The 57,526-nt window shown below is 62.1% G+C and carries 51 protein-coding genes, 1 pseudogene and 1 riboswitch (1 of these 53 cut by a window edge); of the genes and pseudogenes, 30 read left to right on the plus strand and 22 right to left on the minus strand.

The genetic code is table 11. The features are described 5' to 3' along the window. Nucleotides 1–539: 539 nt before the first annotated feature. The 4 genes from IFS44_RS18340 (at nucleotide 540) to IFS44_RS18355 (ending at nucleotide 4,475) form a co-directional block, all read left to right on the plus strand. Complete coding sequence (locus IFS44_RS18340) at nucleotides 540–1,232, plus strand: hypothetical protein (RefSeq protein ID WP_192099558.1); 693 nt, start codon at nucleotides 540–542, stop codon at nucleotides 1,230–1,232. A 66-nt stretch (nucleotides 1,233–1,298) separates the two neighbouring features. Then, nucleotides 1,299–1,691, plus strand: coding sequence for a VOC family protein (locus IFS44_RS18345; RefSeq protein WP_192099559.1), 393 nt, complete (start codon nucleotides 1,299–1,301; stop codon nucleotides 1,689–1,691). Between the two features lie 284 nt (nucleotides 1,692–1,975). Then, the gene (locus IFS44_RS18350) at nucleotides 1,976–2,509 is read left to right on the plus strand and encodes a glyoxalase superfamily protein (protein WP_192099560.1); all 534 of its coding nucleotides are present in this window, start codon (nucleotides 1,976–1,978) and stop codon (nucleotides 2,507–2,509) included. A gap of 679 nt (nucleotides 2,510–3,188) precedes the next feature. Further along, nucleotides 3,189–4,475, plus strand: coding sequence for a DUF4062 domain-containing protein (locus tag IFS44_RS18355; protein ID WP_192099561.1), 1,287 nt, complete (start codon nucleotides 3,189–3,191; stop codon nucleotides 4,473–4,475). Between the two features lie 55 nt (nucleotides 4,476–4,530). On the opposite strand, the gene IFS44_RS18360 is transcribed toward IFS44_RS18355, so the two are convergent. Both IFS44_RS18360 and IFS44_RS18365 read right to left on the minus strand, forming a co-directional pair. After that, nucleotides 4,531–6,327 carry a hypothetical protein gene (locus tag IFS44_RS18360; RefSeq protein ID WP_192099562.1) on the minus strand — a complete coding sequence of 599 codons (1,797 nt, stop codon included), beginning with the start codon at nucleotides 6,325–6,327 and terminating at the stop codon, nucleotides 4,531–4,533. A gap of 340 nt (nucleotides 6,328–6,667) precedes the next feature. Continuing rightward, nucleotides 6,668–7,305 (minus strand): annotated as a pseudogene (locus IFS44_RS18365) (tyrosine-type recombinase/integrase). Nucleotides 7,306–7,793: 488 nt separating this feature from the next. Between IFS44_RS18365 and IFS44_RS18370 the strand changes: the two are divergent. The 4 genes from IFS44_RS18370 to IFS44_RS18385 all read left to right on the plus strand — a co-directional run bounded on the left by IFS44_RS18370 (nucleotide 7,794) and on the right by IFS44_RS18385 (nucleotide 15,534). Continuing rightward, entirely contained in the window at nucleotides 7,794–12,992 is a 5,199-nt protein-coding gene (locus IFS44_RS18370) for a hypothetical protein (RefSeq protein WP_192099563.1), read from the plus strand. Between the two features lie 201 nt (nucleotides 12,993–13,193). Then, entirely contained in the window at nucleotides 13,194–13,997 is an 804-nt protein-coding gene (locus tag IFS44_RS18375) for a hypothetical protein (RefSeq protein WP_192099564.1), read from the plus strand. Nucleotides 13,998–14,033: 36 nt separating this feature from the next. Then, nucleotides 14,034–14,423: a hypothetical protein gene (locus IFS44_RS18380; RefSeq protein ID WP_192099565.1), complete on the plus strand. Its 390-nt coding sequence runs from the start codon at nucleotides 14,034–14,036 to the stop codon at nucleotides 14,421–14,423. Nucleotides 14,424–14,922: 499 nt separating this feature from the next. Further along, the gene (locus tag IFS44_RS18385) at nucleotides 14,923–15,534 is read left to right on the plus strand and encodes a class I SAM-dependent methyltransferase (RefSeq protein ID WP_197977951.1); all 612 of its coding nucleotides are present in this window, start codon (nucleotides 14,923–14,925) and stop codon (nucleotides 15,532–15,534) included. Here IFS44_RS18385 and IFS44_RS18390 read toward each other — a convergent pair whose 3' ends face one another. The 3 genes from IFS44_RS18390 to IFS44_RS18400 all read right to left on the minus strand — a co-directional run bounded on the left by IFS44_RS18390 (nucleotide 15,535) and on the right by IFS44_RS18400 (nucleotide 17,562). Beyond that, on the minus strand, nucleotides 15,535–16,545 hold the full coding sequence (locus IFS44_RS18390) for an HNH endonuclease (protein WP_192099566.1): 1,011 nt from the start codon (nucleotides 16,543–16,545) through the stop codon (nucleotides 15,535–15,537). Nucleotides 16,546–16,911: 366 nt separating this feature from the next. Next, a complete protein-coding gene (locus IFS44_RS18395) occupies nucleotides 16,912–17,322 on the minus strand; it encodes a thermonuclease family protein (RefSeq protein ID WP_192099567.1) in 411 nt (136 codons plus the stop codon). A gap of 3 nt (nucleotides 17,323–17,325) precedes the next feature. Continuing rightward, nucleotides 17,326–17,562: a hypothetical protein gene (locus tag IFS44_RS18400; RefSeq protein WP_192099568.1), complete on the minus strand. Its 237-nt coding sequence runs from the start codon at nucleotides 17,560–17,562 to the stop codon at nucleotides 17,326–17,328. Between the two features lie 135 nt (nucleotides 17,563–17,697). Here IFS44_RS18400 and IFS44_RS18405 point away from each other — a divergent pair, with 135 nt between their 5' ends. The 9 genes from IFS44_RS18405 to IFS44_RS18440 all read left to right on the plus strand — a co-directional run bounded on the left by IFS44_RS18405 (nucleotide 17,698) and on the right by IFS44_RS18440 (nucleotide 25,152). After that, on the plus strand, nucleotides 17,698–17,901 hold the full coding sequence (locus IFS44_RS18405) for a hypothetical protein (RefSeq protein ID WP_192099569.1): 204 nt from the start codon (nucleotides 17,698–17,700) through the stop codon (nucleotides 17,899–17,901). Then, nucleotides 17,902–18,378 carry a LexA family protein gene (locus tag IFS44_RS18410; RefSeq protein WP_342366488.1) on the plus strand — a complete coding sequence of 159 codons (477 nt, stop codon included), beginning with the start codon at nucleotides 17,902–17,904 and terminating at the stop codon, nucleotides 18,376–18,378. Further along, complete coding sequence (locus tag IFS44_RS18415) at nucleotides 18,375–19,646, plus strand: Y-family DNA polymerase (RefSeq protein WP_192099570.1); 1,272 nt, start codon at nucleotides 18,375–18,377, stop codon at nucleotides 19,644–19,646. The genes IFS44_RS18410 and IFS44_RS18415 overlap by 4 nt, the downstream gene beginning before the upstream one ends. A 252-nt stretch (nucleotides 19,647–19,898) precedes the next feature. After that, complete coding sequence (locus IFS44_RS22990; RefSeq protein WP_353435748.1) at nucleotides 19,899–20,159, plus strand: helix-turn-helix domain-containing protein; 261 nt, start codon at nucleotides 19,899–19,901, stop codon at nucleotides 20,157–20,159. A 2-nt stretch (nucleotides 20,160–20,161) separates the two neighbouring features. Beyond that, nucleotides 20,162–20,668: a helix-turn-helix domain-containing protein gene (locus tag IFS44_RS18420; protein WP_192099571.1), complete on the plus strand. Its 507-nt coding sequence runs from the start codon at nucleotides 20,162–20,164 to the stop codon at nucleotides 20,666–20,668. Between the two features lie 96 nt (nucleotides 20,669–20,764). After that, on the plus strand, nucleotides 20,765–22,249 hold the full coding sequence (locus tag IFS44_RS18425) for a site-specific DNA-methyltransferase (protein WP_192099572.1): 1,485 nt from the start codon (nucleotides 20,765–20,767) through the stop codon (nucleotides 22,247–22,249). A 109-nt stretch (nucleotides 22,250–22,358) separates the two neighbouring features. Beyond that, the gene (locus tag IFS44_RS18430; protein WP_192099573.1) at nucleotides 22,359–22,691 is read left to right on the plus strand and encodes a phage terminase small subunit P27 family; all 333 of its coding nucleotides are present in this window, start codon (nucleotides 22,359–22,361) and stop codon (nucleotides 22,689–22,691) included. 195 nt (nucleotides 22,692–22,886) lie between these two features. Further along, on the plus strand, nucleotides 22,887–23,603 hold the full coding sequence (locus IFS44_RS18435; RefSeq protein WP_192099574.1) for a hypothetical protein: 717 nt from the start codon (nucleotides 22,887–22,889) through the stop codon (nucleotides 23,601–23,603). A 703-nt stretch (nucleotides 23,604–24,306) separates the two neighbouring features. Further along, the gene (locus tag IFS44_RS18440; protein WP_192099575.1) at nucleotides 24,307–25,152 is read left to right on the plus strand and encodes a hypothetical protein; all 846 of its coding nucleotides are present in this window, start codon (nucleotides 24,307–24,309) and stop codon (nucleotides 25,150–25,152) included. Here the strand turns inward: IFS44_RS18440 and IFS44_RS18445 are convergent. After that, on the minus strand, nucleotides 25,149–25,589 hold the full coding sequence (locus IFS44_RS18445) for a hypothetical protein (protein ID WP_192099576.1): 441 nt from the start codon (nucleotides 25,587–25,589) through the stop codon (nucleotides 25,149–25,151). The two genes, IFS44_RS18440 and IFS44_RS18445, sit on opposite strands and share 4 nt — an antisense overlap. A gap of 396 nt (nucleotides 25,590–25,985) precedes the next feature. On the opposite strand from IFS44_RS18445, the gene IFS44_RS18450 reads away from it, so the two are divergent. The 3 genes from IFS44_RS18450 to IFS44_RS18460 all read left to right on the plus strand — a co-directional run bounded on the left by IFS44_RS18450 (nucleotide 25,986) and on the right by IFS44_RS18460 (nucleotide 29,216). Then, nucleotides 25,986–27,071, plus strand: coding sequence for a sulfite oxidase (locus IFS44_RS18450; protein ID WP_055843150.1), 1,086 nt, complete (start codon nucleotides 25,986–25,988; stop codon nucleotides 27,069–27,071). Continuing rightward, nucleotides 27,071–27,511, plus strand: coding sequence for a YidH family protein (locus IFS44_RS18455; RefSeq protein WP_051916165.1), 441 nt, complete (start codon nucleotides 27,071–27,073; stop codon nucleotides 27,509–27,511). The genes IFS44_RS18450 and IFS44_RS18455 overlap by 1 nt, the downstream gene beginning before the upstream one ends. Nucleotides 27,512–27,751: 240 nt before the next feature. After that, nucleotides 27,752–27,828, plus strand: a riboswitch (Fluoride riboswitch). Nucleotides 27,829–27,851: 23 nt separating this feature from the next. Beyond that, complete coding sequence (locus IFS44_RS18460) at nucleotides 27,852–29,216, plus strand: voltage-gated chloride channel family protein (RefSeq protein WP_056476202.1); 1,365 nt, start codon at nucleotides 27,852–27,854, stop codon at nucleotides 29,214–29,216. Between the two features lie 10 nt (nucleotides 29,217–29,226). On the opposite strand, the gene IFS44_RS18465 is transcribed toward IFS44_RS18460, so the two are convergent. The 6 genes from IFS44_RS18465 to IFS44_RS18490 form a co-directional block, all read right to left on the minus strand. After that, nucleotides 29,227–29,703, minus strand: coding sequence for a hypothetical protein (locus tag IFS44_RS18465; RefSeq protein ID WP_056019371.1), 477 nt, complete (start codon nucleotides 29,701–29,703; stop codon nucleotides 29,227–29,229). Nucleotides 29,704–29,716: 13 nt separating this feature from the next. Beyond that, entirely contained in the window at nucleotides 29,717–30,961 is a 1,245-nt protein-coding gene (locus IFS44_RS18470; protein WP_197977952.1) for a molybdopterin-dependent oxidoreductase, read from the minus strand. A gap of 107 nt (nucleotides 30,962–31,068) precedes the next feature. Next, nucleotides 31,069–32,220, minus strand: coding sequence for a TDT family transporter (locus IFS44_RS18475; RefSeq protein ID WP_055843147.1), 1,152 nt, complete (start codon nucleotides 32,218–32,220; stop codon nucleotides 31,069–31,071). Further along, nucleotides 32,217–33,089 (minus strand): LysR family transcriptional regulator, encoded by an 873-nt coding sequence (locus IFS44_RS18480; RefSeq protein WP_055843145.1) that lies wholly within the window; start codon nucleotides 33,087–33,089, stop codon nucleotides 32,217–32,219. The genes IFS44_RS18475 and IFS44_RS18480 overlap by 4 nt, the downstream gene beginning before the upstream one ends. 88 nt (nucleotides 33,090–33,177) lie before the next feature. Then, nucleotides 33,178–34,161, minus strand: coding sequence for a malate dehydrogenase (locus IFS44_RS18485; RefSeq protein WP_192099577.1), 984 nt, complete (start codon nucleotides 34,159–34,161; stop codon nucleotides 33,178–33,180). A 46-nt stretch (nucleotides 34,162–34,207) separates the two neighbouring features. Continuing rightward, nucleotides 34,208–35,377: a hypothetical protein gene (locus IFS44_RS18490; protein WP_192099578.1), complete on the minus strand. Its 1,170-nt coding sequence runs from the start codon at nucleotides 35,375–35,377 to the stop codon at nucleotides 34,208–34,210. Nucleotides 35,378–35,521: 144 nt separating this feature from the next. Here IFS44_RS18490 and copM point away from each other — a divergent pair, with 144 nt between their 5' ends. Both copM and IFS44_RS18500 read left to right on the plus strand, forming a co-directional pair. Further along, nucleotides 35,522–36,019, plus strand: coding sequence for a CopM family metallochaperone (gene copM / locus IFS44_RS18495; protein WP_235527837.1), 498 nt, complete (start codon nucleotides 35,522–35,524; stop codon nucleotides 36,017–36,019). Next, nucleotides 36,016–37,434 carry a YncE family protein gene (locus IFS44_RS18500; RefSeq protein ID WP_056476194.1) on the plus strand — a complete coding sequence of 473 codons (1,419 nt, stop codon included), beginning with the start codon at nucleotides 36,016–36,018 and terminating at the stop codon, nucleotides 37,432–37,434. Before copM ends, IFS44_RS18500 begins: the two co-directional genes overlap by 4 nt. 388 nt (nucleotides 37,435–37,822) lie before the next feature. On the opposite strand, the gene IFS44_RS18505 is transcribed toward IFS44_RS18500, so the two are convergent. From IFS44_RS18505 to IFS44_RS22995, 3 genes are all read right to left on the minus strand, one after another. Then, a complete protein-coding gene (locus IFS44_RS18505) occupies nucleotides 37,823–39,007 on the minus strand; it encodes a tyrosine-type recombinase/integrase (protein ID WP_192099579.1) in 1,185 nt (394 codons plus the stop codon). Nucleotides 39,008–39,312: 305 nt separating this feature from the next. Beyond that, on the minus strand, nucleotides 39,313–40,632 hold the full coding sequence (locus IFS44_RS18510; protein ID WP_192099580.1) for a recombinase family protein: 1,320 nt from the start codon (nucleotides 40,630–40,632) through the stop codon (nucleotides 39,313–39,315). Continuing rightward, nucleotides 40,632–40,892: a recombinase family protein gene (locus IFS44_RS22995; RefSeq protein ID WP_192099581.1), complete on the minus strand. Its 261-nt coding sequence runs from the start codon at nucleotides 40,890–40,892 to the stop codon at nucleotides 40,632–40,634. Before IFS44_RS22995 ends, IFS44_RS18510 begins: the two co-directional genes overlap by 1 nt. A gap of 503 nt (nucleotides 40,893–41,395) precedes the next feature. Between IFS44_RS22995 and IFS44_RS18520 the strand changes: the two genes are divergently transcribed. The 8 genes from IFS44_RS18520 (at nucleotide 41,396) to IFS44_RS18555 (ending at nucleotide 47,201) form a co-directional block, all read left to right on the plus strand. After that, the gene (locus tag IFS44_RS18520) at nucleotides 41,396–41,551 is read left to right on the plus strand and encodes a hypothetical protein (RefSeq protein WP_192099582.1); all 156 of its coding nucleotides are present in this window, start codon (nucleotides 41,396–41,398) and stop codon (nucleotides 41,549–41,551) included. Between the two features lie 85 nt (nucleotides 41,552–41,636). Continuing rightward, entirely contained in the window at nucleotides 41,637–42,245 is a 609-nt protein-coding gene (locus IFS44_RS18525; protein ID WP_056674186.1) for a carboxymuconolactone decarboxylase family protein, read from the plus strand. After that, a complete protein-coding gene (locus IFS44_RS18530; RefSeq protein ID WP_056674188.1) occupies nucleotides 42,242–42,703 on the plus strand; it encodes a hypothetical protein in 462 nt (153 codons plus the stop codon). The genes IFS44_RS18525 and IFS44_RS18530 overlap by 4 nt, the downstream gene beginning before the upstream one ends. Before the next feature lie 69 nt (nucleotides 42,704–42,772). Then, entirely contained in the window at nucleotides 42,773–43,864 is a 1,092-nt protein-coding gene (locus IFS44_RS18535) for a catalase family protein (protein WP_197977953.1), read from the plus strand. Between the two features lie 76 nt (nucleotides 43,865–43,940). Beyond that, the gene (locus IFS44_RS18540) at nucleotides 43,941–45,026 is read left to right on the plus strand and encodes a catalase family protein (RefSeq protein WP_192099583.1); all 1,086 of its coding nucleotides are present in this window, start codon (nucleotides 43,941–43,943) and stop codon (nucleotides 45,024–45,026) included. Between the two features lie 37 nt (nucleotides 45,027–45,063). Then, nucleotides 45,064–45,633: a type 1 glutamine amidotransferase domain-containing protein gene (locus tag IFS44_RS18545; RefSeq protein ID WP_192099584.1), complete on the plus strand. Its 570-nt coding sequence runs from the start codon at nucleotides 45,064–45,066 to the stop codon at nucleotides 45,631–45,633. After that, entirely contained in the window at nucleotides 45,633–46,394 is a 762-nt protein-coding gene (locus tag IFS44_RS18550) for an SDR family NAD(P)-dependent oxidoreductase (protein WP_192099606.1), read from the plus strand. Before IFS44_RS18545 ends, IFS44_RS18550 begins: the two co-directional genes overlap by 1 nt. Nucleotides 46,395–46,490: 96 nt before the next feature. Next, nucleotides 46,491–47,201 carry an SDR family NAD(P)-dependent oxidoreductase gene (locus IFS44_RS18555; RefSeq protein ID WP_192099585.1) on the plus strand — a complete coding sequence of 237 codons (711 nt, stop codon included), beginning with the start codon at nucleotides 46,491–46,493 and terminating at the stop codon, nucleotides 47,199–47,201. 64 nt (nucleotides 47,202–47,265) lie between these two features. Here IFS44_RS18555 and IFS44_RS22825 read toward each other — a convergent pair whose 3' ends face one another. From IFS44_RS22825 to IFS44_RS18585, 7 genes are all read right to left on the minus strand, one after another. Continuing rightward, complete coding sequence (locus IFS44_RS22825; protein WP_342366492.1) at nucleotides 47,266–49,113, minus strand: alpha/beta fold hydrolase; 1,848 nt, start codon at nucleotides 49,111–49,113, stop codon at nucleotides 47,266–47,268. Then, on the minus strand, nucleotides 49,029–49,355 hold the full coding sequence (locus tag IFS44_RS22410; RefSeq protein WP_244650426.1) for an epoxide hydrolase N-terminal domain-containing protein: 327 nt from the start codon (nucleotides 49,353–49,355) through the stop codon (nucleotides 49,029–49,031). The genes IFS44_RS22825 and IFS44_RS22410 overlap by 85 nt, the downstream gene beginning before the upstream one ends. 222 nt (nucleotides 49,356–49,577) lie before the next feature. Then, complete coding sequence (locus IFS44_RS18565) at nucleotides 49,578–50,972, minus strand: L,D-transpeptidase family protein (protein ID WP_244650427.1); 1,395 nt, start codon at nucleotides 50,970–50,972, stop codon at nucleotides 49,578–49,580. A 430-nt stretch (nucleotides 50,973–51,402) separates the two neighbouring features. After that, on the minus strand, nucleotides 51,403–52,542 hold the full coding sequence (locus IFS44_RS18570) for a glycoside hydrolase family 76 protein (protein WP_197977955.1): 1,140 nt from the start codon (nucleotides 52,540–52,542) through the stop codon (nucleotides 51,403–51,405). A 38-nt stretch (nucleotides 52,543–52,580) separates the two neighbouring features. After that, entirely contained in the window at nucleotides 52,581–55,382 is a 2,802-nt protein-coding gene (locus tag IFS44_RS18575; protein WP_192099588.1) for a TonB-dependent receptor, read from the minus strand. Between the two features lie 19 nt (nucleotides 55,383–55,401). Continuing rightward, nucleotides 55,402–56,808, minus strand: coding sequence for a class I mannose-6-phosphate isomerase (locus IFS44_RS18580; protein WP_197977956.1), 1,407 nt, complete (start codon nucleotides 56,806–56,808; stop codon nucleotides 55,402–55,404). A gap of 325 nt (nucleotides 56,809–57,133) precedes the next feature. Then, a protein-coding gene (locus tag IFS44_RS18585; protein ID WP_192099590.1) for an ROK family protein crosses the window boundary here: on the minus strand, nucleotides 57,134–57,526 show its 3' end. The gene runs 537 nt beyond the window's last position; only the last 393 of its 930 coding nucleotides appear in the window; the start codon falls outside the window, past its right edge; the stop codon is at nucleotides 57,134–57,136.

Below are 57,526 nucleotides of genomic sequence, written 5' to 3' on the forward strand. Positions count from 1 at the left end.
AGCTCGTCAGGCTCATAACCTGAAGGTCACAGGTTCAAATCCTGTCCCCGCAACCAACAAAAACCCGCAAGTCGAAAGACTTAGCGGGATTTGTTGCGTTAATGCGACTTGCCCCGCTGCCCGTCAGGTATCAGGCAGGAAGCAAGCTGTGGCGTATGATGGCGTAGCGCTGCCGGCCCATCGGGAGGCTCCTGCGGAGTTGATGGATTACAGCCTGGCCGCTTTCGGGCGACGAGCCGTAGTTAGCAGACGTTCGTTCAGGCGGATGCTGAAGTCCGCTGTCGACCAGACATCGCCGTTCCCTCATGGCGGCGTAACGTCCGGATCTGACCGGAGCCGCCGACCGAGCGTCATGCAGCTGACGGTGTGCAACGGCCCCAATGTCGGCCGTCCAAGCGCAACAGCATGTTCTTGGCCTGCGGCCCGAGACACGGCCTCGCGGAGCAGCGGAAGCGCCAGGGCATCGACCATGCAGGTCGGCTGGACGACTTTTGGATCCCGTCTTAGGCTGGCGGGAAAGACCACGATGTAGGTAAAGAATGATGATCCAGGCCAGCCATGTGGCGAGCGGCTTTGTAGGCGCGGTGATGATGGGCGGACTATTTCTTGCGGCAGGGGCGACGCGGTCACCGACAATACCCTCGGTCATCGACGTGCAGCGGATCAACGTTCGCGAGCCGGACGGCACGCTCCGTATGGTTCTCTCCGGCGCGGCACTGGAACCCGGCATTATCGTCGCGGGACACGAGCAACCGCACCCCGGCCGCCGGTCTGCTGGCATCCTGTTCTACAACAACGAGGGTACCGAGAATGGCGGACTGATTTTCGACGGAAAGCAGGACAGCGATGGCACACGCCATTCAAACGGGAGCCTCACGTTCGACCGTTACAAGCAGGATCAGGTTGTTCAGCTTGTCGGCAGCGAAGACGGACATGACCGATATGCCGGGCTTTTCGTGAATGATCATCCTGACGCAGCTATGGACTTCGCGGCAATTGAGCGAGCGCGAAAGCTGCCACCGGCCGAGCAGACCGCCGCCTTCCGGGCCGCGAACGTCGCTACGAGGCGCCGCGTGTTCGTCGGTCGCACCGGCGACGGATCGTCGGAGCTTCAAATGCGGGACCCGTCGGGCAAGAATCGGCTTCTCCTCAAGGTCGATGCTGCGGGACAAGCAACGATCGCGTTCCTCGATCCGAACGGCCGCACCCTGCGAACGATCGGGGCGCGTTGACGAGGATCGGCCGCTTCAAGCCTGCCATGGCGTTTCCGGCTTCGCGATCCGATAGGAGAAATCATCATGCATGTGCCGCCAGGATTTGCGGTCGTCACGCCCTACATCTTTGCTGCTGAAGCCGACGCGTATGTGAAGTTTCTTGCCGCCGCTTTTGGAGCCGTGGAGATTGGCAGGAGTACGGCGCCAGACGGACGGATCGCCAATTGCCAGCTCCGCTTCGACACGGCAGCGATCATGGTCAGTGAAGCGTCGGAGGCCTTTCCGGTCAGTCGTGCGGCACTTTACCTCTATGTCGCCGATGCCGATGGCGCGGTCGCCCAGGCGATTGCCGCAGGTGCCGAGCAGATCATGCATGTTGATGATATGCCTTATGGCGATCATCAGGGAGGCGTCCGCGACCCGTCAGGCAACATATGGTGGGTATCGCAGCGGAAAAGCCCGGAACCATATTTTTGAGAATCGCCGTCGCAAACTTTACCGTTCCCGAAGCTTGATCGTTATCGGGAATGCCGACGAGCTTTTTTTGATGCAAAACTCAAGAGTTTTGCACCAGCGCCTTTGGGAAGTCGTTGACAGCCACATTTGGCCTCTGCCATTTTGATAATGGCAGATGTCGCCAGCCGCTCGCGTCCGCAAGGATAAGGTGAAGGCATCGAGGTATGATCTTCACCGGATAATCCGCCCGGCGATGGATCGGCAATGCGAGCACCGATGACCCGTTGCCGGCGCGAGGAACTATCATGCCGACTATTGATCAAGCCAAGGCAATGGCGAAACGACTGCGTTCGGCGCTCGCCGAGCGTGCCATCGATATAGCACACTCCATCAGCCTCGAACTCATTGCAGCCGAACTGGGCCATCCGGACTGGAATACGGCTGCGGCGAAGTTGCAACCAACCCCGCCACCTGGCGTATCCTTCTATCAGGCGATCCCGATCCTTCGCATCTTCGATGTGGTCAAGGCGCGGGAATTCTACTGCGATTTTCTCGGCTTTGCGGTGACAATGGAACAGCGCCACGAACCTGATCTTCCCCTGTATATGGCGGTGGAGCGGAGCGGACTCGAGCTTCATTTATCGGAGCATCATGGCGATGCCAGCCCAGGATCGACGGCGTTCGTTTGGATGGTGGGTGTACGGGCATTCCACACCGAATTGATCTCGAAGAAATATGGCTATGGCCGCCCCGGCATTATCCGACAGCCCTGGGGTGATCAGATGGAGGTGCACGACCCTTTTGGAAACCGCATCAGGTTCTGCCAGAAGCATAGCTAAGGGTGACGCGGTCGTTTGGTGACACCTAGTATCGCCGAACGGCCGCGATACGTGAAGCAAAACTCACGGATTTCGCTTCAGCGCAAAAACAGCAGAAAACCGAGGGCGCCAGCGATGCAAAATATTGATACATTTGGAATACCCGTTCACAGGTCGGTTTCTTGGGGTGTGGCCTCCAAGGCGGCCCTTTTGCTTTCAACCAATCTTTCGCGATCACCGTCGTGCAAGGCGCATCGAGAATGACCGCTCGCGGCGGAAGCGGCGGTGGGTACGGCGGGTTTTAAGGACGGTATTGTCCCACGAGCGACCGGCGGCAGTCGACCAGCTCAAGACATTCAGCGTCGTTGATGTGAGCGTCAGCTTTTGCTGAAACTCGCCATTTGGGTCTCGCAAACTGGCCGGTCGGCTTTGCGCCCTAATTGTTGCCCGTCCCGCCATGCCAACTGCGGTCGCGAAAGCGGCCGCTCGGTCGTGGTTGCAGAAGGCCGAATTTGAGTGAAGTTTTCCACCGGCTGCTTTGAAGCGACGTGTCCGTTAGACGGTTTTTCGTTTGGCTGTACCGGCACCCGACCCGAAGCATGGAGCCGCGCAAAGCTTTCGGAACGATGGGCATTGTCGTCCGCACCCGCTGCGATATGCCAACTCTTTCTTTGCGCCACCGTTCGGCTATCACGAAAGAATGAGCCGACCAACGATCTTCATCTCCTCGACCGTTTTAGATTTCGGTGACCTGCGAAGTGCGATGAAGGACTATCTGGAGGCGAGGGGTTGCACCGTCCTAGCCTCCGAGTATCCAGATTTCCCGAAGGCGCTCGACAAGCATTCCTATGAGGAATGCCTCAATACGCTTGAGCGCGCGGACCTCTTCGTACTCCTGATCGGCCGCAGGCGTGGCGGTTGGCACGATGAGACTAACCGCATCAGCATCACCCGTGCCGAGTTCGTACGGGCAGTGGAGCTCGCGGAACAGGGCCGGATGAAAATCCTATGCTTTGTACGGCAAGAAGTCTGGGACCACCGGCAAAGCGTAAAGGATCTTCGCGCTGCGCTTGTCTCAGAGAAAACGCTCGATTCAGCTGCAAAGAAGAAGCTTACCTACCATCCGAGCGAGTTCATGGATGACCCCGAGGCGATCATCGCGTTTATCGACGCCGTCGCGCGTAACCAGCAGACCATGCTGGCGTCTCGCGGCAAGGGTAAGCCTCCGATCGCCAACTGGATCCACCCGTTCTCCACCTTTGCCCAAATCCGCCAGTCGATCGATCCGCTTGTCACCAGCGGTCTGACAGTGCGCGAGGCCGCAGGTCGCAAGGCGCTCGAGGCCCAGTTGGAAGTATTGCTCCAGGGGCTACTCGCCACCGGCAAGGAGGGGCCTCATTCCCCATATTTCATGGCCCTGGGGTTGGCCGAGACATTGGGTTTGCGGGTCGCAGCCTTGGGCAGCAAGATTCGGATAGACAAACAAAGCTGGTCGCGACTTTTTCTGCTCGCCATCAGGGCGGATAGGGCGGAGGCAGACCCCGCGCCATTGCTGCCGGCATTGAGCTCGGATCTGCTGCTTCAATATGATCCCGCTGCCGGTACCTTCCGCCGAACGGCCGAATACGATCTCCTGGTCAACGTCGTCGACCAGATACGCAGGTTCACCAAGGCGGATGGCGGTGCCTTAGGCGAGCTTGTGCGAGCGGGGCAGCCGGCCGACGCCTCAGAAGCGCGGTCGATACCGTCGGAGATCGCCGCCGGGTGGCTTCAGCTGATATTGCGGTGGGCAGACCTGATTGCCTCGGCGCGGGCTCTGGCGCGCTCACTCGGCGGCGGGCCGTTCACTATACTTCCGGCGCTGCCCCGCAGTCCGTTCCAAGAGCAAGAAGAAGATTTCGCCGACGAGGAAGTGACACTCGACGCGGTTCGATCCTTTGTGTCCAATTGGCCAACAGAGTTGGATGATGCTGCGCTAACCAAGTGACCATGTGAGCAGCGCATGGCTTACTCGAAACCCCTTTGTTTCGACCCGTTGAGAATCAGGGGGGCGGCGCGCTGAGCTCATTCAGTAGCGCCTGCACGGTCTCCGGATATAGTGCGCCGCCGCGGCTTTCTGCATGGAGCTTTCGGGCGAGGTAGAATTCGTGGAAAGCGCGGTGGCTGAAACGCACGGGCACCACGTGCCTGAAACGCACTGCTGCCGGCACCAGCAGCGAAACCGAAAGCACGGTGCCGATATCCGGCTTGCGGACGCCAAACACCGTTTCGGCCAGCTCGATTATGCGCGAGGAGGGCAAGGTGTCGAGGAGCTGTACCATATTGCCGTCAAGTTCGGTCATCTCCCCGGCTACGGCTTCCATCAACATTTCGACATCGTAGATGAACGCATCGCGATCACGCACCGGTATGAGCGTTGACCGTGCCGACCTGAGGTCACGGACAAGTTTTCTGCGGCTCCAGCGTAAGAGAATTTCTGCGCGGCGGCCGCTTGGCGCTTCTCCGTCGAGCGTGAGGTCCATGATCATGCGCAGAAAGAACGGGTGCTTCAGGAATTCGAGATCCCAGCCACCAGTGCCTCCGCGCGCTATCTCGTTTCGCAACTCTCCTAAGGATGCTGAGTCCGGTTGTTCGATAATTGCCGCCGAAAGCAATTCCATGACTTGGGTGGTCGACCATGGCTGGAGATCGAGCAGCCTGATGTTGCGGTTGCCGCCGCCGCGCCACGAAAGGCCCTCGAAGAGGTGGTCGAAATTGCCGAACGTCGAGCGGAAATGCTCCTGGCGCGTCGTCAAAACGACATTGCACCGCAACTCGGCGAGTGTGCTCGCAAACGTGGTGATTGCTTCTGGGCTCGCGAGGCTTCGATTTTCGTCGAGAGCATCGATGATAAGCGTGTCGGCAGAATCCTCTGAAGAGAGAATGCCGCGCAAGATTGGCCCACTCAAACGCTCAAGGATCGTCCGGTCCGCGTCATCCTGATCTCCGAACAGCCGCAACTGCTCGAGGATTCGAGACATTATAATGTTGGTGCTGTTCTCGCCGCGTCTGGGTTCGATGCTGCCAGCGTGGACATAGACCACCTCGTGCGAGCGATCTGCGGCAGCGTGGAGCGCCGCGCTGGTTTTCCCGCTGCCATAGAGACCAATGAGGAGCGACCATTGGTGGCCGCCTGGCACCCCCAGGATGTCGGCAACCGGTTCGACCCTCACGGCCGGATTAGCGGGTTCAACGATGGGAGCGTCGCCAGGACGCAGGCGAAGCTGTTGGTCGATGACTGGGACATGCTTTACAAAGCCGCTACCGATTCCGAACAACGTCTTCATTTGACGCAGCATTAGCTCGGATTGTTCGTGAAGGCGCTCGCGGATAAGCTCGCGAAGTCTGTCTTCCACCCCGCCAACTAGCTGGGAGCGATACCACGTTCGCGCCGCGCGGACTTTGCCACTGGTAATCAGCAACTCGGCCTCGCGGGTGATTTGCTCCTCAAGTTCGCGGTTGCGTCCGTCGAGGTTGTGGATCAGCAGATACTCGCGGCATTGCAGCGGCGACTTGCGAAATCGGTCGATGGCGTCGAGCAGCGCGGGAAGATGATGTGGCTTCAGGCCCGTCGAGCCCGTCAGACCGATGCAACAGACTACAACATCTACGCGGCCTTCTGCGTCGACAGCGATCAGGTCGGCGCCCGATGTTTCGCGTAGCTCGCCGCTGCCCATCGCCAGGCTCGGCCAGAACGCGCGCAGATAAGGCAGGAGCATTGGCGCCAAGGTCGATGCCGATGCTCCCGCAACCTCACCCAGTAGGCGCTTGAAGGGCGCGGAACTCTGCTGCGATGCCATTGCGCAGGCCTATCGTGTTGTTCGTCGGCTGTGAACTGCGCACGCTGGCGTTCAACAATTCGCCAAATCGATTCTTGAACTTGCAGTTGATTCGCTGACCAACAGCGATTCGCGAGCTTGACCCCAAACCCAAGAGAAAGAGGCTTGAAGCATAGACGCCGCGAGCAATGCGGCCAAAAATCCCACATCCCGACAATGTCCGTCTAAACTCACAAGCAGTCAGGCGAACGTTGGACGTCGGCTTCTGGCAAGAGCTGCCGCTCGGTATGTCGCACGCGACCGTCGGGAATGTCCCAACCGCTGCGATGTGGCCTCTCGCCGGAGGCGAAGAGCCACCGGGTCAAATTTCGGTGTTCTCGGCAAGGGCAACCGCGTCTTCCACGTCGATCCCTAGATAGCGCACCGTGTTCTCGATCTTGCTATGGCCGAGGAGGATCTGGACGGCGCGCAGGTTGCCGGTTGCCCGGTAGATGATCGATGCCTTCGTTCGGCGAAGCGAGTGCGTGCCATACTCGCTTCGCATCAGGCCAACCCCTGTCACCCATTCATCGACAAGCCGGGCATATTGGCGGGTGCTGAGATGCCCGGTATGATGAACCTGGCAGGGAAAGACATATTCATCCACCGAGCCGCCTCGCCTCGCCTCTCAAGCCAAGCCAGCAAGCATGCCCGCGCGTCTGGGAGTAGCTCGAACTGAACAGGCCGACCTGTTTTCTGCTGCATCACGATCGCACGCGCTCGAATGTGTCCGCCGCTGACAAGGTCGCGGACCTTCAGCTGTACGAGGTCGCAGCCACGGAGTTTGCTATCAATAGCGAGGTCGAACAGTGCGCGGTCACGCAAGCGGCGGCCCTGATCAAGATAAAATCGGATCTCCCATATCTGCTTCGGCTTCAGGGCGCGCTTCGCGCCGACCGTTCTTCCCGCATTCCAGACCTGGCGCTTGGCGGCGGTGTGTTCTGTTTCAGGCATCTCCACGATCATCCTCCAGATGGCCAGAATGGCCATCTGCAGAACGCTTGCGGCCTGAGGAGCAGTAATGTCCCAGGCGCCTGTCGACCACAGTCCGTCGTTCACGTAGGCAGTTGAACGTCCGGACCTGACGGAAGCTGCTGATCGGGCCGCGCGAAGCGCACTATCGGCAACGCTCCCAGTTTCGGCCATTCCAAAGGTCGCTAGCCTTGCACGTAAGTGGACACTCTCGTGATGCCTTCAATTTTTCAACACTAGGCTCCTTGGCTGAAGCAATGCGGGTCGGCGGTTTATAGTCGCGCTTCCGGTAGGAACTAGCCGCGAGGTAAGTCAGCGGACGCAATCTATTTCACAATTCCGCCTCTACGAGCCTTTCAAGCTTCGTGACACCAGGCTCGCGATGACATGGGACGCATTCCCAACCTGCGGCGAAGACCTAGGAATGGCCTGCATCGAATAATGCAAATCACCGATGGGAATGCTAAGCTAATTCGGTGAGCGACGAGACTACTCCATCTGCAACGGTGCAGAACGAGCCGCGTGATGGAGGGACCCGTTCACGCGCGCCACAGCAAAACGCACCTTCGTTTCCAGCTGGCAAGAAGGCAGCGAGCCCCGCCGCCAGCGGCCCCGCCGGCACTCGCTTCGAGGCAGATGTGGCGGCACATTATCTGCTCGCCATGCTCATAGAAGCAGATGCTCGCGGAGCAGCCGGGGTTGTGATCGACAGGGTCGGGCTTCAGCGGGCTGCCGCTGGTTTCCCGCTCGACGATGTAATTGTCCAAGGACGCAACGCCGCAGGCGCCGACGTCACCCTAGAAATTCAGGTCAAACGGACGGTCACCTTCGCGCCGGGGGACAGTGTGTTCGCCGAAGTGGTGGGGCAAATTGCATCGGCGATCGGTAAGGGCGCGCTGGACGATCCAGAGCATCGATTCGGCGTAGCGATTGCGCGACGGTCGGCGAAGATCGACGGCGCGTATCAAGACGTACTGACCTGGGCGCGACAGCTTGCTGCCGCAGAATTTTTCAGGCGGCTGGCGAATGCCGGCGAGGGCAATGACGATGCCCGGCGGTTTGTCGCGACCTTTCGCGAGCGACTGGCCCATGGCGGCAATGCGGTTGACGACGAGCTGCTTTGGTCGGTCCTGAGGCGCTTCCTGATTCTCCCGTTCGACTTTGGCACTGCCGCATCCGCCGATGAAACCCTAGGCGTCGAGCGGGCCACCCGCGGGCTGGAACCGACCTCACCGGGAGGTGCCGCGGCACTTTGGAAAGCGATTGGAACCGAGGCGCTCGACAAGGCGGCCGCAGGTGGTGGCGAAATCGGCCGTGATACGCTTGTCGCCAAGATCGCCGGAAGCGGGCAATATCGGTTGGCTGGAAGGCGCGACTTCCGCGCAGCCGGGGCGGCACTCGCGGAAATGACGCGCCATGCCTTGGCAGACATCGACCGGGATATTGCCGGGGTCGTGCTTTCCCGCCAGCCGATCGTCGAAGCCGTTCACGTGGCGCTGGACCAGGGCCGCTATGTCGAAATCCGCGGTGGTGCGGGCGTCGGCAAATCGGCGGTGCTACGGCATTTCGCCGAACAGGCCGAACCGGAAAGCCCGGTCATTCTGCTGACCCCAAACCGCACGATCGGTCCGGGATGGACAGCGCTAAGGGATGCACTGCAGGTACCCGGCACCGCCCGCGAGTTTCTTGCCGACCTTGCGGTCCGCGGCGGCGGCCTGCTCCTTATCGACAATCTTGACTTCTTTTCCGGTTCGAGCGAGCGGGCAACGGTCGTCGATCTGATCCGCGAGGCCGTCGCGGTTTCGAGTTTCCGAGTCATTGTCACCGCTCGCGGGGAGTTCGGCGTTGAGGAACCAAGTTGGATTCCGCCTGATGCCGTTCTTCGGCTGGGCGCCGCGCCGCCGGTGCATGTTGGCGACCTCGGGGACCAGGACATCGAGGCGCTGCGAGAGGGCGCACCGGCGCTAGGTACTCTGTTGTCGGACTCGCACCCGGCCAAAGCGATCGTCCGCAACCCTTACCGGCTCGCCCGCCTGGCCGCCTTGCCGGATCAAGGCAGAAGCTTTCGGTCTGAAGTCGACATGGCCGAGGATTGGTGGCGCACCGGCGACGGTCCCATCGCAGGCCGTCGCGGACGGCGCCGCGTTCTTGCGACACTTGCGGATGCGGCACTGGATGGATCGGGATCGATCGACGCAAGCGGTCATGATGCAGGAGCGATCGATGCGCTGATCCAGCGCGAAGCAGTGATCGAAACTGGGACCGATCAACTGAGTTTCCGGCACGACGTGCTTCGGGAATGGGCCGGCGCTGCGCGCCTGCAGGAGCGTGACGCCCTCGAAGCGCTGCCGGTCGACAAGCCGCTGCCATCATCCTTCGCGCGCATGGTCGATCTCGCCGCTCGCTTCGCTCTAGAGCAATCCAGTAACAGCGGGCCCTGGGACAATATGCTGGGCTTCCTAAGCACGGGCACGGCGCATGCTTCCTGGCGCCGGCCCGCCATCCTGGCGCTGGTACGTTCGGAAATCAGCGCCGACTTGCTCGAGCGGACAAGGGCGCGGCTGTTTGACGACAACGGCATGCTGTTGCGCGAGACGATCCGAACGACGCTGGCTGTTGAAACAGAGGACGGACGGCCGCTGCTCGGTCGTCTCGGCATCGATATCGGCGCGCTCGACGGCCCGTTCTTCATGCCCTCGAACGCTAGCTGGGGCCACCTTGTCGTTTTTGCTCTACGCCATACCGACACGTTGCCGGCCCTGGCGCTTGACGATGTGCTGGCCTTGTTTGAGCGGTTCTCGATCGCGCTGCTGGGGCAACCCGACTATACGCGCGCCATTGTCGGCCAGGTCTATGCATGGCTGAGCATCGTCGAGGCGGAACGCGGCGCACCCCTTAGGTCCGACCAGAAGCTGAAACTGACCGCCGATTTCACCTGGTCGCAGCTTTACGAGTTCGAGAGCGACTTGCGACGGATCTTCGTGTCGTTCGCGAACAGCGATCCGGAACTGGCGAAAGCCTATCTTCGCGGCGTCGCGGAGCGGCCGCACCCCGAAGAAATCATTAAATCGTTGATGAAGAACCGGGGCCAGCTAGCCATGGCGGCGCCGAAGGAACTGGCCGATCTGACGCTTCTGGGCCTCATTTCGCCCGAAGCTCGCGGTCGACGCCGCGGCCGCCACGATCGGGACGACACCGCCTCCTATATCGAATCCAGCTTCCTGCCGGTATCGCCAGCACAGGGCCCGTTTTTGGAGTTGCTGCTTACGTCCCGGGAGGACGGGCTTCGTCTGATCCACGCGCTGGTGGATCATGTGATTCTGCAGCGCTCAGGCGGAAAGGATCCCGGCGTCAACGGATACCGATTGGTGTTCGAGGACGGGGAAAGGTTCTTCCCGTGGATCGAGTCCTACGGGCTTCCGCGCCCCTATAGTGATCCTTATTCCGTAGCCTGCGCCTTGATGGCGTTAGAGGCCTGGGGCCACCGGCGCATCGAGTCCGGCGAAGAGGTGGCCGCGGTCCTAAACGATGTTCTCGGCCCCCCGGGCTCGCCGGCCGCTTATCTACAGGTTGCCGTCGATTTGATCCTCTCGCATTGGATCAAGACCAAGGCAGTCGCGGTCCCCTTCGCCGCCTGCGCCACGCTTCTCAGCAACGACCGCCAGCGGCTGGTCTACGACAATCGGCCGGAGATCGACCTGCTTGGCTGGGGCGATATCGGGCCGGAAGAGCCCAAAGGGATCGTGCAACTGGCGAGCCTTACCAAAAGGGTCTCGCGCAGGGCATCGCTAGAAGACCTTCTTGGCCGGTTCGCGCTCAGCGAAAAGGATGAGCATTATGCTCGACTCCGTCTGCTGCAGCAGCAGGAAATAGAGCGGCTGGGCCCGCCGGCGGCTGAGGCTACTTTCGCTTCCCCTGCGCTGATGGCGCTGCATGCCTATAATGCGACGGACCCCGCGAATTATCGGGCGGTCGAGGGTGGCGGCTATATTTTCGAGGCACCGGGCGAAGAAGCTGTCATTGCCGAAAAGCTCGCCGAAGGTCATGCGCCGCGTGCGCGCGAGAGCGCTATCGAAGAAGCGTTGAATATCGCGCTTGAAAGGAAATCGTCTCCAGAACTCGCAGTCTATGCCGTCGAGTATGGGCAAGCTCATATGGACAGCCTCGGCGCCGAGGGCGGTGATGAGCGCTGGATGCAGGGCCAGACCATCTGGAGCGCGGCGCTGGTCGCGGCACGTGACGGCAGCGCCGAACTGGTTTCCGAGCACGAGGCGTGGATCCGCGAGGTCTTCGGCCGCGGCATCTCGGACGGCGAGGATCCGGTTCACCGGATGCGGGACGGAATCCGCTTCAATCCCCTCGCGATCGCGACCGCCGGGCTTGCCAATCTATGGGTTCGGCTTGGCCGGGACCAGGACCGCCGTACCCTCATGGAGATCGCGGCGATGCGAAATCCGGCTGGCGCGCATGGGATTGCCGTTGCCTATGCGGATCTCGCCCTGGCTGATCCTCGCTTGCCGGGATCCATTCTTCGTTGCGCCCTGGCTGCGACGGTCTCGCCGGTGCGGCGTTATGACGAGACAGAGGGCGACCGGGAGGCGCGTAACTCGTGGCGGACGGCACGGGCTCGCGAGGCGGTCAACGCAGAACTGGCTTGGCTGGAAGGCAGCGGTACGGAGCCGGGCTGGCCCAGCTTCCCCGAACACGACCGCATCTATCGGCGTCCCATCCGGATCGGCAACGCGCGCATAGCCGAGAACGATGATCATGACGAAGTCGCCGAAGGCTCGGGGGCGCTGCGCGTCGATACGCAGGCTGGCGCGCTCTGGTTGAAAACGGTCGCCGCGAAGATGTCGGGCGACCAGTCTGCGGCGCTCGGTTCGCTGGTCCTCGCTTACTCCGGTTGGACCGGTCGCGCCAATGGTTTTGGGTTGGCGGCGGACAAGGTCCTGTCGAGCGCACCGGATGAATGGAATATGCAATTCTATCCGCTCACACCGCGATCGGCAGGCACTCTCGGCCAGGCGGTTAGTCGCCGTCTGTTCGAGGCATTAGCTGCTCTTCCAGACCGCCATTTCTATGATGCGGCCGGCTATCTCATGCTCGCGGTCGATGACGCCCTGTTTAACCGAGGCGACATGCCGCTCGACGATGCACAATGGATCAGGAGCCGGTTCGCTGCGCGGCTGGTGGACAGCGGGAGGTGGCGCCGGGCCAGTTTCAGCATCGAGTATTCGGTAGAGCATCACCTTGGTCCGGCTGTGGCGGCAATGATGTTCAACCATCACAATTTCCTCAAGCCGCCGAACTGCTATCTGCTGGAAGCGGGGATCGAGCGGGGCTCGACCTTCCTGCCGATCCTGCAGACCCTTTTCGGCAGCGGACCGATCTTCATGGTCCTGCTCGTCATGCTGAACTTCTTCGAGGTGGCCCCAAGGGGCGACCACGCATCCTTCCTGATCGATCTGCTGACCAAGGCCTTGGCGCGCACCGAGGGCAACGCGGTATTCTGGGTCGATCATGGCGTCGGAAAGCGGGCAGTCGCGCTGCTCGACCGCTACATTGGCCTTGACCCTGCATTAATTGCCGATCCGGCGCTTCCCTGCGTGCTAGCGGGGCTAATCCGTGCAGGTGTGACCGAGGCCGTCGGGCTGGAGCGACGCGTGGTCGGATAGACTAGACCTGAGGTTCCGAGCAGCTTCGCCGGTCTAAGGTCAAGCTGCAAGTCGCACGCGCCCCGCGAATCCGACAACTCAACCCCTATACAACCCGGCAATCCGGAACGGTGCATGTCTTCACCTTCAGCTAGTTCCGCTATGACCTCGAGTGACGACGCATCGTACCGATCTCACGCGGCTCCACAGGGGGAAATGCTCATGAAGTTCGACTTCGACACTATCGGCGAATGGGCGCCGCGGCTGAGCGTCGCTCTCGATGCGCTGGTCCCGAACCAGCTGCGCGAGCGCGTCGGAAACGGCCCGGTCGCATGGCCGGGCGACGCGCTCGACATCATTCTTGAGGACGTCGAGCGCTGCGACCTCATCGCCGTAACGCGTGCATGGCTGCGCGCCCAGACGATCGTTGCCTATCATGGCTCGCGGCTCTCGGCTGACGAGATTGCCTCCGTGCGGGCCGGCGGGTTGATGGCGCTCGACCCCGCGGCCCGAAAAGATCGGCTAGAGAAGACACTTTCCCGCCATCCTAGCTGGGCGGAAGCCAGCAACGGGTTTGACGCGGTCGTCCGGGATTTTGGCGACGGTCAGTTCGGGCGCCGGCAAGGCCAGGCGCATCTGACGATTTCCCGCGGCGCTTTGCTCACCGCCTTCAATCACTATCTAGTCGAAGGCTCGGAGTTCGACCAGGCTGTCGCGGTCCAGCTGCTCGGGAAGGGCGCAAGAGCGCTGCTGCAGGAAGGCCGATCACCGGTGCTGTTCACGGTCGAGGTGCCCGGGTCTCGGGCAATCGAGGTCGGCGAGCGATGGCTGCACGATGGCGCGATGCCCGGCCTCGTCCGTCACGTACTGCAATTCTGGGCCAATTGGCTGTACGATCCCGCGTTCGATCCGGGAACGCAACATGTCGACTTCGGCCTGATGTTCTACGAGGATATTCCGCCGGGCTGGGTCGCGTATGCGACTTTAATCGACGAGGCCCGGCTTCTGGAGACCTATCGCCGCTGAGGGGTCCCGGAGCGAGCCAGTGTTTGGGGGAAAAGGATGCCGAAGCTTCACGTCGAAGGGCCGCAGGCGAGCGAAGCCGGTCGCTGGCTGGTACGCCTCAATATCAAGCACCGCGCTGGCGTCGAACGTTATGGCGTTGCCCGGCTCACCAACAACGCCAACGGCAAGGCGCTCGACGCCCTGCTGCTCGGTCATGACCGCGACGACGCGATCTTCATGCCTTACGACATCCGCGAACGCCTCGGCATCACTAAGGGCGGCGAGCTCGATTTCTCGCTGCGCAAGATCGGCCTCTGGGGCTCGCTCCGCTGGTATGTGCGCTCGCCCGATCCCGCCGTGTCCATCCCCGCTTGGATCGCAGTGATCGGGCTAGCTCTAGCAATCGTCGGACTCGTCCTTACTGCGTTGCCGCTCATCTGCACCTAGCGTCGCCGAATAGGTGCTTAAGGCCCTTGTGCCTTGTGCTTAAGCGCGACCGCGCTTTCTGGCTGAAGGGCCGATTGCCAGTGGCGGCCGTGGAACTGCGGCCCTGAGGGAGCTTAGCTCCCGGCGGGACGGTGTTAAATGAAGGCACGGTATTGGGACGCGGCAGACACTTTCTGACCGTCCAATTTGAAGTCCAGGAGTCCCGCGCTTAGCGTGACTAAAGTTCGCTTTCCGGCTGGTGCGGCCAAGAGCCTCCAGTTCACTCACGGCCCAGACTTGCTCTTTCCCCTCGTACAGCTCGTCGACGCGCGAACGACCGCTTCATGCGAAACCGGTCATTCGCTATCGTCCTGATGACCGACGGATTTGTCCCAAATCAAGTTGTTCGACCCGCGCTACCGCGACATGAACCAACGACCGCAGTTCGGAAGCCGGAAAGAGCCCGCGAGCGTCAACAAATGGGTCATGATAATGAGCATTCGAGAAAATCTACGCTGAGATGTATGCCACCACGATGCATGACCCAGTGACCCTTGCGTTTTACGGTTCTGAGGCAGGCAAGTATGTGGCCCGGTGTCGTGGTGGGGAGAGTCGCGATTTGGAGCGCTTCCTTGACCTCTTACCGCCCGGCGGGCGCATATTAGAGTTGGGTTGTGGCGGCGGCGGCGACACGGCAGCGATGTTGACGCAAGGCTTTAACGTGGTGCCGACTGACGGTTCGCCTGAAATGGCGCGGGAGGCGTCAGCCTACCTCGGCCAACCAGTAAAGGTGCTCATGTTCGAGGACCTCGCTGATGAGAAGGCTTATGACGGCGTCTGGGCTAGCGCATGCTTGTTGCACGTCCCCATCGGCGATCTGCCAACCATCCTGGCGCGTATACGGCGTTCGTTGCGGCCGGGTGGCTATTTATACGCAAGCTACAAGTCTGGCCTTGGAGAGGGGCGGGACCAGTTTGGGCGCTATTATAATTACCCATCGAGCAACGTCCTTGGTGCCTCGTATGTCGCCGCAGGGCCTTGGTCATCGCTCGAGGTCGAAGAACAGCAAGGCGGCGGCTATGATGACCAGACAACGCAATGGGTCTCCGTGATCGCGCGCCGTGGTATTTGATTAAAATGCGGCGTTGTCGCGCGGAGTTGCGCTCCACTCGACAATCCGCGCCAGCTTAGCCGCTTGGTAGTTGCCCTGCAGGAAGGTCGCTCGATGGGCGGAGGTTGACCCTGTCTGCGCCATCAACGTCTCACGCAATGGGTGATGACTGGTGATCAGGAACTCGTTGCGACGGTGGAGGCGAGACACGAGCTCGAGCGCTGGTACGCAGTCGAACTTGCCACTGCGGCCCCGATTGCAGTTGCGGCAGGCAAGAACGAGGTTCCATACGCCGTTCGAGTTGCCAGTCAGCAGTAGCCGGAGCGCCCAAGGGAAAACGTGATCAACATCGGCGGCAAGCTGTCCCGGCTCGATCGTCACAGGCGTAGAGCAGTAGAAGCAACGGCCTTTTTGGTAGCCATTCAGCGCTGCCTTTGCGGATGTGACTGCCAGGCGTCGCGCGCCGTTCATAGTGGTGAAGGCTTTAGTTTCGTTATCAAACGCTATCAGCGACCTAGTGACGCCAAGCTCCCAGGCGGTCTCTACTAAACACCAGCGCGCCTCTGTTTCAGATCCGAGGTCGGCGGCGGCGGGATCATGCACTAGTTCCTGTAGCGCTTCCGTAATTCGGATGCCCCCGGCGGCGGCGCGCTCATCGAGGAAGAAGCGCTGGCCGACGTCGTGGGGACCAAGACGGTGGAAGGCATCGATGACGTTGTTAAAGCCCAACGCCACCGTAATCGACCGGAGCTCATCATCGGAAACGTTACCGGCGTTGGCGCCCTTACACGCGTCCAGGAAGCGGCTCGACCGGCTGGTACCCTGCTTCGATGCTTGTGCAAGGTGGGTCCGAAGGTAGCGGCTATATGGGCCGGCCAGCTCCTCAAGTGTGATCAGATCAGCGCCGCCGCGGGCTACATCGCGTAGCGCCATAGCAAGCGCAAATTTGTAGGCGGCAACATTCCGGCCGAAGAGCATCAGGGCCCGAAATTGATTGTGGCTAGTCGGCTCAATGGCGAGAAACGGCGTCATCGGAAGCGTCTATAGATCCGTTTTCCTTAATCGGCGCCATCTTGAAAAGAGCGGGTTTCTCACATGGGCTAGCCCGTACCGGCTATGTCCGCGCTCTACCAAGGTCAGCCTTGTGCAAAGGCGGTCTCATCGACGTGATGGGACCGATGCCGTCCACCTGTGGGCGTCTCGTATCGCTTTCTCATCACCCCGCTTTACCGATGCCGCGGTGGAGCATCCAGATTGGACGGCCATCACGCCAGGTGATGCCTTACAGTACCCCGACCTATCGGCTGGCGTGTCGTGCGGCGACGGGGCTGATGATGCACCTGGTCAATCCGGCGGGGGTGAGCGTGGACTGCCCGCGATATCCGGGCACCATTGTCGCTATTTGCACTCGCCCATGCGGTACTGCCGCCAATAGCGATCCCATCTGACAGCCGCCCCACCGGCGATGGCGGCACAGGATAGCGACCGTCCATCCGGTAGGGTGCAGCGCGCGACGATCCGACTATAGCTCTTGCCGGTCGGCTGACAGGACAGGCGTTTGCCGATGGTTAGTCCTGACATGATGCGCTGCGCTCGTTCAGCCGCCCGGTCATCGCAGGTGTAGTTTGCCCGCCTGGCATCAGGCCGGCGGCACGGCTCGGCGCTCTCGAAGTCCGGCGCTTGGATGCCGGCGACGCGGATCTTCTCACCTGATCGGCACCACAGCGGCCCATCGCCATCGTGAACCTTGATCACCTCGCAGGTGAAGGAGGGCAGCGCGGCCGCGGCAATCAACGTGGCGATAAGCATCCGTTACGCCGCCATCCAGTCGCTCTCGGCGTCGTCGATCGCGGCGAAGGCATCACCGTCAGCCTGCTGCTTGCGAAGGTGGCCGCGCACCGCTTCCGGGTCGCCGTTCTTCGGAAACGTCCGGTCAGCGCGGGCGGCATCGGCAATACCATCGACCCAGTCGCCCCGGTCACGCTGAGTCAGCAGCCACTTGCCGAACGGCAGCTTCTCGACCGGCTGGTCATCGTTGTAATCGGTCATGATCAGGCCCTGCGGATGTCGGGCTGCCGCATCGCATCAAACAGATGTTCACGCAATGTTCTTGCGAATCAATTGATCATGCGCCTAGCTATGGCCACGCCGCCACCGCGGTGATCGCCACTGCTGGAGGACGAAATGCAGCATGATCTGCAGCTGCGCGCGGCTGCCCGCGCCATTTACGACAACGTGTATCCGTCCCACCAATGGGCACCGATCGGCTTCGAGGAGGCCGAGCGATATGCCACCGTCCACTACCGGCAGGCGGTGGGTGCGGCCCAGGACGCGCGGGCTGTACTAGCGGTCCCGCACCAGCAGCTGCCGCTGCCTGCGATACTCTAGGTGACCCGCCCCGCACGGCCCCGCCTGTCGATTGTGACGACAAAGCGTCCTAGGGGTGCTCTCACCCTTCATGATGTGCCGTTCGAGCTGGTGCCGCAGGAGGTGCCATTCTTCCTTTGCGGTACGCCAGCGGGCTTCCCGTCGCCGGCACAGGACGACATGCAGGAGCCGATCGATCTTGGTGCCTGGCTCGTCGAGCATCCGGCCGCCAGCTACATCATGCGGGTCGATGGTCAGTCGATGGCAGGCGCCGGCATCAACGATGGTGATCTAATCGTCGTGAACCGGGCCAAGAAGCCGCAGTCGGGCGCGATCGTCGTGGCGCTGGTGTTCGGCGACCGGACGCTGAAACGCCTGCGCTACGTCGATGGCCGTCATTGGCTGGTGCCCGAAGCCGATGGCTTCGCCGAGATCCTCGTGGATGAGAACGTCGAGATATGGGGCGTAGTCGTCGGCGTCGCTCGCAAGATGGTATGAGCCCGCCGATCGCGCTGATCGACTGCAACAACTACTACGTATCCTGCGAGCGGGCGTTCGATGCCAGCCTCGTCGGCGTGCCGGTGATCGTCCTGTCGAACAACGACGGCTGTGCGATAGCCCGGTCGGCCGAGGCCAAGGCGCTGGGGATCAAGATGGGCGACCCCATCCACCACCTGCGCGATAAGGTGCGGGCACACGGCATCCGGGTGCTCTCGTCGAACTACACGCTCTACGGCGACATGCAGCGCCGGGTAATCGCCGCCTGTGAAGCCTTCGCTCGCGACTTCGAGATATACTCGATCGACGAGACGTTCCTCGACTTGGCCGGCTTCGAGGATCGCGATCTCGTCGCCCATGCCCACGCCATGCGGGATCAGGTGCGCCAGTGGACCACCATCCCGACGTGCGTCGGTATCGCCGAAACCAAGACGCTGGCGAAGCTGGCCAACGCTGCCGCCAAGAAGAACCCCAGCATGGGCGGGGTGGCTGATCTGCGCGACGACGCCCTGCGCCACGACGTCATGCATGCCTTCCCGGTCGGTGATGTCTGGGGCGTCGGCGGCGCAACCGCGCGCAAGCTAACCGACCTGGGCATCATGACTGCCGGGACGCTGCGCGACATGCCGATGAAGCAGGCGCGAGCGGTGGGGACGGTGGTGCTGGAGCGGCTGGTTGCCGAACTGCGCGGCGTGCCCTCAGCAGTGGTCGAGATGGTCGCCCCACAGCGCAAGGGCATGGCTGTGACGCGATCGTTCGGGACGCCGGTGACGACGTTCGATCGGCTGATGGGGGCGCTGACCGAATACGCGATGCGCGCCGGCGAGAAGCTGCGGAACCATGGGCTGGTTGCTGCCCGGCTAACGGCATTCTTCCACACCAACCGACACAAGCCTGATCGGCCGCAATATGCTGGATCGCGGATGGTGACTCTGCATCCGATGACCAACGACAGCCTAGAACTGATCGCGGCGGCGCGCCGGGCGGCGGAGCGGGCGTGGCGTGATGGGTACGCCTACACCAAGGCCGGGATCATGCTCGACGATCTGGTGGCCGCCGACATGCGGCCGCGAACGCTGTTCGAGGAGGATGCCGACAAGCGCGCTCGACTGATGGGGGCACTGGACGAGATCAACGGGCGGTTCGGCAAATGGACGGCGGTGACGGCATCGCAAGGGTTCAAGCGGGAGTGGAAGCTGCGGTCCGAGATGCGCTCACCGTCCTGGACGACGAGCATCGCTGAGGTGCCGACGGTAAGGGCTCGCTAGTACAAAACCGAAGCGCTGCTGATTCGTAGTTAGCCGCCCCGTCAACTGTGCCCGCAACGCCGCACCTGTGTTTGGAGCGCAGTCATTGCCTTGAAAACGATTTACGAGCACCAAAAATCTGACTTGAAAAATAAATCTGTAGATAAGCTATCTACGAGACAAATGGGACCGCTGGGTAAATCAAATAATACCCAGCGGTCCCACGGATGGGACCGCTGGGTATGGCTATCGGATCAGCTATAAATCGGCGCTATGGACCTCAGAGGGAGTGTGTGTATTAGAGAAAGCCGTCTGTCCACAGAGCTGTATGGAGTAGAGACGGTGAACGATGATTACAAATACTTGACCCAACGAGAAGTAGCTTCTCGGCTACGGGTTAACGAGCGTACGCTTGAAGGCTGGCGCTGGCGTCAGATTGGTCCAAGATTCCACCGTTTCGGTGGTAGTTCGCACGGGGCAATTCGGTACGCCTTATCGGACATAGAAGCCTATGAAACTGCGACACGGTGCTGATCATGACCCATATCAATAAGCATCAGCCAGCTGCACGACTTCAAGTGGTAGCGCGCCTACTCGACATAGCTTTGGACGAACCCATCCGTGGGGCTACGGGTAAGATGATCCTCGTCGTCATGGCACGTCGCGCAAACAATTCGGGCAAATGTTACGCCTCGATCCCACGGATCGCGAAAGAAGCCGGATGCCACGAACCTGCCGTTCGAACTTGGCTCTCGAAATTTCAAGAAGAAGGACTCCTGCTAGAAATTATCAATGGAAACGGTCGTCAGACACGTTGCTTTGTCGTGTTTCCAGGCATGATCGATAGCGGTCTTCATCCCCTATCGAAAGCTTCGTCTACCCCTAGCGGTTCTGACACCCAGAATCCTAAGAATCAAAACTTGAATCCGCGCCGCAGCTCGGTTGAGCCGCAGCGGCGCATACCGTCTTTCCGGGAGGGTGCATCGCCTTGGGAAGCGATGAAAGCATATCGTCCGCAGCACGAGGGGGCGGGTGATGGCTGAGGCCGGGGGGGGGGGCAAAACCTTGGCAGTGCCCGCGGGACACCGGCGTTGGCCTAAATTTTTCATCAATCCCAAATGAACTTAGGGGTTAGATAGATGACATCGAAGAATGCGCGCCACGTGGCGTCCGAAGAAGTGGTAGGCTGCAATAAAGCGAATGCCAGTGCAGCAGGCTCGGCAGAGATGGAAGGTCTGGTGCATGCGTGGCCGGCATCTCAGCCTGGCGTGCGCAAGGTCTCAGAGCTGATTCCGTTTGCTCGCAATGCGCGAACTCATTCGGACGAGCAAATCGACCAGGTTGTTAGGTCCATCGCGCAGTTTGGTTGGACCAATCCAATTTTAATCCGGGCGGAGACGGGTGGAGTGTTGGCCGGGCATGGTCGCCTGTTAGCAGCAGAGCGAATGGGGATTGAGACCGTCCCGGTTTTGCAGGCGACCGGTTGGACCGAGGAGCAGGCACGGCTCTACGTTATCGCGGACAACAAGCTCGCGCTTAACGCTGGCTGGGACGAGCAGTTGCTTGCACTGGAATTGTCTGAGCTAGCCGAGTTGGGCGCAGATCTTGATCTCGCTGGTTTTTCCGAAGGCGAGCTGCTCGGCCTGGATGCCGATCGGAAGCAATACCTCACTGATCCCGACGATATGCCCGTCGTGGCAGAAGATGTTGTCAGCCGGGCGGGGGACGTTTGGATCCTCGGCGCGCACCGCGTGATCTGCGGTGACAGTACCTCGCAGATTGACATCGGTCGGTTGATGGGCGGGGAGAAGGCTGACGCTTGCTGGACCGATCCGCCCTACAACGTGAATTATCAGGGCGCCGCCGGTAAGATTCAGAATGACAACATGGGCGCGGTAGCTTTCGCGGGCTTCTTGCAAAACGCGTTTAATATCGCGTTCTCCGCCCTGAAACCCGGAGGGGCAATCTATGTCGCTCATGCCGACACAGAAGGACTGGCGTTTCGCACAGCATTTCAGTCGGTGGGCTTCAAACTGTCAGGCTGTCTCGTGTGGGCCAAGGACGCGCTGGTGCTCGGTCGCTCGGACTATCAATGGCAGCACGAGCCCATTCTCTATGGCTGGAAGCCGGGTGCGGCGCACAACTGGTATGGCGGCCGGAAGCAGACAACCGTTGTGTCGCTTGAGGGATCTGTATTCACGCTCAATGATGACGGCACGCTGACCGTCAGGGTCGGCCAGGAGTCCCTTATTGTTCGTGGGACCGGCTTCACCGTGCAGCCAGTCGAGCCGACCATCCTTCAGGTCTCCAAGCCGAAAAGGTCAGCTGACCACCCGACGATGAAGCCCGTCGAGCTCATCAGCCGCATGCTGAAGAACTCGACGGAAGTTGGCGATATCGTCCTTGACCTGTTTGGCGGGTCTGGCTCGACGCTGATCAGTTGCGAGATGCTGAGCCGCGCAGCCAGGCTTTGCGAGCTCGATCCCCGCTTTGTCGATGTGATCGTGCGCCGCTGGCAGGAATTTGCCGGGGCGGCCTCAGTGCTGGAGGCCGACGGCAGTACCTTTGACCAATGTGCCAACCGGCATTTACACGAAAGGAAAAGTGATGGGTCGCCCTCGTAAACCCAGTCATATGCACCTCATCGAGGGCACAAGAACGGTGCGCGCAGACCGCGCTCGTTCGGGCCCCGACCTAGTTGTGCCTAATCCCCTCGGGCCTCCACCCGGTCGATTGGACGCGCGCGAGAAGCAGATCTGGAAGTTGGTTGGTAACGAGCTGCCGCCGGGTGTGCTTGCCGTGGTTGATCAATTTATTGTGGCGGCATTCTGCGTTGCCGTTGCGCTGCATGAGGCGGCATCAGAAAAGCTTAAAAACAGTCCGATGGTAATCAAATCAAAGAACGGACAGGTCATGCAGTCCCCGTACTTCGGAATCGTGAACCGCCAGGCATCGATGATAAAAACGCTCGGCGCCGAACTCGGGCTGTCGCCGCTCGCCCGAACGCGAATTACGACGGGCGACTACGATCCAGAAGATGATGCAATAGCTCACTACTTTTCCTGATTACGAGAGCGCTGACCGTCGGCTGCAGCGAACAAGAAGGTGACATTCGGCGTAGCTTTCCGGCTTACCAACTGCGCACATCCGTGCGGCCGCGTTAATAGAGCTAGATTGCTTCAGCTATCTTCGCCGCGGGGCTGCTCTGCGGCACCTGCAAAATCGACGGGCGTTCCATAGACTGTAATTAGGGGAATACACTTGCGCGGTCTGGATTTCAGCTCTTGGCAGAGCCTGCTCGCCACCATCTTCGGGCTGACACTGGTCACACTGCTAGGGGTTGGCATCCGTCTGCTCACTCAAATGACGTTCCAGCAGCGCCGTGAGCGGATGAATCGGCAGATCAACGAGCGCCTCAGGACGCTTATCGCTGCGTACAAGGTCCTTGGCGGATCGTTCACCGGGGACCTTTCTGTCGATCCGTCCCACCGGCGCGACCTGCGGCGGCGGGAGCAGGGCGGCTTCGCAGAGGAGCCCATGGCCGTGTTGGACCTCAGTGCGGAAGGCGCCGCGCGATCGGACCGCACACGCCGGATCCGCGACGCAGTCGAGGCCGCGCTGTCCGACATCATCCTGCTCGGTACCGAGGAGCATGTCCGGCTCGCGGACGGGGCGGTTCGCGAGCTGGTCGCGGGCCACCCGGTCCACACGCACGAGCTGGTTGTGTCGCTCCGTGCGTTCGTGCGTGATGCGCTCGATCTCGACCCAATCCCGCCGGACCTGACCATCGCGATGCAGGGACCCACGCGTCCGGCGTCGTCGGGCGGCAGAGGCGGTAGCAGCAAGGACGACGCTGGCCGGAGCGGCGGCGGCGGTGGTGGTATGGGCGGCGGCGGCGGGGTCGGAGGCGGCGGCATAGGTAACGATTTCCCCGGCGACGATCCACACCATGTCGCGGCGCAGAACGCGGAGCGATAGGCTAAGCCCTCCCGATCTCAGTCATGTGCGATCCAGAAGCGGACGTTCAGATCATCGGTTCAGCTCCCCAATTCGGCCGCTCTCTTCATGTCCACGGCCGGTGATGACTTGGGGCGTCGAGCCCCCTCCCTCTGACTGCCAAGGCTTCCTCAAAAAGGGATGCTTTTCCAGAACGGCGCGCGCGTCCGGATTGTGACATTTTCGGAGACAGAACCGTGCTAATTATTGCTGATGTCTATAGCTTAAATCTTCAATCCGGACATTTCCGAAATTCGATCGCTTTCGGTCAAACGGTGGGACTGGCAACAAACAGGTGATTGCGCCTGAGCCGCTCTGCCAGCGCGTAGCGTACATCTGAGTCTGTTCTAGGCTGAATCCCCTATTAAGGTGGGCGCCGGATACAGGTAGCTCTAGCGGTTTCGCGCTCTGGCTTGCCTCTGCGCTTTCCGCTTAGTCTTCTTCGCGGACCCCGCAATTTGGACTGGCGCCGGATTACTCTGCATCTTACTCTTATTAATTGAGTTTGCACTGTTGCTAGAGACGCCGGGTGAGAACCAAGCTTTGAGTTTAGAAAGTGTGACGCGGATCATTTTTGAGCCTTTAACCCGTTGAGACGAAATCTGCCATTCGTCAAAGCGCGTCGGTTTAGCCGAACGCTCGCGTGCGGATGGCATGGCCGTGCGGCCCGTGCTACCATTGTCGAATGGATCATGACTATGTTTGGTCGCGCCGGGATGAGTTTCGAGCTCTTGCCCAGCGTTCCGCCGATCAAGCCCGCAAGCTGCTTGCATCGAATGACGAGCGATCAGTCATCTATGCTGCGCTTGAATTGAGGCTGGGCCTCGAAGCGTTAATATACGGCCATGCGATCAACTATCTTGATGAGCTGGGCGATCTTAAGCGGCTCGATTGGCAGGCACCGAAACTACTTGAGCGCCTCCTTGAGATTGATCCGTTCGCAGATAGCACCGTGTTCATCAGGGAAGTCGACGATCAAACGGGTGAGTATCGCGACATCGGATCTGAGGCTCGTCTTGACTTCAAAAAACTAAAAAAGCGATACTACAAGCTCGGCAACGCCCTGCACGCCCCTTCGATTGTCAGCCTATTGAAGGGCGAAGCGAACACGACTGACTGGCGAGCTGAGTGTGGCAACATTATCGAAGTTATTGATGAGGTACTTGCTTCTACCGCGACGGTACCGGGCGGCACTCATTATCCAGTTTTCCAGATGGATTGCGCTTGCGGCACCTTAGTGAAACGCCGAACTGATCCCCTGTTTGTCCATCGTGGCAATCCTGCGAAGGGCGCGGCATCGATCAAGGTTCGTTGCACGAAGTGCATCCAGTCGGCTGAGGTATCGTTAAGCGAGGTCGGCGATCATTTTGAAGTCGTGCTTGATCAACTTGCCTTCGACTGCCCCCATGAGGGTTGCGGCAAGCGAAACGGTATTTGGGAAGCAGAGCTAGAGGACGGCCACAAGATGGATTGCGTTCACTGCAAGGGTGCAATCCTCATGTCGGCGGCGCTCAGGCCGGTCGTCGTTTAGCCCCCCGTGATGGCTTTCCACGACCATTCTAGGGCCTTGCCGAATGCTAGGCTTCCCACAAAAAAAAGCACGAGGCATCCGGGCTGATATATCAGCCGTTCGCGGCCTGCCCGGGTGCGCTCGCGCAATGAGGGGAGGGGAACGGTCGCGAGCCAACGGTCGAACCGGTCGTGATCGCCCCTGTCGTCATTGTAGATGCGATCATGTTCCTCAGCCGCTTGAGGGTCGAGCTTTGCGCCGCCGCCACGCGAAACAACCTTGCCATCCGGGTATATCTGAAGTGCGGGGCCTTCGCCGGGATGGTCGAGCCATATGGCATCTTCAACGTCGGTAATGCTCCAATCAGGGGCATAGCCCTGCTTCACCATTCGGTGAATGCGTCGAAACGTCTCGGTATCGCGCCGTTCCTGTTCGTTGCGTTGTTCCCACTCGTCCACAAGCCGCCCCCCTAGGTGAAAGCTTATCGACGTGGTGCGGGTTCGGGAAGCGCTGGCGCGGACATCATTGATATCATTGACACGCCTCGCCTAAACGCCGGCACGCTGGCTCAGGCGGCGCAAAACACCCGTTTGTCGCGCATCTGCGATGGCGACAGGGTTTTCCGTCATCCCTAGTACCTAGCGACGACTTTTGGGACAAAGCCGTCGTAGCAAGTCCAGCCACATCGCGACGATCTACGGGAAAGGCTGTCTGGCGCTCGGCGCCTTCGCGCGACGGCATAGTGATCGCTCCACCGCCGTCTAGAAAGGGATAAGCTATCGAAAGAGTCTGGGTGACATCGCCTAGCAAAACGATCGATTTCGCTATTGATTTCATCATGGTAGGCCGCTTGCATGACCGCATCCGATCGCGCCGAACAGAATCTGATCCTCCGCTGTCCGGAGCCGCTCAATGCGGAAACGCCCCCGGATAAACTGATCACGTCCTTCCTGACGCCGCAGGCGAACTTCTACATCCGCAGCCACGGACCTACGCCGGAACTGGCCGACGATCATCGTATAGCGCTGGACGGCTTAGTCGACCGCCCGCGCTCCTACACGGTTGCCGAACTTCAAACGGCATTTGCGACCCGGACAGTGACCGCGACCATGCAGTGCGCCGGCAATCGTCGGGCACATCTTCAAGACGTGGAAAAGACTTCGGGCGATCCCTGGGACGTGGGCGCGATCGGCAATGCGGCGTGGACCGGCGTCGCACTGTGCGACGTGCTCGCCGCAGCCGGCATCCAGGACGGCGCGTCGTTCGTCGGCACTACGGGGGCCGACAACGTGGATGTCGATGGTGAGACAGCACCGTTCGGTGCCTCGATCTCGATCGCCAAGGCGCTAGAGCCCGACGTGCTGATCGTCTGGGCCATGAATGGCGAGGCGCTGGCCCCCGAACATGGCGCACCGCTGCGGCTCGTCGTGCCGGGTTATGCGGGCGTTCGTAGCGCCAAGTGGCTGACGCGCATCGAGGTGCGCGATCGCCCGTCCGATGCGCCGATCCAGGCCAAGGACTACAAGCTCTTTCCGGCATCGGTAGCGAAGGAGGACGCGGACTGGGATCGGGGTCTGACTATCGAGGAGATGCCGCTCAATGCTGCGATCTGCGCGCCGGTGGACGGCGCGCATGTCAGCGCCGGCGCGTGCGAAATCGCGGGTTATGCGGTCGCCTTCGGCCGAGCGGTCTCGCGCGTCGAGGTCTCCGTCAATGGCGGCACCGACTGGCTGCAGGCGGAACTGACTGCAAAACCCGATGCGCCTTGGAGCTGGACGCAGTGGCACGTCACGGTCGATCTGTCTCCCGGACTCCACGTCCTGATCGTGCGCGCCGTTGACGGTGCCGGGCAGATGCAGCCCGAACGGCCCGAGGCGATCTGGAACTTCGCCGGCTATCTCTCGACTGCCTGGCATCGCATCGCCGTTACCGCTGGCTGATGGACGCGCCGCACGACGCCGATCGGGCCCATGCGAAGCTGGCGGAGAGCGCGAGCAAGCTGAAGGACAGCGCAGTCCAGCAGGTGGACAGCGCCGACCGTCGCACAGAGCTTGCCGCGGACCGCACAATCCTCGCCGGCGAACGCACCTATGCTGCCTGGGTACGTACCGGACTGGCGGCGCTCGCTTCCGGTATCGGCGCGCGCGCGCTGCTCAAGGACGTCGTGTTCCCGTGGCTGGCGACGGCGACCGGGACCATGCTGATCTTGTTCAGCGCCTTTTGCTTCGCCGCTGCGGTGTGGCGAGAGATGGGCGCAGGCGCCCCGCCGCCACGACCGGACATCAAGCGCCTGCCAGCGACGTTGCTCCTAGTGATGAACGGGTTTCTCATGCTCGTGTCACTGGCCGCGCTCGTCGGCATCTGGACGGCACGCTCGTAGCAGCCATCCCTAGGTTTGCTGCGAGCCGATCAGACCCCGCAGCGCATCCGCGGCTTTCGTGCGGTATCACCCCCTTGTGACGAAGCCCAAAAACGACGTGGGCCAAAGCCGATCGGTCCCGCATGCAGCGTACCCGGGGTCGGTACATAATAACGGGCTTAGATAGACGCTGCCGACTGCCCGGTCCGAGCATTTGCCCGACCAATATGCCCATTGACGGTTGGGGCAAACGTCTCATAGATCGACTTTGGCAATGGATTTCTGCCGGGCAATTTGGCCGAACCGCTCTGATAAGAGCTGATGATTCCTACTTGGCGCCTTCAGGCAGCAAGGAGGAATTGTGCGCGCTACCTTTCGCAATCTCGTCGGCACGCTGAACGTCGCGGCATTCATGCGCGATCGTCACGACCATGCGATCTCTGTCCTGCGCTGGGCGCTGATCTTGCTGCCCATGGCGGCACTCGTCGGGACGCTATGTGCGGCGTTCCTGCTGAGTCTCGATACCGTTACGCGACTGCGGTTTGCGTCGCCTTGGCTGCTCTATCTGCTGCCGGTGGGCGGGTTCGTTGTCGGATTACTGTACCATCTCACCGGGCGCTCGGTGGAGGGCGGCAACAACCTGATCGTGGAGCAGATCCACGAGCCTGGTGGCGGGGTGCCTCTGCGGATGGCGCCGCTCATCTTCTTCGGCACAGTGGTGACGCATCTTTTCGGTGGCTCGGCCGGACGTGAGGGCACCGCCGTCCAATTGGGCGGAAGCCTTGCCAGCGGTTTCGGCCGCGCGCTCCGCCTCGATGCGGGCGGCACGCGCATCCTGTTGATGACGGGTATCGCAGCCGGGTTCGGCGCGGTCTTCGGCACGCCGATCGCAGGCGCGGTCTTCGCGCTCGAAGTGCTGGCGATCGGCCGCGTCGAATACTCCGCGCTAGTGCCTTGCCTCGTTGCGGCGCTGGTCGGAGATTGGACGTGCCTCGCCTGGGGTATCCATCACGGTGTCTACCCGATCGGCGCGTCGATACCGGTCGATGCGCTGCTCGTGACGGAGGCAGGTGTTGCGGGGATCATATTCGGACTGGTTGGTCTGGCCTTCGCCGAAGCCAACCACCTGGTCGGGGGATGGCTCAAGCGGATTGTTCCCTATGGTCCGCTACGTCCAGTGATCGGCGGGGTCTTCGTTATCGCGCTCGTCTTCTTGTTCGGCACGCGCGACTATCTGGGCCTGGGTGTCCTGGCAGCGAGGCCCGACAGCCTTACCATCGCCAGCTTCTTCGGACCGGACACGCATCCGTGGAGTTGGGCGATCAAGCTCCTGTTTACCGTCGTTACGCTCGGCGCGGGTTTCAAAGGCGGTGAAGTCACGCCGTTGTTCTTCATCGGCGCAGCGCTCGGTAACGCGCTGGCGCCTTTCTTGGGCGTGCCGACGGGCCTGTTCGCCGCGATCGGCTTTGTCGCGGTCTTTGCCGGGGCCGCCAATACCCCGCTCGCCTGCACCTTCATGGGAATCGAACTGTTCGGCGCCGGCTATGCGGTGCCGATCGCCGTCGCCTGTTTCGTGGCCTATCTCTGCTCGGGCCACAACGGCATCTACCTGTCGCAGCGCGTTGCGATACCCAAGGTGCCCGCGAACGGCCTTGCCCCCAATGCAACACTGCGCGAGACACGTACACGCTGCACAGCACTTCGCGCGCAGAACCGCGTGCCGTGAGTTGATGGGCCTAGCCTGATCCCCCCGATACGTCGGGCGCAGCCTTCGGATCGGGGTCTTGCGCCTTGCCCTTCGCGGCGCCCGGCTGCTTTGCGCTCATGGCGGTCAGATAAGCAACGATCGCCGGCACGTCAGCCTGTGCAACGGGAGCCTTGTAGACCTCGCGCATCTTGGTGACCTCCGCGGTCCACTGATCGGAAGAGAGTGGCGGCTGGTTCAGCGCCATGCTCGCCGAATGACACGAGGTGCAGTTGGCGTTGATGACGTCGGCATGCGGGCCGGCGGGATATTGGCCTTCGTCGGTCGGGAGATCGACTGTAGTGGACACCAGCGAGAAGCCGCGCGCCGAGACGCTTGGCGGCGGTGGTGCGGTCGGGGCGGCAGGCGGCGGGGCGACGCGGCTGTTCGGGGCACCGATCGCGAGCAGAAGAACGACGGTCGCGCCGACGAACCCGAACGACAGCGTGCCGATGGAAGGCGTTTTCATGGGGGAGCGCTCCTCAGCCGACGACGATGTTGGTGGTTTCGATGTTGCCGCGCATGAACCCGCCCGGGTTCCAGATCGGCGTCATCGGCTGCGCGATGCCGGCGGTGTTCCAGCAGCGCGACATCAGTCTGGTCGGACCCGCATGCGTGAGCGGCACCTGCGCGTCCCAGCGGCGGAAACTGTATTTGCCGTGATCGGGGCCGAGCGTCGTCTTGTACCAGGTCTTGCCGTTGTCGGTCGACACATCGACCTTGGCGACGCCGCAATCGCCGCCCATCGCAATGCCGCCCAGCGGGATCGACCGGTCGAACGCGATCGCCTGCCCTTCGTCGAGGCTCGTGACCCAACTGCGCGGGATCATCTTGTTGATCGGGACGGCCGGGAAATCCTTCTGGCCAGGCCGCACGTTCGCGCCTGGAGTGTCAGGGATCTTGTACGCCTTAGCCATCCAGTAACCGTCGTCGGGCGCGGCAAGCACCTCGATGTCGTTCAGCATCTTGACCCAATAGGTCGAATACCAGCCGGGTACGATTAGCCGGACCGGGAAGCCGTTGAGGAGCGGCATCTGTTCGCCGTTCATCCCGAAGGCGAGCATCACTTCGCCGTCGCGTGCGTGGTCGATCGACAGCGACTTGGCGAAATCCGGTGCGCCCGCAACCACCGGCTGGTCGAGCGCACCGAACCGTACCGCGACCGCGCCCGGCTTCACGCCGGCGATGTCGAGCACATCGCGCAGCCGCACGCCTAGCCATTTGGCGTTGCCCATCGCCCCGTGGCGCCACTGCGCGCCCGCGACGGGCGGCTGGAACAGCGCACGCGAATTGCCCGAGCATTGGTTGATCGCCGCCAGCTCGACGCGCGGCAGCTTCAGCAGTTGCGCGAGCGAGATCGACAGCGGCCGCGTGACCGCGCCGTGCACCTTGATCCGGAATGCCTCGACATCGATCGCGGTCGGAATGTCGGCCCAGTGCCAGCGGACGAAGAACTGGTCGTTCGGCGTAAAGACGTCGCCATTGAACACGCTCATCGGCGTTTCCAGCAGCGGCGGGTGGATCCGCTGGAGGATCATGCTGCCCTTGCCGGGGAACGCACTGGTCATCGGCCGTTCCGATGGGCCACCCGGCAGATGCAGGTCGACCATGCTCTGCGCCAGCGCGGGTGCGGCGATCAGCGCGCCGCTGCCGATCGCAGCCTCTGCGAGAAAGCGACGGCGGTTCGTCTCCTGCGCCAGTTTCATATCCAGGCTGTCCACCAACATTCTCCCGTTTCTGTCATGATCTGTATGCGCGACCTGTCCGCCGGTCTGCCCGGTACGGGTCGATCGGATGCGCCGGTTCGATCCGGCAGGACGATCAGTTCGGCCCTTTAATTGGCTTGGGCGATGCAGGGCGACACGAACAGGTTTCCGCGCCAGCCGCCTGCGACCGTCTTGGCGCCGACCAGCAGCCACATCGCGGCGAGTGCGATCGTGAGGACGGTGCCGACGATCCCGAAAAAGCCGAGCTGGAGCGTCGTGCTGAGCTTGAAGGTCGCGACCGTGTAGACGCCGAGCGGGAAGGTATAGCCCCACCACCCAAGGTTGAACGGAATGCCCGCGCGCCAGTAGCGGATCGTGATCAGCGTCGCGAGCGCCAGCCACCACAGGCCGAAGCCCCAGAGCAACAGCCCGGCGATCGTGCCGATTCCTTGCGCCACTGCGCCGATCTGGCCGAGGCCGTTGGCGGCGAGGATCGCGGGCGCGTCGCTACCGAGCACCAGCATCCCGAGCGCACCGGTGCCGATCGGACCGAGCGCGAGCCAGCTCGAGGCGGCCATGCTCTCGTGCGGCAGCTTGTGGAGAGCCATCCGCAGGATCAGGATCGCAAGAATGCCGAACGCGACCGGCACCGAATAGGCCCACAGGACATAGGAGGTCGCCAGCACAACGAACTGATGATGGGCGTCCGCCAGATGCGGTGCGAGCAGGCCTCCGCTCGCGCCTGCGACCTCGGCCGCGACCACTGGCAGGAGCCACACCGCGGTCATGCCGTCGAGCGAATGTTCGTGCCGGGTAAACATGAGGTAGGGGATCGCTACACCGCAGGCGAGCGACATCGCGACGTCGATCCACCACAATGTCTCGGCGATCGGGATCACGCCGGCGCCGAACCGCGGCAGGCCGAACGCCAGGAACCCGTTGATGATCGTCGCGAGGCCCATCGGGATCGTACCGATGAACATCGATACGGTGTTGTGCCCGAAGATCCGCCGCGCCTCGTGCCCGAACATGGTCCAGCGCGCGGTGTAGAGCCCGGCGAACAGCGTGAAGAGCGCGATGTTGAAATACCACAGTGCCTCGCCGACCGGGTGCAGCGATGCGCCGACCCCCGGAACCTGCGGCAAGGCCAGCGCGAGGATGCCGGTGCCCATCGTCGCGGCGAACCAGTTGGGGGTGAACTGCCGGATCATCTCGCGTGGAGAGTCGAGCCGGCTGAGCGGCTTCAGGCCATCGAGAACGGGTTTCAAATCGGCGGTCACTTGCCAGTCTCCTTGATGAGATCGGTCAGCGCATCGGCCGCCCGGGTACGATAGCGCTCTTTGTGCCTCAGCGCGTAGAACGGACGCCGCGGCAGACCGAGCGGCAGATCGTGCAACGTTCCGGCCGCGATTGCAGGTGCGACGACATGCTGCGACAGGACCGCGACGCCTGCGCCAGCCTCGACCGCGCTGCGGACCGCCTCGTTCGACGGCAGGGTCAGCGCGGTGGTGAGGTCCGACGGATCGACGCCGCGCTGGCGCAACACCTCCTCGAACGACGAGCGCGTGCCCGATCCCTGCTCGCGGATAATCCAGCGCGCGGCGCGGATCCAGTCCTCGTCGATCGTGTCGGCAGCGCGGTTGCTAACCAGCACCATGCGGTCGTTCGCGACCGTCCAATGCGCGAGCGCGGGCTCGTCGATCACACCTTCGACGAAGCCGAGCTCGACTGCGCCGTCGAGCACGCGCGCCGCGGCCCCTTCCGTGTTGTCGATCGCCAGTTCGATCGTGATCGCGGGGTAGCGCGCATGGAACGCCGCTAGCTGGCGGGGCAGCCAATAGCCCGCGATCGTCTGGCTTGCGACCAGCCGCAGTGTGCCGCGCTCCAGCCCGGCATATTCGGCCAGTGCAAGTTCCGCGCTCGCCGCACGGCCAAGGACGGCGCGCGCGTCGATCAGAAACATGCGGCCCGCTTCGGACAGTTCGATCCCGCGGCCGACCCGGTGGAACAGCGGCACGCCGTGCCGAGCTTCTAGCGCGGCGATGGCAGCGCTTGCGGCCGACTGCGTCACATTGAGCGCTTCGGCAGCGCGCGTCATGTGCTCGCGCTCTGCGACACCGACGAAAATCCTGAGTTGTTCGAGGGTCATGCCCGATCTCCTTGCCCCAATGATAGGGAAAGGAGATCAATCGAACCAACCAAAGATTACGGTCATTCCAATCAGATATACCGATTGGTCATTTCAGAATGTCGATAACCGCCTCACGTTCATCGACCAGTTCGGCAATCGTGCGATCGAGCATCGATCGCTGGAACGGATCGAAGGTAAGGCCTTCGATAAGCGCATACCCACCGCTCATGCAGTGCACCGGCACGCCGCACACCAGTCCTTGCGGGATACCGTAGGCGCCATCTGACACCACGCCCATCGACACCCAATTATCGCCTGCGCCGTGCACCCAGTCGCGCAGATGGTCGATCGCTGCATTTGCGGCCGACGCGGCCGAGGACGCACCCCGTGCTTCGATGATCGCGGTTCCGCGCTGCGCAACGGTGGGGATCAACGTTTCGCGGTACCAAGGCTCGTCTCCGATACGGTCGGCAAGCTTTTGGCCATCGAGTTCGGCATTCCCCCAGTCGGCAAACATCGTTGGCGAATGGTTTCCCCAGACGACGAGCTTCGTAATCGCATCGACACCGACACCCGCCTTGGCCGCAAGCTGTCCTTGCGCGCGGTTGTGATCGAGGCGGATCATCGACGTGATGTTTTCGGCAGGAAAACCCGGTGCGCTTTGCGCAAGGATCCAGGCATTTGTGTTGGCGGGATTGCCGACGACCAGGATCTTGGCGTCGCGTTTGGCCACTGCGTCCAGCGCTGCGCCCTGCGTCTTGAAGATCGCTGCGTTGGCAGCGAGCAAATCACGGCGCTCCATGCCCTTCGAGCGGGGACGAGACCCGACCAGCATGGCCGCATCGATGTCCTTGAAAGCCACCATCGGATCATCAGTAATGATCAAATCTGCCAGCAGCGGGAACGCGCAATCCTCCAGTTCCATGACCACGCCGCGTACTGCGTCCATCGCCTGCGGCACGTCGAGCAGTTGAAGGATAACGGGCTGGTCCGGTCCGAACACGTCACCCTGCGCGACCCGGAAGAGCAGCGAATAGCAAATTTGTCCTGCGGCACCGCTGATCGCGATCCTGACGGGGGGCTTGGTCATTTTGGAAAGGGCTTTCGTTGGAAGATTACAGACGGTGTAAGACCGATCAACGCGCCGCCAGGGCAAGCGCCGCATCGCGCCCGGATGGCACTAGATTGGCGAGACCTTTTCCTGATCGCACGGCACCAGGAACGTAGATCAGGCTTTGCGCATCCGTACTGATCGGGATCGTCGACGCGGTGGTGTACGTCAGCGTGTCGATCCCAGCGACCTTGTTGGTTCCGGCCAGGCTGGCATAGATCCTCGTACCATCGCCCGACGGCCAAACCGCACTCGGAGCCGCTTGTAGCGGGATGGTTGTCACAGCCTCCAGGCTGTCGGTTCTATAGACCTTGATTGCAGGTTGATCGCCGCCAACGCTGACATAGGCAAAGGAATCGTCCGCGCGCTGGGCGAAGTTGACCGCGCCCGTTGCTGGACCAGTGTTTATCACTTCGCGTACCGCAAACGGCGGTTTGGCAGCAAAGACCGTGGTCGTGCCGCTCTCGCGGCGTGTTGACCAGATTTGTTTGCCATCTGGCGAGACCGCGATTGCTCCCGCACCTGCACCGTTGCTGGCAACGTGTCCGACGACGCGCCGATGCTCGACGTCGACAACCAGGATGGACGGCCTTTCAGTAAGCGATACAAAGGCATAACGTCCGTTTGGCGACAGGATGGTCGCGCCCGCTCCGCCACTTGCTGGTACGCGGGTGATCTCCCGCGCGGTCTTAGGATCCACGACCGCGATGGCATGTTCATCGCCGAGCGAAACCCAGAGTTCGTGCCCATTGGGCGTAAACGCGACGGCGGTAGGCGACGTCTGGAACACGGTCCGGCCTCGTTCCGTGTTCGTGGCCAGATCTACGAGCGTCACACTGTGCTGCGCTAATGCCGATACCGCCAGGGTCCGCCCGTCACGCGTTGCAGCCAGGTGCTGGACTTTGGAGCTGGAAAAGCTGGGCTCAGCTATCGCGCTTTTGGCGAGGTCGATGCGTCCCAGTTCGTTGCCCGCTGCAGGATCGATGACAACGATCTTCGTCGATGTCGGGTCAGACACATAGATCCGGTCATGATGACTAAGGTCGATATCAGCCTTCGACCACGGTGCCTGAACCGCCTTGATATCGCAGGGAAAGTCGTCCGCCGCAGGTGCAGCCCAATAGGCCTGAGCGATCGCCGGGACTGGCGCTACGGAGGCCAACATCGCGGCAACCAGAACGATCGTGGCTTTCATCGTTTGATCCTTATCGCGGATCCGGCGGGTGATCGTGCCAGTCCGATGCCGCTAGATCGACCGATATGTCCCTCGCGTCCAACGCATAGTCGCGATGGTTTCAATACGAAAACGCGATCATAGATCGCCTACCGTTCTTGTTAGATGATCGGAACGACCATGCTTATGCGTTGGACCGGCGGCTGCGCCGCAATTACTTACGCTGTCACGCTCGGCATTCATCGCTCGCGTGTCATAAATGGGAACACTAAAGGCATGACGATGAAATCTCGCACGGCCTTGCTAACGGCGATAGCCGTGTCCGTATCGACGGGTGCTTTAGCGCAAACGGACGGTTTCGCGTCCGCAATGGATGCGGCGATGGCGCGGATGCACGGCGCGATGATGACCGGTTATTCGAGCGATCCCGATCGCGACTTCGCAAAGATGATGATCCCGCATCATCAGGGCGCGATCGACATGGCCGAAGTCGAACTGCGGTTCGGCAAGGATGAACGCCTGCGCCGGCTCGCCCAGGGAATCATCGTCGAACAGCGTCAAGAAATCGCGGTGATGCAGGGCATCTTATCCGAAGGCGGCGCGTTGCCGCTTCACACTGAACCGACCGCGACCGGTCACCCCCATCACGGAGACCGTCCATGAAGCGTTTTACCTTAACCGCCTGTGCTGCCCTGTCTTTTTCGGCCCCGGCATTTGCGCAGCAGGTACCGAACGCGACCCCCGACATCCCTGTTAGCGCGCACGATCGGTTCTACACTTCGGACCAGTTCTCCAACACCGTGTCGGTGATCGATCCGTCGACCAACACGCTGCTCGGCGTGATAAAGCTCGGCGACCAGACCCCCTCGAACCTCAGCCCGCTCTACAAAGGACAGCTGCTCGTGCACGGCATGGGCTTCTCGCCTGATCGCAAGACGCTGGCGGTAATCTCGATCGGCTCGAACTCGGTGACGTTCATCGACACTGCGACCAATGCCGTGAAGCACACGACCTATGTGGGCCGATCGCCGCACGAAGCGTTCTTCCGCCCCGACGGTCGCGAAGTCTGGGTCGCGGTGCGCGGCGAGGATTATATCCAGGTGCTCGACGGCAAGACCTTCGCGCCGACCACGCGCATCCCCGTCCCCAACGGCCCCGGCATGACGATCTTCTCGCCGAACGGAAAATACGGTTACGTCTGTTCGAGCTTCACACCCGAGACCGTGGTGATCGACACCGCCTCGAAGAAGATCGTCGGTCGCGTCAAGCAGGCGAGCCCGTTCTGCCCTGACATCGCCGCGACGCCCGATGGCACGCAGGTCTGGCTGACGCTGAAGGACGTCGGCAAGGTCATGGTGTTTGACGCCAAGCCGCCCTTCGCAGTGCTGAAGACGTTCGATACCGGCGCGATCACCAACCACGTCAATATCGCCCGCAATAAGAACGGCCAGTTCGCCTATGTAACGGTCGGCACCGAGAACGTCGTCAAGGTATTCCGCACTACCGACTTCGTGCAGGTCGCGAGCATTCCGGTCGGCGCGCTTCCTCATGGCCTTTGGCCGTCGGGCGACGGCACGCGGATGTATGTCGGGCTGGAGAACGCCGATTCGGTCGCGGCGATCGATACCGCCAGCAACACCGTCATCGAGACAATTCCGATCGGTCAGGGTCCGCAAGGCGTGGCATATGTTTCCGGCGCGGTGCCGGTAGGCGATGGCCGTGCAAACCTGGTGCCGCTCGCGCAGGCCGGCATGAAGATCCAGCTGACTCTATCCGGGACTGGGCGCAGCCAGGTCACGCTGTTCGATCAAGGCCAGGTCCAGATTTTGCAGGCGGCGGTTGCGGGCCTCAGCCCAAAGATGCCCTATGTCCTTGGACTATCCTCCCACGCTGATGGCAGCGGCGTGATCCAGCCTCTGGCGAAGTTCATGACCAATCCGGCGGGCGGCGCGATAGTAAACACGCTCGGACCGCTCCGCCAGATCGTCAGCGACGCGAAAGGCGACATGCGCCGTTACCTCGTCATTGCTCCGGGCGACCCGATGATGCCGGGCGCTGTCGTTCAGGTGCAAAAATGAGGATTCCGGTGAAACCTGCGATCTCTTGTGCGTATCCGGTATCTTGGTCATGACGCTGGTATAGGCTGCCGCAGCGTTTTGAGACTGTCGGAAAACACATGATTGTTGTGCAGCCGGACGATAGGCCCGGCTGGGCTTCCCGGGCCGGTAGAGCAATGTACGGCAAACCCGGTCGGTTTGTATGAAAGTACGACAACCAGGTTTTTGGGGTTTCCCGTCTCCCCCTCAGACCAATCCGCAACGTCAGCTTACCGCCATCCCACGCCGGAAGCTGACGGACCGCCGTCCACCGGATTGCGACGTTCCGAACAGCAAAATCTGGGCAACTGCTAAGGACCGTTCATTACCCGGTCCCCAAGCAACAATGGGACCGGGTGAGATCCTATGCTCAATCAATAGCTACGGTACGATTAGTGATCGGCGACATGCTGCCGAAAATTGCGGCCGACACATCGTTAGCCGCGTCTCGGACCGTACCGCGGGCAAGGTGGGCATAGCGCTTGGTCGTCTGCTCGCTCGAATGGCCAAGAATCTTGCCGATAACTAGCAATGACATGCCGGCGGCGGCGGCGACCGATGCAAAGGTATGTCGTAGGTCGTGAATGCGTGCGTCTTTCAGTCCTGCGCGTTCTCGCACCCGTTGCCAGAACGGCTGCAGGTCAGTGAGCCGCCCGCCGGGGAACTTGCCAGGTAGGACCCAGTCGTTGCCGTCTGGATGCGGCAAGCTATGCAGCAATGTTAGGGCAGGGGCGCCGACGGGGACGTCCTTGGCGCCTGTCTTCGAGTCAGGCAGACGGAGAAGCCCGTGCTGGTAGTCGATATAGCGCCACTGCAGCGTCATGATCTCGTTTAGTCGGCACCCCGTCAGCATCAGTAGCCGAATCGCAGCGATAGCGGACGGCATCTCAATGCGCTCTGCTTCCATTTCCGCCAGCACCTCGCCAACCCGCGCCAGCTCGGCGGCGCTAAGGAACCGTTCGCGCTTATTCTCGGGGTATTTCTTTACGCCCTTGCGCGGGTTCGTTCCCTCCGGCCGGTACCCCCATTCCTCAGCCAGGCTGAACATCTTCGAGATAACCTCAATCGTTCGATTGGCCTGGGTGGGCTTGTGGCCGAGGTCTCGGTGGATCCGGGCAACATCCTGACGCGTCACCTCGTCAACGCGTTTCGAGCCGATCTCCGGTAGAATGTACGTCTTCAGTGAGCGCCGATACTCGGCGGCGGTGCTCGCTTTTACCCATAGGGCGATATGCCGGTCATCGAAGACCTCAGCGAGCTGGCGCACGGTGAGTGCTCTTCGCTTGGCGTCCCGTTCGGCGGCGGGGTCGCCGCCCATCTGAACCTTTGCAGCGGCGGAGCGAGCCTGCTCACGGGCCGACCCCAACGGTAACACCCCGACCTCGCCGACCTTCAGCTGCCGCCAGCAGTTGTTCTCATCCCGGTATCGGTACACCCACACGCGTCTCCCTGATCCGAGAAAACGAATACCGAAGCCTTTTACTTCGTCATCCCACAAAAACTCCTTATCGTGCGTGGTCGTGGTTCCCACCATCAGCTTCGTTAACTTTGCCATGTCGGCCCTCCAAATACCTGCGCTCTCCGCCGGCCGTCTTCAGGAAGCACCTAGGAAGCATGGTGCGAAGTAACGGTGCGTAAGCGCGGGGTCATTGGAAGCAATGGTACGGCGTCGCAGTCAAGCTAAGGCACGGTAGACACGTAGATAAAGGTATTCACGCGAAGTATATCGTATCGTCGTTAATAGAACTCATAACCTGAAGGTCACAGGTTCAAATCCTGTCCCCGCAACCAACTTGATTTGCAATGCCTCCTCGGTCACCTCCGCGGAGGCTTTTTGCGTTTCCGCTCCAGCGCTCAGCTCTAGCATTGACGCAAACTCGCCGCGAAGATGGATCGCAAGTCGCCGTTTTCCGGTTTCAACACGACTGTGTCGATCAGCGAACGGATGCGCTCGAACGCCTGTGAGCGGAGCGCATCATCCTCAAACGCATCGGTCAGCCGTCCGACCTTCTGGCGGTACGTGTTGTCAAGATCTGCATGTAGTAAGTTGGTAGGCGTCGGTAGCTTAAATGCGCGCTCAGCTTCGGAAAGCAACGTGCCTCGTCGCTCGGCCCACGCCCTCATTTGCGCAATGAACATCGAGGCGTCCACACTCTTGAGGATGGCTGCCTTGGCGAGGGCGATCTGCCGGTCGATCTCCATCAATTCGAGATCGCGCTGCGGCTGACTGTCAGTCGCGCTTGCCTCCAGTCGCGCCGTCTCCTTCGCATACTCCTCGAGGAATACCGCGAGCACCTCGTCACGCACCATCTCGTTCGCGAGACCGGATAGGATGCGGGCGTCGAGATCGTCCTGGCGGATGGTCAGGCGGTTCCCACAAAAGGCTGGGCCTTTCTTTGATGCCCCCTGACAGCCGAACCGCGTGCGACCAGATTTGGCATAGCTCGAACCGCATTCGCCGCAGGTCATCTTGCCGGATGTCAAATATTTCGGGCGCTGCTGTGCGAAGAAGGGCAGGGCAGGGACGGCGTCCCCGGCCCTCATCGGGCCACGCCGCAGCGACTGCTGGCGGTCCTTGATGCTCTGCCATAACGTGTCGCTGACGATGCGCAGGTCTGGTGCTGCGACCGTGGTAGCCTGCTGCTCTTCTGCAGTCAGGAATGCATGTCGTTTACCGGTATCGGGATTCTTGCGGTACGTCTGGCGGGCGTAAGCGCGTCTACCGACATAAAGTTGGTTGTTGAGAATGCCAGTACCACGCTCGGCGTTGCCGGTCAGCGTGTTGGGCGTCCATGCATGTGGATTGCTCGACGTTGCCCGATCACGTCGACCGCTGCGCGGGGGCGGTACGCCTTCCTCGTTAAGGCGGCGGACTATGCTGCCGGGCGATATGCCAGCAGCATAGTCTTCGAAGATCCGTACGACGATAGCGGCTTGCGCCGGCACGATCTGCTGCAGACCCCTGGTACGTTCGCCGTTCAGGTCGTAGGCGATGCGTTTCTCATAGCCATATGCCGTGCCGCCAGGATTCTTTCCCATTGCGTGCCGCTTGATCAGAGCATCGCGAGTTTTCTCGCTGGTCGCGGCAATCTGTTCGGCGTTGATCGTTCCCATCATGCCGATTTGCAGCGCCCCGACCTCGCCTTCCTTGCGTGTGACAAGGAGGATGCCGCGGAACATCAGTCTTTCGTACAGCGAAGCATGTCCGCCTGGCTTCGCGACACCCGGTCCATCGCATCTGCGAACACTACGTCAACGCCCCCGGTTCCTACCGCGGCAAGTAACGCCTGTAACCCGACCCGGTGGATTGTTGCGCCGGACTGCGAACCATCTGTGTAGCAGCCGACCTCGGTCCATTTTCGCTGTGCGAGGCCGCGACGGTACATCGTCAACTGCGTGGCGATCGATAGCGGATCTTGGATCCGTCGAATAGCGTGCATACAGCAGTCCGCGCATCAGCTTTCCTCAACCTCGTTTCGCTGAACGTTCCCGTCTACATCATAGGCTTCGGCTGTTCTGTTTAGAGCAGCTCGTCTTCGGAACTCGGCTCGTGCAAGATCGCGCGCCAGCAGCTTTGATAGCTCGATGGCCAAGCTGCTGGAGCAGCGGAGTGGGGGCGTCGGTCGCACATCACCTACATAGCCGCCAGCAAGACTGGCCTTCCCGTCCTACCCCCCTAGAGAAGAATCTGCCGCTAACCCGTCGCGGAGATTAGTGAAAACCGGTGGAAACCGGCCTGGCCGCTATCGGGCGACATTCGTCGTAACCAGCCCTTCGTTCATGCGCGAGACGGCAGGGGCTGAATGCGGACAGCGGTGGATGCACGAACCCGCTGCGCGGGAGGGGTGCTTGCGGCTTGGCTAAGGTGAGGCAACGAGCGTAGCGCCGCGGTTGAGCGCCTACCCAGCGTCAACGATCGCACTGCGAGACGCTGGCCGCGGCGATGCGCACGGCGGGCGTGAAGGTTGAGCAGAAGACGTATCCAGGCGTCACGCATGAGTTCTTCGGCATGGCGAAGGTCGTTCGCGGTGCCAAGGACGCCAACGAACTGGCGGTCGCGCGCCTGAAGGCAGCGTTCGCAGGGGCGCCCCGCCGCTGATCGGTTCGACGGGGTGGCCGGTGCCGCCCCGTCGATCAATGCGTGACCGGCATCCGGCCGGCGCGGCCTGACAACGGAGCAAGCGATGCGTACCCCACCTTATCCGCCCGCGGACATGCCCGCGGCTCTGCGTCCGCTTCACGACGAGATGGACGCCTACATCACCGAGCATCTGAAGGGCTTCGTCTCGCACCGAGCGGATGGGGCGCTGGTCGGGCCGTTCGCGCCGATGTTGCGCTTTCCCGCGTTCGGTCGCGCTGCCTGGACGTATACCAAGGCGCTGATCGACAACGCGACGCTGCCGAAAGCGGCGCATGAGGTCGCGATCCTGGCGACCGGCGCGGTCTTCAACTCGCGCTACGAACTCTATGCGCACGAGCGGGTCGGCGAGGCGGCGGGTCTGTCGCATGAGAAGGTCGCGACGATCGCCGCCGGCCAGCGTCCCGCCGACCTGACCGAAGAAGAGCAGGCCGCCTATGACGTCGCGGTGACGCTGGCGGGCGGGCGGCAGCTGCCAGCCTCGACCTACGACCGTGCCGTGCGCGCGTTCGGCGAGGATCGGACAGCGGAACTCGTCTATCTGGTCGGCGGCTACTGCCTCGTGTCACTGCTGCTCAACGCCTACGACATGTCGGTCCCCGGTCGCGAGGAGGGCTTGCCCGACGATCCCCAGGAAGAGGGAGAGCGCGCATGAACGGCAAGCGGATGGCCGGCGCGATCGCCGGTGGGTTGGTGGCAGGCCTCGGCATCACCGCGATGATGATGGCGGGCGAGAAGAAGAGCGGCATCCCGTCCGAGCTCACCGATCTCGAACGGGCCGGCGCGCGGCAATTCGGCGTTCGCTCCTTACCGTCGAGCGACCTGCCGGATGCGGCCGAGCAGGCCATCGTGCAGGGTAGCCACCTCCTGCTGTCTGCGGCAGCCGGCGCGGTCTATGCGGCGACCGTCGACGAGGATGCAGGCATAGTGCCGTCGGGAATCATGTTCGGCCTGGGGTTCTACGCCGCGATGCACTGGATCACCGGGCCGTTGCTGGGGCTGAAGAAGCCCGAATGGCAGGCCGATGCGGCGACGATTGGTACGCACACGATGGTCCACCTCGTCTTCGGCGTCGCGACCGCGGCCGGCGCGAAGGCAGCGGCCAACGCCTGACCATTCCGGAATACCGACGCCCCCAAAGCGCGAACCGCGCGTTACTGCGCTGAACCAAATGGATTTCCCATGTTGAAGAACCCGATCCGCTACAGCCCCGACGTCGAGACGATCGGTTCCGACGAGCAGGAAACGATCGACGGCCTCAACAAGACGTTCAGCTACATCGTCGAGAAGACGCACGAGGACCTCGGCCACGCGCAGCGCGGCGTCCATGCCAAGAGCCATGCGTTGCTCGAAGGCGAGATGGTGGTCCACGACGACCTTGCGGACGAGCAGGCGCAGGGCATTTTCGAGCGCGGGCGTCGCTACCCGATCATCATCCGCATGTCGGCGATCCCCGGCGATCCGATCCGCGACAGCGTCTCCCTGCCGCGCGGCTTCTCGATCAAGGTGATCGGTGTCGACGGCGAGCGGCTGCCGGGCGCCGAGGATGAGGTGACGCAGGACTTTCTGATGGCCTCCGGGGTCGCCTTCTCGAACCCGACGCCGGTCGGGGTCCTGCGCAACACCAAGCTGCTCGCCGCGACGACCAACCGCGCGGAATGGGCGAAGGCGGCGCTGTCGAAGGTGTTGCGCCCGATCGAGCAGGCGTTGGAAGCCGTCGGCGGCGAGAGTGCTTTGCTGAAGGGTTTTGGCGGTTATCCGGACACCAATCCGATCGGCGATCGCTATGGCACGCAGGCGCCGCTCCGCTTTGGCGACTATATCGCCAAGTTCGACATCGTGCCGGAATCGCCCAACTTTCGTGCACTGACCGATCACAAGCTCGACGAGAGCAAGAGCCCCGACTCGATCCGCGAAGAACTGATGGCGATCTTCGCGAACGAGGGTGGTGCATGGACGCTGCGCGCGCAACTCTGCCGCGACCTCGAGGAGAACCCGATCGAGGACGCCGCGACGCCGTGGCCCGAGCAGGGCAATCCCTACATCGCGGTCGCGACCATCACGGTGAAGCCGCAGAAGAGCTGGTCCGAGGAGCGCGTTACCGTGCTCAACGAACAGACCGCGTTCCGCCCCTGGCACGGCGTCGAGGCACATCGGCCGCTCGGGTCGGTCATGCGCGCGCGCCGTGCGGTCTACCCGGTCATCCAGGATTTGCGCAGCCAGTTGAACGGCTGCCCGATGCACGAGCCGCGGTCGCTGCCTGCGCTCGACTGACCGGGTCTGCACGGAACCGTACCGAAACGTCGCGGGGCATTCAAATGTTAACATCCTGATCTAACAGGAGCTTCCCATGCCCTATCTACCCTATCGCGACGACATCGAGACGCCTGAGCCCGGCGAGCAGGAGAGTATTGACGGCATCATCAAGGGGATGACGCAGGAGAGCGAGACGGTCGAAAAGCGCGACGGCCATGCGGTGCGCGCCAGTCATGCCAAGAGCACGGCCTGCGTCATCGGAACGATGGTCGTCGCTAACGATCTGCCGCCGGAACTGGCGCAGGGGCTGTTCGCGAACCCGGGGACGTTCGACGTCGCGGTCCGCTTTGCACAGGGGCCGGGCGAGAAGCTCGGGGACCGGGTCTCGACGCACCGCGGCCTGGCGATCAAGGTCTTCGGGGTCGAAGGCGCCAAGCTGTCTGGTCATGACGCGCCGACGCAGGATTTCGTCCTGGCGAGCGGTACGACGTTCCCCGCCGGCACCGCCGCCGGGTTTCTAGCGCAAGCAAAGAAGATCGGCATGACCGTGCCGATGCCCGAAGGTGTCAAAAGTGCGGCCGCATCGATCGCGCGCAACATCAACAAGGTCCTGAACGCGGTCGGTGCCGAACCGAGCCCGACGCTGGACTTTTACGGCCATCCGTTCAGCCACCCGCTCGTCGAGACGTATTTCAGCCAGTGCCCCATCCGCTACGGCGATCATGTCGCGAAACTAGGCGTGTTTCCGGTCGCGCCTGAGCAGCGTGCGCTGGATGATTGGCGGCTCGATCCGCATCAGGACGAGGATGGCTTCCGTCACGCCGCGATCGCGTATTTCGACGGCAACGACGCGGTCTTCGAACTGCGCGCGCAACTCTGGGTCGATGCCGAGACGCAGCCGATCGAGGATACCTCGGTCGACTGGCCGACGCGGGTCAGCGAATACCGTACGATCGCGACGATCCGTCTGCCGCGGCAGGCCGCCTATCGCCCGGATCGGGTCCGTTATTTCGACGAGGTCATGACGTTCCGGCCGGCGCACGCCCTGGAGGCGCATCGTCCGCTCGGCGGCGTGATGCGCGCGCGCATGCAGGTGTACCGCGCGCTCAGCGATTTCCGCCACCGCGAGACCGGCATTGCCGCCGTCAACACCGCGACCATCACCGATATCCCGGCCTGACGCTGCTCACGCTTATTCAGATTTCGAAAGGACGATCATGAAGCTCCAAGGCAAGACAATCGCAATTCTGATTTCACCGCGCGGCACGGAAGAGCCCGAGTTCGCGCAGCCAAAGGCAACCGTCGAGCAGGCAGGCGGTGCAGTAACCGTCATCAGCCTCAAAACCGGCGACGCAGAGACGGTCAACAACGATCTCGATCCTGGCAAGACGTTCGCCGTCGACAAAGCGATCGACGACGTGTCAGCCGCCGACTTCGATGGATTGGTGATCCCGGGCGGGTGCGTCGGCGCGGACACGCTGCGGTCGTCAGACAAGGTCGTAGCGTTCGTGCGGGATTTCTTCGCCGCCGGTAAGCCGGTCGCCGCGATCTGCCACGCGCCATGGACGCTGATCGAGGCCGATCAGGTACGCGGTCGTACGCTCACGTCGTACCCGACGCTCGCCACCGACATCCGCAACGCGGGCGGGACCTGGGTCGATCAGGAGGTCGTCGTCGACCAGGGCCTCGTCACCAGCCGCACCCCGGATGACTTGCCTGCGTTCTGTGTAAAGCTCGTCGAGGAGTTCTGCGAGGGCAGGCACGAGGCGCAGGCGGAGAACGCATGATGGCGCGCTTTGCCGACAAGGTCGTCGTAATCACCGGTGCCGCCTCGGGCATCGGCGAGGGGGCCGCGCGCCGCTTTGCCGAGGAAGGCGCGACGCTGGTGCTGGGCGACATCAACACGGGCGCGCTCGGCAAGTTGGCAGCCGAACTGGGCGGCACCGTCGAGACGCGGGAAACCGACGTCACCGACCGCGCCGCGTGCGAGGCGCTGGTCGAGGCGGCAATCGATCGCTTCGGTCGGATCGACGTGCTCGTCAACGACGCCGGCGTCGACCATCTGGGCAAGCTGGACGAGGGCGACTTCGCGGAATTCATTAAGGTGATCGAGACGGATCTGTACGGCGTCGTCCATATGAGCCGCGCGGCGATCGCGCATCTGCGCGCGTCGAAGGGCTGCATCATCAACGTGTCGTCGGTGTCGGGGCTCGGCGGCGACTGGAACCACAGCTTCTACTGCGCGGCCAAGGGTGCGGTCAGCAACTTCACGCGAGCGCTGGCGATGGACGAGGCGAGGAACGGCGTTCGCGTCAACGCGGTCAACCCGTCGCTGACTTATACCGCGCTGACCGCGGGAATGAAGGAACAGCCCGACCTGATCGCCAAGTTCGAGGAGCGAATCCCGATCGGGCGTGGTGCCGAGCCCGCCGACATCGCTGGTGCGATCGCGTTCCTGGCGAGCGACGACGCGCGCTTCGTGACGGGCGTCAACCTGCCGGTCGACGGCGGACTGACCGCGTCCAACGGCCAACCCCCGCTGTCCTGATATAACAAGGGCGCGTGAATGCGTTCTCGGTCATTTTTGGAGCCCATTCGGCAATGACGAACCCCGTTACCTTTCGCGCGCAGATCGGCGCCGTCGATGTCTGACGCGCCCAAGGTCGCTATCGTCACCGGTGCCTCGCAAGGCTTGGGTGAGGGGATTGCAGACGCGTATCACGCGCGCGGCTGGCGTGTCGTTGCCGTGTCGCGATCGATCGCACCTTCGCAGGCTGACGATTGGATCACCGTTGCGGGCGACGTCGCCGATCCCGACACTGCGAGGCGCGCCGTGATGGCCGCGCGCGATCGGTTCGGGCGTGTCGATACGCTCGTCAACAATGCCGGCGTCTTCATCGGTGAGCGTTTCACCGACTATACGGCGGAGCAGTATCGCCAGATCACGCAGACGAACCTCGATGGCTTCTTCCACATGACGCAGGCGGCGCTGCCGCTGATGGTCGAGCAAGGCAGTGGCCATATCCTGCAGATTGTCACGACGTTGGCGGAGCACGCCAATGTCGAATTCCCGTCGGTGCTCGCGTCGCTGACGAAGGGCGGGCTCGCCGCGGCGACGCGCAGCCTCGCGATCGAATATGCCGCCCGCGGCGTCCGCGCCAACGCAGTGTCGCCCGGCATCACCGAAACGCCGATGCATCCTCTTGAGACGCGCGCCGGGCTCGGAGCGTTTCACCCGCTCGGCCGGATGGGCACGGTCGCGGACGTGGTCGGCGCGGTGCTGTATCTTGAGGATGCCAGTTTCGTGACCGGCGAGATACTCCATGTCGACGGTGGGCAGGTCGCCGGACATTAACGGATAAGACAGGTACGATCTCTGAAGGGGGCAGCGGGCGGCGAGCCCCCTGACCCCCTTGGCGCTATCGCAAGACGTGTTCGGCGCATCGGCGGACGAATGCGGCGCTGGCATGCGGATGCGCGACCGGGAGCATATGGCCTCCGTCGGTCATTTCCAGCGTCGCGCGCGGAATTGTCGCTACTGTCTGCTCGCCATCGATCGAAGGGGCGATTACCTGGTCGTCACGGCCGTATAGCAGCGCGACCGGAATCGTCAGTTTAGGATAGCGGCTGACAATTGCGGCAAGGTCGACGTCGGCGCTGGCCAGTTCGAGCAGCGCAGCATTGACCGTAACCGGGCGATCGCCGAGCCCACCGCCGCCGCGCGTGGCGAAGTCGGCCGGGACTGGATCGGGCGCGAAGATCTTGCCCCAGCGCAGGCCATACGCCGCACGGCTGATCGGCGTACCGATCAGATTGGCGAATATCGAGGGTGAGCGCGGGCTGCCTTCGATCGCGTTTGCCACCGAGGCGGGCATCGATCCAGGCGGCTGCGTCATCGGCGCCAGCAACGCGAGGCCGGCGACCGAACCGGGATGGTGCGTGGACACGCCGAGGGCTACCGCACCGCCCAGCGAATGACCGACGAGCAGCGGCGGACGATCGAGCGCGAGCGTGTCGATGAGGCTTGCAATGATCGCCGACTGGCCAAGGACACCGGGCTGTTCGCCGGTCGGCACCGAATAGCCCGAGCCGGGCCGGTCTACGAGAATAACGCGATACCCGTCGGCCAGCGCATCGGCGACGCCGTAGGAGAAGTTGCGGAGCTGCGCGCCCAGCCCGTGGATCAGGACGATCGGCGGTCCCGCACCGCGATCGACATAGTGGATCCGTGCACCTGCGACGTCGATGAAACGGCCGTCGGCGGGCACGTCCTGCTCGATCCGCTTGGTCGTCGCGCGAGTGTAGACCGCGGCTGCTGCCAGTGTTGCAGCGATGATCCCAGCCGAGCGAAGTGCGATCGAGCGTTTCGGGGCGTCGTCGGAAACCGATCTGGACGCGAAGAAACGGCGCATGTCGGCGAGCAGCAACTCGGGTTGCTCCAGCGCGGCGAAGTGGCCGCCCGCGGGCATCTCGGTCCACTGGACGATGTCATAGGTCTTTTCCGCCTGCGAGCGCGGCGGTGGCGGGAAGACCGGGTCGGGGAACACTGCGATACCGGTCGGTACGGTAATCCGCGTTCCCGCGGGAAAAATGCCCGAATCCTCCAGCACGCGGCCACGGTACATCCAGGTCGACGTCACGAACGATCCCTCGACCAGATACAGCATGATGTTAGTGAGGAGCAGGTCCTCGTCGAACGCCTGCCACAGGTCGGGGCGGCCGTGTGCGTCGCGCGGCACGTCGGCCCATGCGCCGAACTTCTCCAATATCCACGCCGCAACGCCGACCGGGCTGTCCGACATCGCCACGCCGAGCGTCTGCGGGCGCGTACCCTGTTCCTGCGAATAGCCGGTTTCTTCCTTGGCGAGCTTCGCGCGTTTCGCGGCCCAGGCGACCTCGTCGGGCTTTTTCGGCACCGCATCCTTGGCCTGGAGCAGCACCATGTTCAGATGGAGTCCGGCGATCGCATCGGGATGCGCGTGCGCCATCCAGCCACCGATGGCGGCACCCCAGTCGCCGCCCTGCACGAGATAGCGTCGCGTGCCGAACAGCTCGACCATCAGGCCGTGTATGAGGTCTGCGGTCTGCTTCGGTCCGATCGGAGACACGGGGCGGCCCGAAAACGCGTAGCCGGGGAGCGAGGGAACAACGACGTCGTGACCATCGGCGACGAGCGGCGCGATCAGCGCCTCGAATTCGAGGAACGACCCCGGCCAGCCGTGTAGCAGAAGCAGCGGGGGACGTGAGCCATCGCCGCACGCATGAATGAAGTAAAGCTCTGCCCCTGCACGTCGGCCGTAAACGGCGGCAGCATATTGAGCCGCCGCTCCTGCGTGCGCCAGTCGTAGTCCGCCAGCCAATAGTCGACGAGCCGCTTGAGATCGGCGAGGCCGACGCCTGACTGCCAGCCCCCCGCGTCCGGCATGATGCTCCAGTCGAACGCCTCGACCTTGGCGCGAATGGCGGCGAGCCGGTCGTCGGGTACCGCTATGATGAAGGGTTCTGCCATGTGTCGATCCTGCCGAAGGGGGTAAATCCTGCTCCCCCGATTGAAAGCCTAACGTCGAACGCGCGAAAGCCGCCGAAAGGCGCTTCGAAGCGGGATGAACGGACGGCTGCTTTTGGGAAGCGGGTACGGCGGTTTGGACGTCTGGAATTGGGTCAAAGCGACGCTAGATGAAACAAGCCGTTTCTATCAGAAGCAAGTTCCGCATGCCTCATAATGGTCGGCTCACGGCCCTTCGTCGCTGGCACGAGTCGCGACGCGTAACGCCTTCCCCGTCTTGAAGCCCAGTGCTGCGCCAACGCGATCATCCCAGCCATAGGGGTCATTGCGCACGATCGGCTCGCCCGCGTCGTCAAACAGCACTGTCTGGTAGAGCATCCTCACCGGTATCTGTTTGGGCAGCTTGACGAACGTCTGTTCACCGGTGCCGCGCGCCTGATGCCATTGATCGGTCACGCCCTCGTCACGCGCTAGGATTTCCGCGAACCCGAGCGCGTCGTCGACGCGCACGCAACCGTGGCTACGCTGCCGTTGGATCATCGCAAACAACTGCTTGGCAGGCGTATCATGGAGGTAAATCGCCTGATCGTTGAGCATGTCGAACTTGACGAGGCCAAGCGAGTTTTTAGGCCCGGGCTGCTGCACGAGCCAGCCATCCTTGCGCGTGATGTTGTTGGCCTTGAGATAGGCGGCGCCCTTAGCCGCCGTCTCACCTTCAATCGAGCGGGGGATCGTCCAGGTTGGGTTGGCGACCAAGCGAAAGATCGGCGAGCCTAATTGCGGCGTTTCTCGGTCGGGTTCGCCCACCACAACTTTCCGGCTGTCGGCAATCTTACCGTCACGCCAGTAGGTTAACCGCGCCGCCGCCAGATTGACGTCGATCCGCGTAGTGGGCGGCGTCCGCTCAAGCCAGCGCAGTCGCTCCATCGCGATCGCCACCGCACGGGCCCGATCGGTATCTGACATGTTGAGGATCGCGAGCGCTGCGCTGCCGACGACGCCATCGGGTTTCATGCCGTAATCGGCCTGCATTTGTTGCACGGCCTTGACCATCACGGGCGTGTATTGATTGCCCTGCACCGTCTGCTGATCGAGATAGTCGAGGATCGCGAGTTCGCGCGTGATCGTCGCGATGCGTGGATCGACCGCGCCGGGCTTGATAGCCTCGCCGTTGACGGGGATCGCAGGGGATGGTGCGCTGGGCTGCTGACGCAGCGCGAGATAGGCTTTCGAAAGACGCGTATAATTCTGGTCGGTAGGCGCGAGGCTAGAAAGCCAGCCTTTCACATCGTTGACGCGAAGAGCATTGGCCAGCCCGGCGCGCAAATCCGGGGCGGGCCGCGGTACCGTGTACACGTCGTACAACTTGGTCGGATCAGTCGCGCCGTGTGCCAAGGCGGCGGCAAAAGTCAGAGCCTGCTGTGTCGCGCTGACCTCCTCACCGGCATCGCTAGCGAACGGTATCTGGTCCAGACCGTGCGCCGCACGTGAGTCGATTGCTTGGCGAAGCTGCGCGCGGGTGTCTTCTGTCCAATGCGCCGGGACGGTAGCGTCGCTCGTATTGCCGCTTGTTGATTGATTGTCGGGTGCGACGCTGACGCTGCATCCCGCTAGGATCAATGCAGCCGCCGATAACTGCCCCAATTTTATAAGCACATGCCGCTCCTACCGTTACGCTACCAGAATGCGTGGCACTGTCGTCCGCTCCTACCCAGAATCAATTTGCGGATGCATGAACGACCATCGGGAGTTGGTGACGGGGAAGGCAGACAAATGACCGAAATGGTTCATACGCATCTCCGAGAGCTCAGTTGCCCCAGAGAGATGCGGGGATCTTCGTAAAGGTCGCGGCGGGCAGCTTCGTCCTAAGTCTGGCCGTACCATGCGCCTGCTTCAGCTGGTCGAAGAGGGAGGTTAATCACCTGAACGAACGACGGGTTTCGGGAATCGTCTCAACAGCGCTAAATGGCTTAAAATGGGTCAATTAGGGGATTGTGTTGGGGTATATGCGCAGTGTTTTCGGGTCTCGAAGTGGCGAGAGTTTTACAGCTTAATAGAGCAAAGACCAATCTAGTGGATTCCACTGCAGCACAGCCTCGATTTGTACCAATGCAGCGGTATCAATTAGTTCGGAGCGACGGCCGGGGAAATGAACGAGACCCTCTTTGTTGCGGTTGATGTGCCACATCCGGTCTGCGTATGCGCGCATTGCCTCGCGGTACCGCCTTCCGCCGATTTCGTGCTCTAACAACAAGAGGTTCTTAAAATAAATTGCGTTAAACGGCGGGGGCTGATTGTCGATGCGGCTGCCCGTGACCAGATGAGTATGACTTACCGCGGCTATCCGTCTAGCCGCCGCGAGATATTCCGGTTTGTGCGTCGCGCGCCAGAGCAGGACGTTGACGCCGACAGGCACGCCCTGATTGTAGCTCCAGACGCGTTTCTCGACCAGACCGTTTGTCTTGAGGTGATCGGCGTACAGGCCGTCTGGCTGTTGCAGCGTCGCGTTGGTCCAGTGATAGAAACGCAGAGCGTCGTCGAGATAACTGCGATCGCCGGTTATCATGTACAGCCGCACGCCCATCTCTGCGGCCGGCATGTTGGACACAGTGTTGCGATCGCCATTGTCCTTTTTCTGCGTCCAGCGCACGCCGCCGGGCGACGCTAGGGATTTGTCGTTGGACCAACCGGACCGGATCAGTTCGAAGATATCGCGTGCGTTGCGTAGCGAAACCGGGTCACGCCGGAACAAATGGTACTGAATTTCGGCTAGGCCGACCCATTCGTTGTCGTCGTAATAAAGATCGTCTCCGTGACCGAGCGGCGGTAGCACCTTGGCCAGATGGCCAGCGCGCCCCGTCGTCGATGTCTTCGACCAGTAACGGCCTTGAGCGGCGCGGACCTTCGCCAGTGCGGGGGCGAACCGCCGTCCCGTCGTACCGTGGATCATCGCAAGATCGAGCAAGGCGATGTGCGCTTGGGAGAAGGGCCATTCCGTAGAATATGGCTCGTCCTGTGGCTCCGGCGGATGGTATTCCCGGTACAGCCCGGTTCCATCCGCCACGGCGAAGCAGCGCTCAAGCGCGGCATGCCACGCCAGGGCTCTGTCGAACGTGGCCCCGTCGTTGCCGGGACCACGCTGACCGGCAGCCGCATTGGCGACGACGGTGGCCGATAAACCCACCGTCATGCCAAGAAGAGTCCGACGCGAGACGCGTTGCTCCGTCATCAGAAACGGAACCGTGCGCCCAGGGCGAAGACGCGGCTTTCGTACCGGACATCGCGTGGGTAGTTGGCATTCTCCAGCCCTGGAACTGCCCGCAAGGCGCGATAGGGCGAACCGGTAATGTTGCTGACGTCGAACGTCAAAGTCACGGCTTCGATTGCGGCAACCGACAAGGAGAAATCAAGCCGTTCGATCGGGCGGTTGAACTCGGCGCCGATCAGCTGCCCTAGCTGGTCGGTGGCGAAGAAGTTCGTCACCCGCGATCGCCAGTTATACGCTAGCCGTGCGGAAACCGGACCCTTCTCGTAAATGCCGACCGCGTTGTAGCTCCACTTTGAGACGCCGGGTATGTCGCTTTTTTGACCTGTGGCACCGAGCGACACCGGTAGCGCCTGCGACGCGTCGATATAAGTGCCGTTGAGCTGCGTTCCGAATCCGCTGAGCCAGCCAGGCAGGAAATCGAAAAAGGTCTGGAACGCGACCTCGACGCCCTGGAGCCTGCCGCTACCGCCGTTTTCCGGCCGGTTGACGACGATCTGGCCATAGGGGTCGACGACCGTTGGAACGTTGAGGTTGGTGATGAACCCCTTCACGTCGCGCCGGAAGATCGCGCCGGTTAGCGAGCCGGTCTTGGTAAAATACCATTCCAGCGAAGCGTCATAGTTCTTTGACTGAATTGGCTGAAGGTTGATGTTCCCGCTGTTGCCGGTAATCGGCGGTGTGCCGTTGGGGTTGCCGATCGTGATCGCCGGATTGAGCTGGCCATACTCCGGACGCGTCCGAGTTTCCGTCGCGGACAGGCGCAATTGCAAATTGTCCAAGAACTTGGCGCGGAACGAGGCGCTCGGCAGCACGTCCAGGTAGTTCTGGCGCGAGGTTGTGGTAACCAGGGTGCCGCCGACCAGCGCATTGCCGGTCAAATTAGCTTTGGTGTTGACCAAGCGCGTGCCAATCACGCCGTCGATAGGGACGTTGCCCACGTTGAAGCCGTAGTGGAATTGGCCGTAAAAGGCGTAGGACCGCTCGACGGCGTCGAGCTGCTCGTTCTGGACGAATGCCGGGATCGCCGATCCCCATTGCGCTAGTTCGGCAAGTGCGGCCGGCGTCCCGATCTGTGCGAGACCGGAGCGGGCGAGATCACGCAACGCTTCGATGTTGCCGACGATGCCGTTTCGTGTGGGCGCATACCATTGGTTTAAAGCTGGCGCCTGCCCGCCGTGGAAGCCGACATCGATCGGCTGACCGTTGTCACCGCCCGGGACCGAGGTAAGCGGCAGTGCGAGCGGACGGAGTGTTGCATATCGTCCACCGCTGCGAAGCCGGGCGTCACGATCGGTATAGCGGAAACCGACGTCGATCTGCTTGATGATCGGCAGTTCGGTCTGCAGCTTCAGGTCGGTACGCCACTGGATGCCCTTGCCGGTCGCGAGCGAACGTCGATCGTAAATGCCGCGCAGGATATAGTTGCCCGCGTTGTTCGCATCAAAGCCGGGAAGTCCAAGCGCGGGTCCGCCGTCCTTGCCGCCGACGTCGAACACGATCGACGCTGCCTGAGCCGCCGCCGGGGCATAGTCGAAGTTATAGTCGGTATATTCCGCCTTCGAATCCGTATAGGCAAAGTCCGTGGTAATCGTGGCGCGCTCGGTCTTCCACGAACCGCCGATCGCGCCTTGGTACGCGTTGGTGCGGCCGGCACGCGTGCTGCGCGAGAAGTCGATGTTCTTGCCGTTCGCGAAGTCGGGCGTTGCCGTGACACTGTTCAAAGTGCCCGGAGCATCCGGGTTGCGAACGATGTTGCTCAGCGCAGGGTTGTCGCTGACTAGGTTGAGGCCGGCGAAATCGTTGGCGACATCAGTCCGGGCGCCCTGAAACAGGCCATCGATGTAGAATTCGAGGTTGTCGCTCGGACGCCATTGCAGCGAACCGTTGACGGACGGCCGCCAGCGCTTGCCACGGTCGTAATAGACGCCGGCGGACTCGGGCAGCACGAAGTCGCGTGGACCCGCAACGCTCTGGGCGGCGTTCGGCGAGACGACGTTGCCGTTGATGTAGCGAGAAGACGTCAGATAATGGAGCTGCGTATACGATACGTTCACCAGTGCGCCGATCTGCCCGATGCCGGTGTTCCAGCGGTCCGTGACCAGCACGTTGATATTGGGATCGTACTTCTTCGCCTGATCGCCATAAGTGCCCCGTACCGCACCCGCGATCTGGAACCCGGCAAAATCGAATGGACGCCGCGACCGCACGTTGATCAGGCCGGCGATGCCGCCCTCGATCTGATCCGCGCTGGTCGTCTTGTAGACCTCGAGACCCGCAAGTGCGCCCGCCGGAAAGTCCTGCAGCGCGACGTTGCGTTGCTCGGCGGTGAACATCTCGCGCCCGTTAAAGGTCGTTGTGAGGTTCGGAAGCCCGCGAACCTGCACGCCGCCGGCTTCGTCACTGCTGCGGTTGACCTGAACGCCGGTTATACGCGCCAGCGCCTCGGATGCGTTATTGTCGGGAAGCTTGCCGATGTCCTCGGCAACGACCGCATCGACGATCTGGTCGGAATCGCGTTTCAGCGCCTGGGCCGACTGGAGGCTGCGTCGCAAGCCGGTGACGACGATGTCCGCGGATGCGGGTTGCGCGGCTACCGCGCCGTCTGCCGCAGCTGGGGGTCCGGCTTCTGCAGGAGTTGCGTCGGCTTGCGCCGCGGGTTGCGAAGTGGATGCGGGTGCCGTCTGCGCGGCGCTTCCGGTGCTCCATAAGGACGCTGCGGCCAGCGCGATGGAAGAAACGACCAGTCGGTCGGGTGCTGTCATTTATTCTCTCCCTGTGTCGTTATTGTTTTGTATTGTCGGTGATTTCGTCGTCGGTTCGGACGTATGCCCGCATCACGGCGCAACGGCCGCCGTCTCCATCGAGCGACCGCAGTCGATAAGCGCCGATTTCGGCCGGCACGATGAAGGTTTCGGCGTAATGGACTTCGTACGGCGCGAAGGATCCGGTCGGGGACTCGATGACCGCGGCGGTGCCCGCGACAAGGTTCAGGACGTTGAGGTTCCGCTGGGTGTCGAGATCGACGGCGGACGCGAACCAGATCCGCTCGGTCTCGATGAATTCGAGCCGGTGCAATCCGGTCCGCTCCCGCGTCCAGTCTGGGCCTTCTGCAACCGTGGTGATCTGGTTGACGAGCTCATCGCGCGTGAAGTCCTCGCGCCGCGACCAGTCGATGTTCGCCAGACCGTGCTTCAGGTGTATCGGCCGCGGTCGACCGTCGAGCCCTAGCCGCTCCCAGTCCCACAATTTGAAGGTGAAGATGTACGGGGTCGCGCTGATCTCCAGCACCATCGCATTGCTGCCGGAAGAATGTACGGTTCCCGCGGGGATAAGGAAATGATCGTGCTTCCGCGCGGGGATCCGGTTCACGAAGGCGTCCACGTCGGGAGCAGGGCCACCATTCTGGCCTGCGGCGAACGTCTCGGCGAACACCGCAGGATCGGCGGTGTCCGTCAATCCGAGATAAACGACCGCATCGTCGCCTGCATCGAGCATATAATAGCTCTCGTCCTGCGTGTAGCGCAGGTTGAAGGCGTCGCGCGCATAGTCGTGCTGAGGATGGACCTGTAGCGACAGGTTCCCGCCGCCCATTGTGTCCAGCATGTCGAAACGGATCGGGAACTCTGCGCCGAAGCGCGACATGATGGTGGGCCCGAGTAGCATCTCAGGTCGAAGCCGGACGAGATCGAGCGCCGGAATCTCGAACCGACGATCGCCGAAGCCAAGCAGCAGACTGTTCTCCTCCGGCACGCAGTCGAAGCACCAGGCGTAGTTGGGCGGACCGTCTGGAAGATCGAACTGCTTTCGCATCCATTGACCACCCCACGGACCTGCGTCGAAGAAGGGCACGACGCGAATGGGACGGTGGACCGCGAGATCAAGTGCGAGGAGGTAGGTCGCGGTACTGACCATCTTGGGCTCAGGACCGTTCATCTCGATCACGAACTGCGTGAGGGGCAGCAGATCGTACTTGATCTCGTCTCCGACGCGCCAGTCGACGAAAAAGGCCCGGCGATACAAATCGGCGGCCCGTGTTCCACGGTTGCAACTGCCAAGATTGCCGATGTGCCCACGGCGCTGGCGCTGCTGCAATTCCCACCGTGCCATCGAGACGTAGATCGACGCATTGGAGGTCGGAAGGATCGTCGCGGCACCCGGGCCGACCACTATCGTGCGCGCATCGGTCACTCGGGCGGACCGCCAGGCCGCGACCGCGGCGACACTGAGGAAAGCGTCGATCCCGACGGTCTCAAAACGCGCGAAGACGGGATCGCCGCCGAGGTGTGCGGCGATCCAATCGTCGATCACCTCCGTCGGCTTGAACAGGGTTGCGGTATCGACGACCTGGGCGTCGGGATAGGCCGCCCGCATCGCGGCGACGATCTGGTCCACTGGCGCGCCGGGATAGCATTCGACGCTCAGATCGCCGGTATCGGGAAGGCGTGAAACGATGTCTGTCCATCCAACGGCGCATGCCTGCGGGTCGCCGCCAATGTGCACGACGGGCTGCTTGTCATAGATGGCCATTGCGGTCCTCCCAAAGGGGGGTGGCGGCAAGCAGCGCTGCGTCGGACCCGAGCGCCCCCCGCACCACGACCGGCGGCGCACCCAGACACCAGACGTGGCGACGGAGATGCTCCTGGATGAATGGCGCCACTTCGGGTGCCGCAGCCGCCCCGCCGGTGATGAGAACGTACGAAGCGTCGTAGGATGTGACGAGATTAAGCGCGACGGTCGCCCAGGCCGTGAGGCAGGTCGAGCGGATCGAACAGGCGTCCTGGTCGCCCGCTCGCGCCAGGTCGAACAGGTTCTTCAGGTCCGGCTTCGTAAGCTCATGGAGACGACCATGCGTGGGCAGCGCGGCTATGAGGCGGGGAAGAGTCCAAGTCGAGGCGATCGCTTCGGC

This window comes from Sphingomonas sp. CFBP 13706 (assembly GCF_014842355.1).
Lineage (GTDB): Bacteria > Pseudomonadota > Alphaproteobacteria > Sphingomonadales > Sphingomonadaceae > Sphingomonas > Sphingomonas aerolata.

Excerpts from the sequence above, each read along its gene's own strand:
- IFS44_RS18340 (WP_192099558.1), top strand. The coding sequence starts at position 540 with ATGATGATCCAGGCCAGCCATGTGGCGAGCGGCTTTGTAGGCGCGGTG.
- IFS44_RS18345 (WP_192099559.1), top strand. The coding sequence starts at position 1,299 with ATGCATGTGCCGCCAGGATTTGCGGTCGTCACGCCCTACATCTTTGCT.
- IFS44_RS18350 (WP_192099560.1), top strand. The coding sequence starts at position 1,976 with ATGCCGACTATTGATCAAGCCAAGGCAATGGCGAAACGACTGCGTTCG.
- IFS44_RS18355 (WP_192099561.1), top strand. The coding sequence starts at position 3,189 with ATGAGCCGACCAACGATCTTCATCTCCTCGACCGTTTTAGATTTCGGT.
- IFS44_RS18360 (WP_192099562.1), bottom strand. The coding sequence starts at position 6,327 with ATGGCATCGCAGCAGAGTTCCGCGCCCTTCAAGCGCCTACTGGGTGAG.
- IFS44_RS18375 (WP_192099564.1), top strand. The coding sequence starts at position 13,194 with ATGAAGTTCGACTTCGACACTATCGGCGAATGGGCGCCGCGGCTGAGC.
- IFS44_RS18380 (WP_192099565.1), top strand. The coding sequence starts at position 14,034 with ATGCCGAAGCTTCACGTCGAAGGGCCGCAGGCGAGCGAAGCCGGTCGC.
- IFS44_RS18385 (WP_197977951.1), top strand. The coding sequence starts at position 14,923 with ATGTATGCCACCACGATGCATGACCCAGTGACCCTTGCGTTTTACGGT.
- IFS44_RS18390 (WP_192099566.1), bottom strand. The coding sequence starts at position 16,545 with ATGACGCCGTTTCTCGCCATTGAGCCGACTAGCCACAATCAATTTCGG.
- IFS44_RS18395 (WP_192099567.1), bottom strand. The coding sequence starts at position 17,322 with ATGCTTATCGCCACGTTGATTGCCGCGGCCGCGCTGCCCTCCTTCACC.
- IFS44_RS18400 (WP_192099568.1), bottom strand. The coding sequence starts at position 17,562 with ATGACCGATTACAACGATGACCAGCCGGTCGAGAAGCTGCCGTTCGGC.
- IFS44_RS18405 (WP_192099569.1), top strand. The coding sequence starts at position 17,698 with ATGCAGCATGATCTGCAGCTGCGCGCGGCTGCCCGCGCCATTTACGAC.
- IFS44_RS18415 (WP_192099570.1), top strand. The coding sequence starts at position 18,375 with ATGAGCCCGCCGATCGCGCTGATCGACTGCAACAACTACTACGTATCC.
- IFS44_RS22990 (WP_353435748.1), top strand. The coding sequence starts at position 19,899 with ATGGACCTCAGAGGGAGTGTGTGTATTAGAGAAAGCCGTCTGTCCACA.
- IFS44_RS18420 (WP_192099571.1), top strand. The coding sequence starts at position 20,162 with ATGACCCATATCAATAAGCATCAGCCAGCTGCACGACTTCAAGTGGTA.
- IFS44_RS18425 (WP_192099572.1), top strand. The coding sequence starts at position 20,765 with ATGACATCGAAGAATGCGCGCCACGTGGCGTCCGAAGAAGTGGTAGGC.
- IFS44_RS18440 (WP_192099575.1), top strand. The coding sequence starts at position 24,307 with ATGGATCATGACTATGTTTGGTCGCGCCGGGATGAGTTTCGAGCTCTT.
- IFS44_RS18450 (WP_055843150.1), top strand. The coding sequence starts at position 25,986 with ATGACCGCATCCGATCGCGCCGAACAGAATCTGATCCTCCGCTGTCCG.
- IFS44_RS18455 (WP_051916165.1), top strand. The coding sequence starts at position 27,071 with ATGGACGCGCCGCACGACGCCGATCGGGCCCATGCGAAGCTGGCGGAG.
- IFS44_RS18465 (WP_056019371.1), bottom strand. The coding sequence starts at position 29,703 with ATGAAAACGCCTTCCATCGGCACGCTGTCGTTCGGGTTCGTCGGCGCG.
- IFS44_RS18470 (WP_197977952.1), bottom strand. The coding sequence starts at position 30,961 with ATGTTGGTGGACAGCCTGGATATGAAACTGGCGCAGGAGACGAACCGC.
- IFS44_RS18480 (WP_055843145.1), bottom strand. The coding sequence starts at position 33,089 with ATGACCCTCGAACAACTCAGGATTTTCGTCGGTGTCGCAGAGCGCGAG.
- IFS44_RS18485 (WP_192099577.1), bottom strand. The coding sequence starts at position 34,161 with ATGACCAAGCCCCCCGTCAGGATCGCGATCAGCGGTGCCGCAGGACAA.
- IFS44_RS18490 (WP_192099578.1), bottom strand. The coding sequence starts at position 35,377 with ATGAAAGCCACGATCGTTCTGGTTGCCGCGATGTTGGCCTCCGTAGCG.
- copM (WP_235527837.1), top strand. The coding sequence starts at position 35,522 with ATGATCGGAACGACCATGCTTATGCGTTGGACCGGCGGCTGCGCCGCA.
- IFS44_RS18500 (WP_056476194.1), top strand. The coding sequence starts at position 36,016 with ATGAAGCGTTTTACCTTAACCGCCTGTGCTGCCCTGTCTTTTTCGGCC.
- IFS44_RS18505 (WP_192099579.1), bottom strand. The coding sequence starts at position 39,007 with ATGGCAAAGTTAACGAAGCTGATGGTGGGAACCACGACCACGCACGAT.
- IFS44_RS18510 (WP_192099580.1), bottom strand. The coding sequence starts at position 40,632 with ATGTTCCGCGGCATCCTCCTTGTCACACGCAAGGAAGGCGAGGTCGGG.
- IFS44_RS22995 (WP_192099581.1), bottom strand. The coding sequence starts at position 40,892 with ATGCACGCTATTCGACGGATCCAAGATCCGCTATCGATCGCCACGCAG.
- IFS44_RS18520 (WP_192099582.1), top strand. The coding sequence starts at position 41,396 with ATGCGCACGGCGGGCGTGAAGGTTGAGCAGAAGACGTATCCAGGCGTC.
- IFS44_RS18525 (WP_056674186.1), top strand. The coding sequence starts at position 41,637 with ATGCGTACCCCACCTTATCCGCCCGCGGACATGCCCGCGGCTCTGCGT.
- IFS44_RS18530 (WP_056674188.1), top strand. The coding sequence starts at position 42,242 with ATGAACGGCAAGCGGATGGCCGGCGCGATCGCCGGTGGGTTGGTGGCA.
- IFS44_RS18535 (WP_197977953.1), top strand. The coding sequence starts at position 42,773 with ATGTTGAAGAACCCGATCCGCTACAGCCCCGACGTCGAGACGATCGGT.
- IFS44_RS18540 (WP_192099583.1), top strand. The coding sequence starts at position 43,941 with ATGCCCTATCTACCCTATCGCGACGACATCGAGACGCCTGAGCCCGGC.
- IFS44_RS18545 (WP_192099584.1), top strand. The coding sequence starts at position 45,064 with ATGAAGCTCCAAGGCAAGACAATCGCAATTCTGATTTCACCGCGCGGC.
- IFS44_RS18550 (WP_192099606.1), top strand. The coding sequence starts at position 45,633 with ATGGCGCGCTTTGCCGACAAGGTCGTCGTAATCACCGGTGCCGCCTCG.
- IFS44_RS18555 (WP_192099585.1), top strand. The coding sequence starts at position 46,491 with ATGTCTGACGCGCCCAAGGTCGCTATCGTCACCGGTGCCTCGCAAGGC.
- IFS44_RS22410 (WP_244650426.1), bottom strand. The coding sequence starts at position 49,355 with ATGGCAGAACCCTTCATCATAGCGGTACCCGACGACCGGCTCGCCGCC.
- IFS44_RS18570 (WP_197977955.1), bottom strand. The coding sequence starts at position 52,542 with ATGACGGTGGGTTTATCGGCCACCGTCGTCGCCAATGCGGCTGCCGGT.
- IFS44_RS18575 (WP_192099588.1), bottom strand. The coding sequence starts at position 55,382 with ATGACAGCACCCGACCGACTGGTCGTTTCTTCCATCGCGCTGGCCGCA.